Source organism: Ruminococcus sp. 8Y-12, assembly GCF_058119865.1.
In genome coordinates, this window is record NZ_CM176623.1 from 1,205,001 (window position 1) to 1,260,375 (window position 55,375).

Consider the following 55,375-nt stretch of genomic DNA (forward strand, 5'->3'; position numbering starts at 1 on the left):
CGAGAAACCTTGTGGGAAGTCGGGGGGACCACCCCCCAAGGCTAAATACTCCTTAGTGACCGATAGCGCATAGTACTGTGAAGGAAAGGTGAAAAGAACCCCGGGAGGGGAGTGAAAAAGAACCTGAAACCCTGTGTTTACAAGCTGTGGAACCCCTTTATATGGGGAACCGCGTACTTTTTGTAGAACGGTCCGGCGAGTTACGCCGGCTGGCAAGGTTAAGCGCAGAAAGCGTGGAGCCGGAGGGAAACCAAGTCTTAAAAGGGCGTCCAGTCAGCCGGGGTAGACCCGAAACCGGGTGATCTATCCATGTCCAGGTTGAAGTTGCCGTAAAAGGCAATGGAGGACCGAACCCACATCCGTTGAAAAGGGTGGGGATGAGGTGTGGATAGGGGAGAAATTCCAATCGAACCCGGAGATAGCTGGTTCTCCTCGAAATAGCTTTAGGGCTAGCCTCGTGTTACTCTTGTGGAGGTAGAGCACTGAATATCCTAGGGGGCGTCAAAGCTTACCGAAGATTATCAAACTCCGAATGCCATAAAGAGGATGCACGGGAGTCAGACTGCACGAGATAAGTTGGGCAGTCGAAAGGGAAAGAGCCCAGACCTCCAGCTAAGGTCCCAAAGTACGTGTTAAGTGGAAAAGGATGTGGGATTTCGAAGACAACTAGGATGTTGGCTCAGAAGCAGCCATACATTAAAAGAGTGCGTAATAGCTCACTAGTCGAGAGGTCCTGCGCCGAAAATGTCCGGGGCTGAAACACGGCACCGAAGCTGAGGAATGTATGTAAATACATTGGTAGAGGAGCATTCTTAAAGAGAAGAAGCTGTACCGAAAGGAGCAGTGGATTTTTAAGAAGAGAGAATGCCGGAATGAGTAGCGAGAGAGAGGTGAGAATCCTCTCGGCCGAATATCCAAGGTTTCCAGAGTAAAGCTGATCTGCTCTGGGTAAGTCGGGGCCTAAGGCGAGGTCGAAAGACGTAGTCGATGGACAACAGGTTGAGATTCCTGTACTATGGTATAACAGAACTGTGGGGACACGTGTGGAAAGCACAACCCGGGAGTGGAAACCCCGGGGCAAGCGGGGCAGGAGTATGATTGGAAAAACCGTCATACAATCCGAAGACGTGATGCGTACCGAACTAGAGTAGGGAAGTGTGTGAGCCATGCGTCAAGAAAAGCCGCTATTGTTTATATCATACCCGTACCGTAAACCGACACAGGTGGATGAGGAGAGAATCCTAAGGCCGACGGAAGAAGCATTGTTAAGGAACTCGGCAAAATGACCCCGTAACTTCGGGAGAAGGGGTGCCTCAGAAATGAGGCCGCAGAGAATTGGCCCAAGCAACTGTTTAGCAAAAACACAGGTCTATGCAAAACCGCAAGGTGAAGTATATGGGCTGACGCCTGCCCGGTGCTGGAAGGTTAAGGGGAGAGGTTAGCGCAAGCGAAGCTTTGAACTTAAGCCCCAGTAAACGGCGGCCGTAACTATAACGGTCCTAAGGTAGCGAAATTCCTTGTCGGGTAAGTTCCGACCCGCACGAAAGGCGTAATGATTTGGGCACTGTCTCAACAATGCATCCGGTGAAATTGAAATACCAGTGAAGATGCTGGTTACCTGCGCCAGGACGGAAAGACCCCATGGAGCTTTACTCCAGCTTGATACTGGGATTCGGTATTGCATGTACAGGATAGGTGGGAGGCAGAGAATTGGTGACGCCAGTTGCCAAGGAGCCGCTGTTGGGATACCACCCTTGCAGTATTGGGTTTCTAACTAGCCGCCGTAAACCGGCGGGAGGACAATGTCAGGCGGGGAGTTTGACTGGGGCGGTCGCCTCCGAAAGGGTATCGGAGGCGCTCAAAGGTTCCCTCAGAATGGTTGGAAACCATTCGAAGAGTGCAAAGGCAAAAGGGAGCTTGACTGCGACACCGACGGGTGGAGCAGGTACGAAAGTAGGACTTAGTGATCCGGTGGTAGAAAGTGGGATTGCCATCGCTCAACGGATAAAAGCTACCCTGGGGATAACAGGCTTATCACTCCCAAGAGTTCACATCGACGGAGTGGTTTGGCACCTCGATGTCGGCTCATCGCATCCTGGGGCTGTAGTAGGTCCCAAGGGTTGGGCTGTTCGCCCATTAAAGCGGTACGCGAGCTGGGTTCAGAACGTCGTGAGACAGTTCGGTCCCTATCCGGCGTGGGCGTAGGATATTTGAGAGGAGCTGACCTTAGTACGAGAGGACCGGGTTGGACTGACCACTGGTGTACCGGTTGTTTTGCCAAAAGCAGAGCCGGGTAGCCAAGTCGGGAAGGGATAAACGCTGAAGGCATCTAAGCGTGAAGCCCCCCTCAAGATGAGATATCCCCCGCAAAGCGGTAAGACCCCTTGAAGACGACGAGGTAGATAGGGCAGAGGTGGAAGTGCAGTAATGTATGGAGCTGACTGTTACTAATAGGTCGAAGGCTTAACCAAGAAGGTAAGGGTTAAAGAGAGTAAGAGATTACTGGAATACTAGAATACTGGTTAAGAGTAGGATAGGTAAATGGATGGTTGAATAGATCTGTGTGTGGTTTTGAAGGTATATGCATCGCAAGATCTTATCTTCAGGAATGGCCCAGTGGCTCAGTTGGTTAGAGCGTCGCCCTGTCACGGCGAAGGTCGTCGGTTCGAGTCCGATCTGGGTCGTTTACACCGATCATCGGTGTGGATGATATTAATTTAATATCCCATGGGATCTTAGCTCAGCTGGGAGAGCATCTGCCTTACAAGCAGAGGGTCATAGGTTCGAGCCCTATAGGTCCCATTTAGTACACTCCATGCCGATGTGGCTCAATTGGCAGAGCAGCTGATTTGTAATCAGCAGGTTATCGGTTCGAGTCCGATCATCGGCTTAGTACTAAAAAATCATATGGATGGATTCCCGAGTGGCCAAAGGGGACAGACTGTAAATCTGCTGCAAATTGCTTCGGTGGTTCGAATCCACCTCCATCCACTTAGAAAAAGAAAGCTTTTTCTAAATACAATTTCATAATATAACGCGGGGTGGAGCAGTCTGGAAGCTCGTCGGGCTCATAACCCGAAGGTCGTAGGTTCAAATCCTGCCCCCGCAATTCAATGCCTGGTTAGCTCAGTTGGTAGAGCAGAGGACTGAAAATCCTCGTGTCTCTGGTTCGATTCCGGAACCAGGCATTTTGTGGGATATTAGCTCAGTTGGTAGAGCACTTGACTTTTAATCAAGTTGTCCGGGGTTCGAATCCCCGATGTCTCAGGCCTATAAGCCCGATATAAAGGGTTTTAAAGAAAAAGAAAGCACTCCATTATGGGGTGCCTTTTGTGATTGGTGAACATTTGGTTAAATCTTAAGCTAAAAAATAGCCGCCTATTATTTTCCAGAGAGCAGGGCGGCTATTTTCTATTTCTGTATCTGAGGATTGCTACAATCAAGCTGGCAGTTGTCAGTATAATCCTAAGCGTCTCATATGTACTTATAAGCATCATATGCCAGTAAAATAAAGGAATGTTTACTCAACTACAGTCTGTTTTGTCTTTTTTCTTATGTTCTAAAACCTCCTGATACCCGGAAATAATAATACCGGATGGAAGGGCAACTACGGCAATACCCAAAAAAGAGGAGATCATACTCACAATGCGTCCGATGTCAGAAACAGGGTAGATATCGCCGTAACCAACTGTAGTCAGGGAGATTGTGGCCCAGTAGACTGCGTGAAAAAGGTTCCCAAAGGTCTGGGGTTCCACCTGGAAGACAATAAGAGCAGAGATAAATATATAGGCACTTGCCAAGAGGCCCACTGTTGCAAGCGCCTGCCGTTTCCTTACAATAATATGAGAAATCATCTGTAAATTTTCGGAATACCGGAAAAATTTAAAAACCCGCAGTGTCCGGAATAATCGAAACATCTTCAAGACCCGAAATGCGTGATTTAAACTGGTTAGAGAGGGCAGAATGGACAGCAGGTCTATGACTGCCATTGGCCGGAATGGATAGAGCAGAAAGCTGGAGATGCTGCGTTTGGAATGGTTGCAGTCCACTGTGATAAAACGCAAAATATAATCAACTATGAAAATATATGCAGTTATCCTATCAATCAAAATCAAGGGTTCTGTAAGCTCTACGACGCATAGTGGAAGTATACTCAACAGAATAACAGAAATCATGAAGATATCATAAAGGCGGCTCAGCCTGTCATTTCCCTCAGCCTTTTCCACAATCCTGCGCAGTTTATTTAACATAATACGTCCTCTACCATTCTTTTTTAGTATATTCCCATAAAGAGTATGCACGGAAAATGGGGACTTCTATACGGCAATCTGTTTGAAAGAAGAAATACATTTTGACTTGAAGTAAATAGGTCAGTTATAATAAATAACGATACTTTTATAGCGGATTATATTATGGAGAAAGCCCTGGCCTGAGAACGGTCAGAGAGCTGGGAAAGGATGGGATAATATGGAATTAAGTTCCTACTGTATGGGATGCATAGCAAGAAGACAGGAGGAGAAAATAAGAGACTTGCCGGATGAACAAAATAAATCGGAGTTTATGAAAGCCCTCTTTCGCGCCATGGGAAATGCGGGACCGGATGATACAGCTCCTGTAATTGCATCTGTAGCTGCCGAGTTGGCCTTTGAATACCTGGGGATAAAGGAAGACTTCAAGGAGGAAAAGAAGAGCTTCAATGCCCTAATGAGAAGACATGAAAAATGGATTCAGAAGAAGATTGAAGGAGCGCAAGATCCGCTTCTTGAGGCTCTGAAATTCGCCAGAACGGGAAATTACATTGACTTTGGTGCATTGAAGAGTGTAGAGCAGGCTCAGTTGGAAGAGCTTCTGGTCCAGGCAGAGTCGGACAGGGTGGACGAGCAGGAGTATATAGCATTGTTAAATGATTTGAAAATGGGCAGATCTCTCGTATATCTTACGGATAACTGTGGGGAGATTGTGATGGATAAGCTTTTTATACAGGAGATCCAGAAATATTATCCCCGAATTCAGGTTACGGTGATTGTGAGAGGAAAATCTGTGATGAATGACGCAACAATGGAGGATGCCGTGGAGGTTGGCTTGACAAATACAGCCAAAGTTCTGGGAAACGGCTGTGGGGCTGCGGGAACTCCTCTGTCCTATATCAGCCGGGAGGCGCTGAAGGAGATAGAAGATGCAGATTTGATTATTGCCAAAGGCCAGGGGAATTTTGAGTCTCTAAATGGATGCGGCAGGAACGTTTATTACATGTTTCTGTGTAAATGTCCTTGGTTTGTGAAGCGGTTCCAGATGAAGCAGTTTGAGGGTGTACTAGTTAATGAAAGAAACCTGCAAAAACGGGCCTGATCTGCAGCCCCATGATTTTTAAACAGGTTTCATCTGGTGTCTGTTTACAATATAAATTCCTGCGCATACGAGCGCCAGAGCAGCCAGCCCGGTGAGAGTGAATGCCTGGTTGCTTTCCCCAAGCAGTATTGCAGAGAGTATCACACCGAAGACGGGATTCATAAAGCCAAAGACAGCTACCTTTCCCACTGGATTGAATTTCAGCAGGATTCCCCAGAGGGAGTAGGCAATTGCGGAAACCAGGGACAGATAGAGCAGCAGAGCAGTGGAAGCGAATGTAAAGCCGCTGACCCTGCCTCCGGCAGCCAGACCGATTAGACTTAAGATCACACCTCCAAACAGAAATTGATAGCCGCTGAGGGTGACAGGCTCATCCTTTTGAGCGTAACGTTTGATAAGGATGGAGGAGAGGGCATAGGCAGCGGCGGAGAGCAGGATGCAGCCCTCACCGGAGAAGCTCATACTGGTGTCCAGGCTGCCTCCATTTAAGTTAATAATCACCACCCCCGCAAAACCCAGGATACAACCAGCGATCTTGGCGGGGGTAAGCTTTTCCAGTTTAAAGATCAGTGTCGCGGCTAAAATAGCCAGGAATACATTGGAGGCTTCTATGATGGAGGATTTCACTCCGGTGGTGTTTGCCAGACCGATGTAGAAGAGGATATATTGCAGAACAGTCTGCACCAGACCCAGCTTAGCAACCATGCTCCAGGAGGTTTTTGCGGGGAGCAGGAAACGACGGTTTAACAGGCTTCCAATCAAAATGGTGAGAATACCGGCCAGCGTGAAGCGGCACCCGGCAAACAGCAGTTGGGAACCTATGGAATCTGGGTGAATCTGGAAGAGTTGATAACCGATTTTGATACAGGGAAAGGCACTGCCCCATAGGAGACAGCAGATCATTGCCAACAGGCAGACCATTGGGGTTTTGGTCAATATTGTGTTTGTTTTCTTATTCATGGTGGATTCTCCTGTCTTTTATTACAGCATGTCTTGGCACTGTCTGGCGGTGGCTGGGCCTATGCATTTCCAGCAGAGCCAACTGTATTATAATCAATTCCTGAGAGATAAACAAGTGGATTCAAGGGTAAACTTATGATAAAATGATAACCATTGAATTACTTTCTTGCGTTCTGAGAAGTAAATGCACAAAACGGTTTGAACAGTAATCGTAACCATGGTCATCAAAAGGATTAAAGAATATATAGAAAGTACGAAAACAAATATGAAGTATCTCTACGATTCTTTACTGGAATATCAGCAAACAAATGCATATCCCTTTCACATGCCTGGACATAAACGCCGGGGCTGCGAGTTTGTGAACCCTTTTCTCATAGACATCACGGAGATTGATCAGTTTGATAATCTTCATCACGCAGAAGGAATATTAAAAGAAGCTCAGGAGCGGGCGGGCAAACTGTACGGATCAGAAGAAACGCATTTTCTGGTGAATGGGAGCACCTGCGGCATCCTGAGTGCAATATCCGCATGTACAAATAAAGGCGGAAAGATTTTGATGGCCAGAAATTGCCACAAGGCGGCTTATCACGGCGCTCTGTTGGGAGACCTGGAGATCGTCTACGTGTACCCCTGCCCGGAAAGGCATTTTGGAATCAACGGCGGCATTGATCCGGAGCAGGTAAGAGAATGCCTTGAGGAGGATGGAGAGATTCAGGCGGTTCTTGTTACTTCCCCTACATTTGACGGGGTCGTTTCCGATGTAGGGGAAATTGCACGGATTGCCCACGTCAGGGGAGTACCGTTGATTGTGGATGAGGCGCATGGAGCGCATTTTGGGTTTCATCCCTATTTTCCAGTGAGTTCTGTTGAACAGGGGGCGGATCTGGTGATTCACAGTCTTCATAAGACACTCCCCTCCTTCACACAGACTGCACTTCTGCATGTAAACGGCAGACTGGTGGACAGGAAAAAACTGGACTTATATCTGGGAATCTATCAGACAAGCAGCCCTTCTTATGTATTGATGGCGGGAATGGATGAGTGTATGCGCAGAATTGACCGGGAGGGAAAACAGCTCTTTTCAGAGTTTGCCAAACGGCTGGACTTATTTTATGAACGTGTGTTGCAGTTAAAGCGGATTAAAGTTGCGGGAAAGTGGCTGATAGGAGAAGCTCAGATCAATGACTTTGATCCCTCCAAGCTCATACTCTCAGCTTGTCAGCTTGGGATGGATGGTAATATGTTGCAGCAGAGACTGAGGAGAGACTATCATCTGGAGCTGGAAATGGCGGCAGGGGGATATGCGCTTGCCTTGACCTCGGTTATGGACTCAGAGGAAGGTCTGAATCGTCTCTGGCAGGCGCTTTTGGACCTGGACAGGGGACCCGGCGGTCAGAGTAGTCAGAGAGGGGACATGGGGGTGACAGCAGATGCAAAGAGCGTATGGGATGATACGGTGGCCAGCAATACCTGTGTCTGCAGGATTTCTCAGGCCCTGGAGGCAGAGAAGGAGCGTATCCCCTTAAAAGAGAGCGCAGGGAGGATTTCCGGTGAGTTTTTATATCTGTATCCCCCGGGTATTCCTCTTCTTGTGCCGGGAGAGAGAATAGAGACGCAGCTTATAGAGAGGATTGAACAATATAAAAGCAGAGGATTTGCTGTTCAGGGACCGGAGGATTACACTTCAACATATATTATGATACTTGGATGAGGATTCACACTCTGAACAGAAAGAGGGGAACAGGCAGACCGATGGTCCTGGGCTTCACAGAGAAAGAGACACGTATGAGGAGAAATTATGGGAAAGATTTTTTACATTATGGGAAAGAGTTCCACGGGAAAGGATACCATATTTGAAGAGCTTCTAGGACGCAGAGAACTGGATCTGCACAATATTGTGCTGTACACCACCAGACCTATCCGGGCAAAGGAGACGGAAGGGGTGCAGTACTACTTTGTGGATGAAGATCGGCTGGAACAGCTTCTGCGTGAGGGGAAGGTGATTGAGCTCCGGGCCTATGACACGGTGTGCGGCGTGTGGAAATATTTTACCGTGGACGATGGCAGGATAGATCTGCGAGGCAGGGACTACCTGGCAATCGGCACCCTTGTCTCCTATGAGAAGATGCGCCATCACTTTGGGGAGGACGCTTTGGTACCTATCTACATAGAAGTGGATGACGGGCTGCGCCTGGAACGGGCGCTCAGACGCGAGCGAAAGCAGAGTGAGCCCAGGTATGAGGAAATGTGCAGACGTTTCCTGGCGGATGCAGCGGACTTTTCAGAGGGAAATCTTAAGAGCGCCGGAATCCAGAGACGTTTTTTGAATAATGGGGACCGGGCAGAGTGTATGGATGAGGTGGCCCGCTTTATCCTGGAAAATAAAGGGGAAAGCTGAATTTTTGCTAGGTAATCGGGGAAAGATGTGATATACTTAACAGGATAATAGAACTGTAAGGTATGGAGCAGTTAAGATTGAACAAAGGGGTGAGTAACATGCCGGGATTTAAAGATATTGTTGGACATAAACAGATTGTACAGCATTTAGAAAGTGCGATGAAGCTGAATAAGATCTCGCATGCATATATATTTAATGGTGAAAAGGGTTCCGGAAAGAAGCTTCTGGCCTCTGCTTTTGCGCAGGCGCTTCAGTGTGAGACACCAGAAGTGGATGCCTGTGAGAACTGCAGATCCTGTAAACAGGCGGAGAGCGGAAACCATCCAGATATAATACGCATCGTACATGAGAAGCCGAATAGCATTGGTGTGGAGGAGGTCAGGGACCAGCTGGTCAATGACGTACAGATTAAGCCGTACAGCAGCCGGTTTAAGGTCTATATCGTACCGGATGCGGAGAAACTGACGGTGCAGGCACAGAATGCCATTTTAAAAACCATTGAGGAGCCTCCGGCTTACGCGGTTATTCTTTTGTTGACCACCAATGCCCAGGCCCTTCTGCCAACCATACTGTCCAGATGTGTAATGCTGTCTATGAAACCCATACCTGATTTTCAGGTTATGGAGTACCTGATGGAACATGTACAGATACCGGACTACGAGGCGGAACTCTGTGTAGCCTTTGCACAGGGCAATATAGGAAAAGCCGTACAGCTGGCTACCTCAGAGAACTTCAATGAGATCAGGCTGGCGGCAATACATCTTTTAAAAAATATTCCGGATATGGAGATCCAGGATATCATCAATACTGTGAAAGCTGTCTCAGAGTTTAAGGTGGATATCCAGGACTATTTGGACCTGCTGGCTGTCTGGTACCGTGATGTACTTTATTTTAAGGCCACCAAGGATGCAAACGGGCTGATTTTTAAAGATCAGGTGCAGGAGATATCGGACCAGACCAATAATGGGTCCTATGAGGGCATGGAAAATATTCTGGATGGACTTCAGAAGGCAAAGGAGAGGCTGAATGCCAATGTAAACTTTGACCTGACGATGGAGCTGCTGTTTTTGACGATAAAGGAGAATTTAACACAATGATAAAGATAATAGGAGTGAGGTTCCGCAACGCGGGAAAGGTATATTACTTCAATCCGAAAAAGTTTCATATTAAGCAGGGAGACCATGTGATTGTGGAGACTGCCAGGGGAATCGAGTATGGAAATGTGGTATCCGGTGTCAAGGAAGTGCCGGACGACAAGGTGGTCCAGCCCTTAAAGGCAGTGATCCGGGTGGCCACTCCTGAGGACGATGCCAAGGAGGCGAGAAACCGGGAGAAGGAGAAGGACGCCCTTCGTATCTGCCATGAAAAGATCCGCAAACACAAGCTGGAAATGAAGCTGATTGATGCGGAATATACTTTTGACAACAACAAGGTATTATTCTATTTTACTGCGGACGGAAGGATCGATTTCCGTGAATTGGTAAAGGACTTGGCTGCGGTGTTTAAGACCAGAATCGAGCTGCGCCAGATTGGCGTTCGCGATGAGACAAAGATTGTGGGTGGCATCGGTATTTGCGGAAGAGCGCTCTGCTGTAACACCTATCTGTCAGAGTTTGCACCTGTATCCATAAAGATGGCAAAAGAGCAGAACCTCTCGTTAAATCCGGCAAAGATCTCCGGTGTCTGCGGCAGACTGATGTGCTGCCTGAAAAATGAGGAGGAGACCTATGAGTATCTGAATGGCCGGTTGCCGGGACTGGGTGATACGGTACAGACGGATGACGGCTTGAGAGGCGAGGTGCAGAGTGTCAGTGTGCTCCGTCAGATGGTCAAGGTGATCGTGGATGTGGGGGATGAAAAGGAGATCCGGGAGTATGGGGTGAGCCAGCTGAAGTTCAAGCCCAGACGCAGAAAAGAAAAGGTGAAGGTGGATGACAAGGAGCTGAAAAAGCTTGAGGCCCTGGAGAAAAACGAAGGGAAATCAAAGTTAGATGACAATTAAGCTGAATCCGGGGGAGCGCCTGGATGATCTTCACAGAAACGGGTATAAAATCATACAAAATGAAAAGACTTTTTGCTTTGGCATGGATGCGGTACTGCTCTCCGGATATGCCTGTGTGAAGGAGGGGGAGCGGGTTCTGGACCTGGGGACAGGCACTGGAATCATCCCGATCCTGTTAGCGGGCAAGACAAGAGGCAGACATTTTACGGGTCTGGAGATTCAGCATACTAGCGCTGAGATGGCCTTAAGGAGTGTGGCTTACAACCACCTGGAGGACCGGATTGCCATTGTAGAGGGAGATATCAGAGAAGCCGACAAGTACTTTGCGCCGGCTTCTTTTGACGTTGTCACCAGCAACCCGCCCTATATGACCGGACGGCACGGACTGGTGAACCCGGATGAAGCAAAGGCCATTGCCCGCCATGAAATCTGCTGTACCCTGGAGGAGCTGATTGCCCAGGCGGCAAGGCTTTTGCGTGTGGGAGGCAGATTCTATCTGGTGCACCGTCCTTTCCGCCTGGCAGAGATCATCAGCAAGCTGGTGGAGTACAAGCTGGAACCCAAGAGAATGAAGCTGGTATATCCTTTTGTGGATAAGGAACCCAATATGGTGCTGATCGAGGCGCTGCGTGGCGGAAAGCCCAGGATTACAGTAGAAAAACCGTTGATTGTGTACAGGGAACCGGGCGTCTATACGGACGAGATTTATGATATTTATGGATATTGACAAGTGCCGGAGGGCGTAAATAAGCTACACTAGGTAAGGAGAGGAGGGATACCATGCCGGGAAAGCTGTACTTGTGCGCCACCCCCATCGGAAATCTGGAGGATATTACTATGCGGGTGCTGCGGACCTTGGAGGAGGCGGATGTGATCGCTGCGGAAGATACGAGAAACAGCATCAAGCTTCTGAACCACTTTCAGATAAAAACGCCCATGACCAGTTACCATGAGTACAATAAGATTGAGAAGGCGAGGACCCTGATTGAGAAGATGCAGCAGGGGCAGAATATTGCACTCATAACGGATGCGGGCACGCCGGGGATCTCAGACCCGGGTGAGGAGCTGGTAAGGATGTGTTATGAGGAAGGGATTGAGGTGACCTCTCTTCCGGGTGCCTCGGCATGTATCACTGCGTTGACTTTGTCCGGACTGCCCACAAGAAGATTTTGCTTTGAAGCATTTCTGCCCCAGGATAAAAAGGAAAAGCAGGAGATACTTAAGGAGCTGAAAGATGAGACGCGGACCATCATTCTCTATGAGGCCCCCCACCGGCTGGTCAGGACTTTGAAGGAACTCCTTGAAGCTCTGGGGGAGCGCAGGGTCACTGTGTGCAGGGAGCTGACGAAAAAGCATGAGACCGCATTTTCCACCACTTTGTCCAAGGCGATTGCGTTCTATGAAAAGACAGAACCCAAGGGTGAGTGTGTGCTGGTGTTGGAAGGGCGCAGCAGGGAGCAGATGAAGGAAGAGGCTATACAGACCTGGCTGGAGATCTCCATAGAGGAGCATATGGAGCACTATCTTTCACAGGATATGGATAAAAAATCCGCTATGAAACAGGTGGCAAGGGACAGAGGGATCAGCAAAAGAGATGTGTACCAGGCATTGTTGGAGGACTAAGAGCATATACATAGATAGAGCATCGGAGGTGAAAGAGATGAACTATCTATGGGGCGGTATGATCTTGGTGGGAATCGTATACGGCGCGTTTACGGGAAGGATGCAGGAAGTGACAGACGCGGCGCTGAATTCATCCAAGGAGGCAGTGACTCTTTGTATTACCATGGTGGGGGTCATGTCCCTGTGGGTGGGCGTGATGGAGGTTGCAAGAGAGGCCGGACTTATACAGGCGATGTCTGACAAGATCCGGCCCATTATCCGTTTCCTGTTTCCCGGAATACCGGAGGGGCATGAGGCAAACGAACATATATCTACCAACATGATTGCCAACTTTCTGGGACTTGGCTGGGCAGCTACACCGGCGGGGTTAAAGGCAATGGAGAGCCTGGCACAGCTGGAGGAGGACCGCAGGGCCGGGAGCGCCAGGGCTGTTCCTGCAAAAAAGGGATGGCGTATCCGTCCGGTTCCCAAAGGGACCGCTAGCAAAGAAATGTGTACGTTTTTGATTATCAATATTTCCTCTTTGCAATTGATACCAGTCAATATAATTGCATACAGGAGCCAGTATGGAAGCGGAAATCCCACGGCAGTGGTGGGGCCGGCCATTGTGGCTACGGCGGTGAGCACAGTGGTGGCAGTGGTGTTTTGTAAGGTAATGGACAGGAAGCGGAGAGCGTGAGGCTCTCCGTTTTTATATGGCTTAAGCCAGTTTCCCAGAGGTTTCTTTCTCAACAGAGAAAGGAAAGGTGATTGTGAGAGCCGAGCATGGCACTAGTCTTACTGGTGAAAGTCCAGTCACGGGTATTTACCGCCAAGTGCAGTGAACCACAAGTCAGTATCAGTAATGGTATGGATGGAGGAAGTGGTGTAGCAAAGTTCTTGAGCCTACGTACAGAAACTTGATAAGGCGACTAGGTGGGTATAAGGTTGCTAGGAATCTGCCCTTTCACATATCATAGAGCGTAGAAATAACTTGACACTTAAATCTTACAGATGTAATATTAAAACAAAAAGAGGGGTGATTTTTGATGATTCCGTTATAACCCATGAACTTACGGTACGTTTTGCCGAGGACGGAAGTTTTCAGTATTTAGGGAACAAAATCCTTGGCGGTGGAATTACGCTCATACCAGAATACCAATACCGAATCTCTGTGGGAGAAGGATACCGTTAGACAGGGGATTAGATATTTGTGGTTACTCGATAAAAAGCCTTCATGAGCAGGCAGGAAGGGAAATCTTAATGAAATGGAAGAAGTATTGGGGAATATTTCCCCTTGTGGTTTTTCTTGTTTTGCAATTAAGCATCCTCGTAATAGGATGTTTAACAGAATCTTCTTTAAGAAGTATTCCGGAATTGGTGTTATTTTGGTTTGGCATTTTATCTGTTTTGGTTTTCACTTTTTGGTTAGGCTGCATGCTGTTCAATTGGAACCGAATAAGAAAATTGAAAGGCTTTATGGTATTAAGAGGTGTTTTCCTTGCAGTATTTATTCTTCTGTTAATTGGAACGATGTATTTGGGAATGATTATCAGCGCTTTCAAATATAGACCTGAGCATATTGTAGAGCGCAATGGGATTTTGATGGTTGCCAGTGTAAACAGCTTTCTTCAGAAAATGGTTTATTATTATGAGTATAAAAATCTCCTATTTCATGGAACAGAACAAATTGGCTGGGAAGACTACGGTAACGGCAGCGGTGATCCGCTTGAGCGGGGAGAAGCGCCCGGCAGATGGTTTTTTGAGGATTCGGACGGGAATAAGATAGAAAATGGTGGGGGAAATTAAATAAAAAATGGAACAAAAAATCGGACAATGATTGATAATTTAACCATTTGTCCGATTCTATTTTTGTTTCCAGATATTCCAATCCAATAATATAGAGATTGTTATTTATGCTGCATCACTTCCTGCGGCGCCTTCACTGGCGCTGATGTTGGTGGCAAAAAAGTAGGTATTATCGGCGGCTTTAATTAAGCCGACAAACCATCCATTTACATCATGTCCGTCTACACGTCCGGTTCCGGTTTTTCCGTAAAAGCTTCCGGCTTCGGATGAAGAAAGAAGAATAGAATTTTTCACAGCATTGATATTTTCAGAATCAAAACCAAAATCATTCGTATATAGTTTGGTGAGAAGCCTGACCTGCTCAACGGGAGAAATCTCAAGGGAAGATTCTATCCAATAGTTAGATAAACCATCGCTTATGTTTTGATTGCCATAACCGATTTCATCAATATAGTTAGAAAGGACATCAGCCCCAATCTGTCTGTCTATTGTCTGGAAATACTAGTTTACGGAGGTGTGCATTGCAGTCTGCAGGGTCTGATCAGCGTTCCATGCTTCAAACGGATAGGTTTCCTCATTTCAGGCAAGGAAGGAATTGTCCGGTGATATGATACCTTCTTCTAAACCAAACAGGGCATCATATATTTTGTATGTGGAGTTTGGAGCTGACCGCAAAGTGGCATGTTCTATATGGCTTACGCTCCATCTGTCATCTTTCAAATTATACAGGACAAAGCTGCCTTCATATTTTCCAAAGTATGCAGATAGGTCTGAATGGGAAATATCCTCAGAAGAGGTTATCCATTGATAATGGCTGACTTCCGCCGCGGAGGCAGACAATATTGGCGCAAGTCCTGAAAACAGAATGGCAGCTAATATAAATGCAGCCATGCCCTTTAATTTTTTGCGCAAAGTTAATCAGTGTATTGCCATAATCCTCGTAAGCATCCTCTTCAAGCATCTTTAAAACAGAAGTGTCACAGGCAACTTCCCTGTCATTACGCATTTCCTTCAACGCATGCCATACAAAGGGATTGAACCAATATATGGATACTGCAATACTCATCAGGTAATTGACAATGGCATCTTTATGCCTGTAATGCTGTAGTTCGTTCAACAGCATATACCGCATATCGGATTCCTTATAATCATAAATCAAGTGGATTGGCAGATAAATGCACGGTCTCAACAAGCCCACGATTATAGGTGATTTTAAATACGCGGTGCTGTAAACAGGGATTTTTCTTGTGATTTCCAACTCCTGCAAACATTGCCGATATAATCTGCGGACTTTGGGATTTTGAAGGGGAAGTGCGGATTGCCTGAGTTGGTGTAACCGCACGGTTGATCTGCTTACCAACAGAAGCATTACAAAAATACCTGCTACCCATATGCCTGCTATGATATATCCGGCGGCGGAAGGTGCCCTGCTATTCACGGAAAGCGTAAAATCATTTACCCAATTTAGAGAGCCGTTGAGATTCTCACCGGTAACTTCGCTCACAGTCATTCCTGCATCGGGAAGAGGAGAGCTATACAATGAGGCGCTCCATGCTAATAATTCTGGCAAGCCAGCCAGACGAAACGGCAGAAAAGGAACAGCCAGTAATCCCAGCAGCAGGAACCACAGATTATATTGCATGCGGCTGGACAGGGTGTTTTTGATGAGCCGCTTGGCAGCTAAGAGAAGCCCGATGATTCCGCTGATGAAAGTATTACATATTAAAAAGCATATCATAAAATTAGCCATGTCCGCCACCTTTCTTTGGATGCTTGGAAAGAAGGGAACGAAGTGAGTTTAGTTCTGTTTCAGACAGTTTGTCGTTTTCAATATAGGAAGACAGCATAGCAGTAATGTCTCCATCATAGTAACGATTCAGGAATGAATTGCTTTCCTGGCTGATATATTCACTCTCCTGTACTAACGGTGTATAAACAAATACCCTGCCCTGTTTTTCGTAGGAAAGGGCTCCTTTGGTTACGAGCCGTTTAACTAGGGTCTGAATTGTCTTTGGACTCCATGTTGTATTCTGTAATAGTCTTTCAGTTATTTCATTGGTATTGATTGGTGCATATTTCCAAACAATTTTCATAACTTCAAATTCGGCTTCTGATATTTGCGGCAAGACAGCCATGACAAATCCCCCTATAAATCTTACGTATGTAATATAAATTATATATAGATTTTTGATAATCTTTTTAAATCTTCTTATATGTCCGAATAGCCTTGTTTTATCAGCTATTCGGGCATTTTTACTTTTGAATGATGTTCACGTTTCTAGGTATATCTTCTTATGTTTCCCCTCTCAAACGTGGTAAATATCGTGGTAAATACTTTTATGCTATCAGACGTTGGACTTCTGTTTTGGCACTGTCTATGGACGCATGGGCGTACCAGTTCATTGTGATATTGATACTGGAATGTCCCATGATATACTGTAAGTCCTTTGGGTTCATGTTTCTTTGTGCCAGCTTCGTACAAAATGTATGGCGCAGCGTATGCAGTGTGGTATGTGGTAAGGTAGTGTCATGACACTTGTTATATTTCTCTACAAGACGAGTGAATAACATGCTGTAATCAATCGCAACTTTGGGTTAGCCCTTTTGATTGAGAAATGGGAAATCTGCATAACCGTCTATGACTATCGGCTGTGGCGTTGGGCGATTCTTCATTATCCTTTGGAACACTGTCCGTTGCTACAAGTTTCCATGAATAGACACACTTTGTTTCTCCAAATGCGTCCACATATTTATATAAGTATCTACCGTTTTTTCTCTGGCTCTCTCCATTTTTCAAGACACGACCTTTGTTATCCCGTCTTTTTTCGTTTATGCTGGTTGCTCCTCTCCGTTGTGGAAAGAGCCTTGATATGACTTGTTCCCATAATAACACATATAAGGCTTATTTTCATTAAATAGCGTCTAATTTATCAATGACCTGTTCAAATTGTCGGCGTTTAATCTGAATACGATTACCATTCATAATGAGCCACTTTGCATTTTTATTTTCCCCTGCCAGTCGGCGCAGCTTGTTTTCTCCAATGCGGAAATAACTGGACGCTTCTTCAATGGTAAGGGTGTACTTCTCCCATACGGGAATATCATGGCTACTCATAGAACACCCCCTTTGCCTTGTTTGGTGTCATATTGTACATACGGTATCAGTTCCTCACAGTCTATCCGCTGTAAATGTTCTGCCAGCTTGCTGGCAAGGGCTGGGCTGTATCGGGCTTTGGAAACCACCTTTTTCAGCTAAAAGGCTATGTGTTAACGCTTTTAGAGTGAACATATATTTTTTAACCGCTTATTTAAACAAGTAATTAGCCCTATTACGCTTAATTCTATTTACAAGCATATAATAACGCTACTACACTTATTTGTTAACAATTTTTCTTGACTTAATCAAATAAATTAAGTGTGATATATTTATAAAATGGTTAAAAGGAGAAAATACAACATGAATTATCGGCTTTTAGGAGAAAATATACAGAGAGCAACAAAGTTACGGGGAATGAACCAGCAGGAATTGGCGGACACAATCGGTATCAATATGCAGAGCCTTTCCAAGATTCAAAGAGGGGTCAACTATCCAACCTTTGACACACTGGAAAAGATAACTGCCACACTGGGAGTAACCCCCAATGAGTTATTGTCTGGGGATTGGAAGAACAAGGCGCACATGGAACAGGACATCTTGAAGTTTAGACCTAGATAATAAAGTCCAATATGCACTCTTGATAAATTATAGTTATCTAGGGCTTTTTATAAATAAAATTTCGTTTTATCTTGACAATTATTTTATCATTCAATATAATAAAACACATGAACAACTATTCATATGTTTTGCGGCGAAAGGGTGATAAAAATGAAATACGATGTTTATGCAAAAGCCATTTGGTTTATCTTTTATAAAGATTGTTTTAATGCTTTAGCAGAGAAAAATATTTTAATTAATCGACAATTCAAACGCAGTTGTAAAAACGAATATAAAAATATGATTGAGAACACACCATCAATCGGTAGTATGAAAGAAAATACAATGTCTTTAATTTTATTGTTTGCATGTATGATTTTTTCAATTTATAAAACATGTGATATTGATTTAACTTCAAACGATGTTAGAAATATGTTTCAAAAAATTGAACTAAATCCAATTATGAGTAAATTTTCAAAGAAATCTGTGTTTACTGAAAAATGGCAATCTCGCAGACAAGCTATGGCAAAAAGGTCATTAAAGAATAAGTTTGAATATGACTGGCAATTTGAACTCGTACGAGGTACTAGTTTAAACGAATTTAAACTACGATTTTTCACATGTGGTATCTGCAAATTAGCTATAAGAGAAAATGCTAATGACATTGTAAAAGAACTATGCAGATTTGATCATTGGATGGCTGAAAAAATGGGAGCAGCACTGGTAAGAAATCAAACCATAGCAGATGGAAGTCCCACTTGCGAATTTAATTATCACAAAACGGAAATATAATTATTCTATTAGTGAACCCTCATCAAATGAGTTGAAAGGAGTTTTCTATGAAAAAAGAATTTATACTAGAAGGACTAACTTGTTCCAATTGTCCGCACCCCCACTCGTATATTATCATTTAATATTACACTTCCGAAATCCAATGTCCTTCATAGCTGAGTTCCCCGATAGACTTATAACCGCCACCAAACAGAAGCGTTTCTGGCATATTCTTTGAATCCACAACTTATTAAAATCTTTTGTGATGAAATGCAATCAACATCTGTTTCTGTATTGATGTGCCTGACGCCATCCTGCTGGAAAGCCCAATCGCAAAAGGCCTGAACCGTTTCTGTCATGTAACCATTATGCTTGAAATCACGACCTAAACCATTAATAAATCTTTCATCGTTTTCTACTCTAAACTGTACGTCTTATCTGAATTCCGATCTGTTATACTTTATTTCAAGTTCCATCTTCCCGCTTTCAGTTCGGTCAATTCTAATTTTCCAGTTTGACAAACGGAAAGTTTTCAATTCAGCATACTTTGGATTTATCTGCTGATTATGTTCTTTAACCCTGTTGCCTTTCTTTCACAGGGTCTTTGCCTTTTAGAATCAGCATGATGTTTTCTGCATTCATCTAGGCAATCAATACCAGATGGTGCCGAACTAGATGAGGAGATTGGGAAACTGATGGAACTGACAAAGTTCAGGGGAGATATTGTGCTCTACCTTCCAGAAACTTTTGAATAGCAGACCAGGTCTGTTGGCGGTTATATGTTTCACTATTTATCCTCTACATATTCCATAATATCTGATACACTACATTGGAGAATAGAACATAATTGATAGTATTTGTGCTTATGCTGTTTCCATTTGAGATGGAGTAATAGGTAGCTTTAGAAAATCCCTGTTTAAACAGCGTATATGATGTAACCCCTTTTTTGGACATTGTTTCAAATAGTGTTCTATAGCTTATCATTTTGCCTTCCCTATGCTTTCTTTTTATTAAGTCACTGTAAATTTGTACTCGGATATTAAAAATGTACGAATATCTGAGCGTAATATATGTATGAAAACCCGAGTATAACAAGAAAGGATGAGAAGATGAAGTTTACGGACCTTGTATTTGAAAGAGCTACCATCCGAGGAATAGGAAGTTATTTATTGTATGGACAATCGCCGGGAAATGAGACAAGAGATTATGATACACGGTTAGGTGATGCCTATATGGAGTACGAAAAAACAGCGTTACAGTGTGAGAAGCAGGAAAAGTCAGCACTTATTGAGGCGGCAGATGTATTAACAAGCGAAACAGCGAATGTTTATACAGAGATTGGGCCGCAGGCGGGGCTTTTATTGATGCAAGACATGATGGAGAACCAGGGGGTGCAGAGGAAGTGTGAGGCGGAAACAGTTCATTACAGGATCATGTATGATTTGCTATTTAGGGAAGTTACCAGCGCTTGGAAGGCCCTGCAGGATCCATACGGTGAAAACGTGAGTAAAGCAGTTGATATTTTAAAAGAAGGTCAGTGCAGAGCAGAAGAGGCGTTTATTAAATCGGAGTGATGAGTATGAATATTGACAAAACTAATACAATTAGTTAATATTTAATTGTATTAGTTTTGGAGGAACATACATTATGGCAAGAGTGGGTCTTGACAAGAATGTTGTGGTAGAAAAAGCCGCACAGTTAGCAAATACAATAGGGTATGAGGCAATCACCATGAAAATCCTGGCGGACAGTTTAAATGTCCAGACCCCGTCCCTTTATAACCACATCAAAGGACTGGATGACCTGCAGAATGAATTAATGCTCTATGGCTGGCGGAACATGGAAGAGCGGATGTTAAGAGCCGCGGCCGGGGTCAGCGGGTATGAGGCCTGGGAAGCAATCTGCAGAGCCTTTTACAAATATGCAACAGAAAATCCCGGTGTTTTCAGCGCTATGCTCTGGTATAACAAATACAAAAGCGATGCAGCCAGGGATGTTACAGAAGGGATATTTTCCATCTGGGTTAAGATTACATCCTCACTACATATTTCAGAAGAAAACTGTAACCACCTGATACGCACATTCCGGGCTTTTTTAGAAGGTTTTTCACTGTTAGCGAATAATAATGCATTTGGACATCCGTTGCCAGTGGAGGAGAGCTTTGAACTTTCCCTGAAAGTGCTGAAAGCAGGTATGAAAGAATTGGAGGAGTAAATCATGGTGCTCGGATTTGCTGGATGCATCCGGAAATATTTCTATAAAAAAGGTATGTGAGTACACCAGTATGTGCCAGAGGCAAATGGAGCGCCTGTTTATGCAGAATATAGGCATTTCCATCAAACGGACAGCCGATTTGGTGCGGTATCAAAATGTATTGCAGGATTTACAGGGCATTCTGCAGCCTGGGCGGCTGCGGCAATGTGCTTTTTGCTGCTACTATGAAATTAGTAAGAAAAAAGAGAGGAGAAAAGTAATATGAAAAAACGTGTAGGTGTAGGTTCCATATCATTATTGCTCGTTATCATTGCACTTGTTTGGAGTTATAGCATTTTTGGGTTTTGTCTGGGGGACAAAGTCTTGAGTGCCCTTCATTTACCAGTGTGGTCAAATGGAAACGAACAGATTAAAAATACATTTTCGATTGTTCCTCTAAAAGGAAGTAGTATTCATTATACAGCATATTATTCCCTTATATTACTATTACCGGCTTTGGCATTGGCTATAAAAAATAGTAAATTTTCGTGTCATTCTCAACGTATTTTATGTGAACGCTAAAGTGCCGCAAAGCCGCATGGTTGCTGGGTTTTGCTGCCTTTTCCATGCCCTTGTGGAAAGCGCTATTTTCGGTGAAATGGTGCCCAAATGGTGCCCACATTCCCTGAAAGCCTTTGAGAAGCTATGAAACACGCTGCCGGGATATGCCGTTACAGCGTCATTTCAGGGGCTTTTCTCTTAGGCGTCTGTTTATCCTGTTTCGGGGTGGTTTTCCGTTCCTGTTTGGGCTGGGGGTGGACGGCGGCATGGTAGGCGTCCAGCACTTCTTTCTTGCGTTCCAGACGCACATCAACATAACGGGCCGTGACTGCCTCAAAGTTCATGGAGAGACCCAGCGACGCGCCGATACCGGCGAGAGTATGGCCCAGCACTTCGCCCACCGTGTAAAAGTCGCCGGTGAGCTGGTGCATGTTCGTTGCCGCCGTGTGCCGTAAGTCATGGTAGCGAATATGTGGCATATCGAGGCCAGCCAACAGCTTCCCAAATCCGGTTGAAATCCAGTTAGCCGCTTGGGGTGCGCCGTTGGGCTTGCAGATTACAAGGTCGTTATCATAGTACGGCTTGCCCGCTTTAGTGGCCTCCTGCTTTTCCTGTTGAAGCCGCGTAAACTGCCGTTCAAAGAAAGGCCGGGCAACGTCGGTAATGGGCAAGCGCCGCCCGTTAGATTTAGGCGGAGCCATTTCCTCAATGACCGTCGTTTTCGGCGGTACATGGAAAGGCAGCTGTTCCACCACGTCAAAGGTTCCCTTTTCCAAATCGACGTTGCGCCAGCGCAGCCCCAAAACCTCGGAACGCCGCATACCATACAGGCCGCCCAACACAACCGGCATTTCCCATTCTGTCCCGGCCACGCGCTCCATAAGGGCGCGTACCTGTTCGGGCGTGTAGGGGTCAGGTGTCTTGTCGCCCTTGCCAAACTTGGTTAAGGTGTCGCGGGCGGCGTTGGATTCGATAAAGTGATACTTGCGGGCATGGTTGAGCGCAACGCTTAATACGCGCTTGGCTCCCGCCGCCGTGCTGGGTTTCAGGCCCTTGTCGATAATGTCTTGAAACATCTTGTCAACGGTCTGCCCGGACAGCTGATTTAAGGGGACATTGCCAATGTACGGCACAATGTAATTTTTAATCGTGCGCTTGTAGCCGTCATAGGTGCTGGGCCGCAAATTCACGCGGGCGTAACTTTCTACCCATTCTTCTAGGTAGTCCTTGACGGTCTGCCGCCGCTGCTCCTTGACGGTTGCGGCAAAGGTGGGAGCTTGCAGTTTAGCCTTGATCTCCGCTTCGTGTCCCTCGGCCTCCTTGCGGGTCAGAAAGCCCTTTTTAGAGTAGGTGGCCTTTTTGCCGTCCGGCGTCGAGTATTTGATATTTACATCATACACGGTGCCAGCCCTGCCGGTCAAGTTCCCGTTGGCGTCACGCTTATTCTTTACTTTGCGGGGTGCTACTGCCATAGGCTACGCCTCCCTTGCAACGCGGACGGGAACCTTATTCCGGTTATACCAGTCCCAGATTGCATTTTCACAAAGCAGGCGGCGGTTGCCATTCTGGACAAATTCGATTTCTCCGGCGTCCATTAGCTCCCGCAATTTGTGTTCCCCAATTCCGCTAATCTTGCTCATTTGTTCCACGGTTTTCAACAGTGGGAACAGTTCAACAGGCGGTGTGGATTGCTTTTTTGCAGCCATAGCGCCGCGCCTCCTTTCCATAAAATGAACGGGAAAAACCGCGCCGGTGTGAACGTGTCCGCATATCCGAAAGGGTGCGGCTCGTCTGAATTGGCGCGGTTATCCCGTATTAACTCGTTTCGATTGTGCTAAGTATCTTAATGGATTGCCCGGACGGACAAGCGGCCTGCCTGTCCTCATTGGAGTTTCACCACGGCCCATGCTGATGGGTGCGCCGTCCCTTTACTTGACGTTAGCCAGACGGAAGTATCATTACATACAGATCATTGCCACAGGACGGCCCCGTCCTGCTTGCGGCGTTGGTAGTGTGCGCTCCCTTTTCTCCATAGCCTCTAAAATATCGCCTCCTTACCGGCTGGAAAAAGATTATGGCGTACCCGCCGCCCGGCTCCCTGTACCCTGCCCGCGCAGGTATGTATCCGGGTTATCCTATTCAATTTTCAATGTACCATTGGAGGGGCGGGGGAATTACTGCCCCTCTTATTAACCACTTGATTTTTGGGCCTGAATCGGCACCGCTTACAGCGATTTTTTCAAATAATTTGCTAAGTCTTGGAGGCCGCGATCAATAGCCTTGCGGACAGAGCTTTCATTGACGCCCTCGGCCTTGGCAATTTCAGTTTTGCTCATGCCTAAAAAGAAAAAGGCATACAGACGCTTGGCCTGCTTGTCCGGCAAAGAAGCAAAGGCGGCGTACAGCTCGGCCACGACCGCCTTATGTATCAATGCTTCCTCCGGGGTCATGGGCTTTTCCACGGTGTCGTATTCTATACCGTCGCCACGGTCAAGGGAGTAATACGCCTTGTGATAGCCCAGCCGGTTCCAATAGTTTTTTTCCTCACGCTTGCTTTCCAGAAGTACCGCGCCGATTTCGTCCGATACTTCCACAAGGGCGTCACAGGTATAGTAAGGGTAAAAATCCCGCAAATTGATAATCATAGTATTTTCCTCCATTTCGATTGTTTGGGGTTAATTTGCGACAATCGAAACGGGGGCGGCGGGGAGCGACAGCGCAGCATAATGGGCGCAAAAAAGCCCGGCTGCAAAACGCAGTCGGGCGTACATGAAGCTACAAATATAAAATGATGATATGTGTATTCACCTATGAAACCGGAAAATCCCGTGGCGGGGAGAGGGCTTTTTTTAGCAAGTTGCTAATTGTCGGATTTTGTCGATATAAAAACAACACGGCGATACCCCCTAAAATACCGCCGTGTCCTTAGAAAAGGGCGACCCTAACACACCCTCCGTATTCTTATTTTTCAAAAAGAAAACGGCGGATTGAAATGAATATTTCAAAACCGCCTTTAGTGCTTATTATACAAGAACGTCATTAAAGGACGGTTTTGTGTGTTAGAAAAAAAGAACCGATAACCGCATTTTCTAATCTGCGTGTTATCGGCTCTGCGTCTTTGCGTCTGGCTCTTTGATAACGGATAAATTCAGTTGTTGTATATTGATTAGCGTTTCGTGCTTACACTTCGGGCAATGTAACGGGAAGTTTTCAAGTATCGTATCTTCCCGGATTTGTAAGCGCGTTTTACTTCCACATATAGGGCATAATACCCATTCATAGTTCATCACACCAACTCCTTTGTTTAATTCCTCATGTGCTATAACCTTTCGATATGCTGTAACATCATCATATCTGGCATATCAAGGAAACCTGTTTTTGTGTATAATTTTCTGCCGGGTTTGGAAGTTTCTAAATAAATCTTTGTTATGTTTCTCTGAACCGCCTGCCCGACAAGCCATTTCACAATCAATTCCCCAATTCCATTCCCTCGAAATTGTGGGCAGGTATAGATATTCATTAAATATGCACATTGCCCGGAAATATTGTCTGGGGAGGGCATTTCTTGATATAAGCAGATACCACCACATCCGACAACCTCATTTTCTTTATAGGCAAAGCAAGCAATATGCCCGCCAGCCGGTAATGCGGATTGATAATATAATCTGTTTGCCTGTTCCAATTCTTCCGTAGTTTGACCGTCTGGAATGGAAAACACCTCATGCAACACTTTCATACGCCATTTCATAAGCAGGTCAATATCATTAAGTTCTGCTTTTCGTATCTCAATAGCCATAATTACGCATCTGCTTTCATAACAACCGGCAGCCTTGCCGTGTCTGGTTTACCGTTGCTGTTAAGTGGGATTTGTGGCATTTTTACAATGTATTCCGGTATCATAAAAGCGGCAAGGTTTTCCGAAAGTTCTTTCCGTACTTGGGACACCCTCATATCCTGTGCAGATGGAACGATATAAGCGGTCATATAAGAAAGCCCGTCCTCGTCCGTAAATGCCCTTACAACAGCCTGCTCTACACCGTTACACTGATAGAGCCTTGCTTCCACTTCCATTACCTCAACACGTTTTCCGTAGATCATAACCTGCGTGTCCTTGCGACGAAGAAAAGCAAGATCGCCGTTTGGGAGAAAATAGCCTAAATCGCCGCTGTGATAGACGATATTTCTGTTTGATGTATGTTCAAACGCTTTGTTTTCTTCTGCGTGATCTCCAATATATCCGTTTGAAACACCGTCCCCGTAAATACAGATTTCACCTGTTTCACCGTCTGCCAGTTCTGTGCCGTCTGCGCCTATGATAAAGATTTTTGCCCCCGTAACAGGCTTGCCAATGGGATATGTGCCGTCTTTTAGAACTGTACCGCCATTGCAACGATAATAGGAAGCGCAAACCGTAGTTTCAGATGGCCCGTATGTATTATATACTTCTGCCTGTTTCAATAGGCGGTCAACATAAGCTCCACGAAGTATATCACCGCCGCTTATCAAAAGACGTAGGCAAGCAGGAATGTGGGGCAAGTGGTTCAATTCAGCTAAAAGATAGGGGAAACCGCTAATCATTGTCACTTGATACCGTTCCACGAATTTCATTAAAGACTTCACATCTTCTTTATCTTCCGGGGACGGAATAGCAAGGGCAGCACCATTCAGAAGGCTTGCAAAAACTTCTTCTACAAAAATGTCAAAGGAGCATACAGAATATTGCAGCATAATATCTTTTGTCGTTGGCTTAAATTCATTTGCAAATGCTTTGACATAATGGCAGACGTTACGATTTGTTACACAAATGCCCTTGGGCCGTCCTGTTGTGCCAGAGGTATAAAGCACATAGGCGGGAAGTTCAGGGTTCCCTGCGTCCGATCTTTCAAAAGCAGGGTTTTCCACTCCGCAGATTTCACAATCCGTAAGCCGTACCTCAAAATCACTTAGTTTATCGGTAAAAGATGTTTCGGTCAAAATAAAATCTACCTTTGCTTCCTCCATCATATAGCGTATTCTTCCCGTAGGAAAACTCGGCTCTGCCGGAACATACCTTGCACCGCATTTTAATACCGCTAATATCGCGGCAATCATTTCCGCACGGTGGCTCATAACAATTCCAACACTGGTGATCTTCGCCGGAAAGCTCCCTGCGATTAAATCCACCAGATCAGAAAGTTCCCCGAAAGTCATAGTCCGGCCATTTTCAATAATTGCCGGGTTACTTTTGTTTTCTGTAACCACATTCTGAAAAAGTGAATAAATTGTATTCATAAAATCCTCCGTTTTTCTATTCTTCTAAATCTTTTTGACAGGCCGGACAATACACGCTGCTCCTGCCGCCAACTACAATACGGAAAAGCGTTGCCTCACATTTTGGACAGGGCTTGCCCTCCTGACCGTAAACTTGTAAAAATGGTGTATTGCGGTAGTCCTGCCCTTTGGTTTTCAAATATTCCTCCTGTGTCATTTTATTAACTTCAATAAAATGACACAGGCATTCCGGGATAGCGGCGGCGAGCCGTTCCCATTCAGCACGCTTCAAACTGTTTGCCGGACGCGCCGGATATATCCCCGCCGCAAATAAAATCTCGTCCGAATAGATATTGCCAATACCTGCAACAACACCTTGATCTAACAGACATTCTTTCACCGTTTTTTTGCGTTTTCCAAAATGGGCGTTCAGATATTCAGCGGTAAAATCGGAAGAAAACGGCTCTACTCCTAATCTGTCAATTCCACTGTATGTATCGGTTTCACCATTTTGTAGCAGCCAAAAACGTCCAAATCGGCGTGTGTCGGAAAATCGCAGTTCCCTTTTATTGCTTAACTGAAAAACAATATGAGTATGTTTTTCTTCCGGGAAGTCTGCCGGGGTTAGCAGCAAGCAGCCTGTCATTCGTAAATGTAAAACGATATGATCGCCGCTATGAAGTATAAAAATTAAAAACTTTCCTCGGCGTACCATATGGGAGATTGTTTGTCCTGTAAGCAAATCAGAAAACACATTTGCGGTAGGATATGCGATTACTTCCGGGCGGTTGACCGTTACATTCTCAATGGTAAGTTCCTGTATCTGCGGCTCAATAATGCTCTTGATTGTTTCTATTTCGGGCAGTTCAGGCATTGTTTTCACCTCTTTTTCTTGCCGATTTCTTAATCTCACTGTGATAGAAATAGTTGACGATAACGGGCGGCGCGTCAAAAGGGCGGCTCATGCTGTCATCATTTGTTACATAGTCAAGGCCAATTTCGGTTGCGTATGCTTTTAATTCTGTGTCGAGCAGTTCCCAATAGCTGCGGTTTCCATCACGGTAAATCTCTCGATAGAGTGGGAGTAAATGCGGGTATTTATTTTGTATGTAGTCCAAAATAACCGTTTTGTAGCTGCCGCGTAGGTTGAGATTTTCAAGCCAAATTAAATTACATTGTTTTTTCACACGCTGGATAATCGCTTTTATATCCGTAATGCCGGGGAAGATCGGTGATACAAAACAGGTGGTACGAATACCCGCGCGATAAAACGCTTCCATAGCGGCAAGCCGCCGATCAATAGACACCGCGCTATCCATATCAGACTTAAAATCTTCGTCTAATGTGTTGATAGACCACGAAACGCGGGTTTCCGGGAAAGTTTTTATCAAATCCAAATCACGCAATATCAAATCACTTTTTGTTGCAATACTGATCTTTGCGCCGCTTCCCTTTAACTGCATAAGCAAGGCTCGTGTCCGCCCGTATATTTTTTCCTGCGGAAGATAGGGGTCGGTAACAGAGCCGATAAACAATTCTTTTCCTGCGTATTTCTTCGGGTTCTTGATTTCCGGCCAATGTTTTACATCTAAAAAGGTTCCCCACGGTTCCGCATGGCCTGTAAACCGCTTCATAAAGGACGCATAGCAATATTGGCAGCCATGCGTACAGCCCACATAAGGATTGACAGAATATTCACACACAGGCAAGTTGGATTTTGAAAGAATATTCTTTACTTCGATTTCTTGTATGATCGGAATATTCATATTCACCATTCCCCCATGTGGATATGACCGTCCGGGTAGGTGGGGTACTGCTCTAAAATCAATTCGTCCTCTTTCGGATACCCAATCCCAATAAAGCATGGGGTCATCCAACCACTCGGCACACCAAGTTTTTCAAGCACAATGTTGTGTTCCTTGTTTAGCGGAATGCGTAAGGAGTAACCAAGCCCCTCGTTGATAACGGCAAGCATAATATTTTCAGCAACGCACCATGCAGTAGTAAGTGGATTTAGCTTGCTCACCCATTCGGCGTTAAGCCTGCTGCATTTGAACAGTGGGACGATCACATACGGACAATCAAGCAACATGGTATATTGCCTCGGCATAGCATACGCATACATCTTTTGTGCTAAATTGAGTTTCCTGTTTTCGTACTTTTTCGTATCAAATTTTTCCGCTATGAATTTAGCGTAGCTAAAAGCAATTTCTTTTTCTTCCTTTGTATGAAGAACAATGAATTGCCAGTTTCGGTAGTGATCCCAAGATGGCGCTTTCATGCCAGCTTCAATAATCCTTTTTATCGCTTCAAAATCAACTTCCTTATCCGTCCATTCCCGGCTTGTTCTTCGTTTATTGATAACTTCATTAAAATCCATTTTGATATTCCTCCTTATCGTTCAACTGTGGTAGAGGGTCGGTTGTTCTTTTGCTAAAAAACTTTTCTGCGCCCCCTGTATGATTGTGTCCTCCGGCTTTACCAGACCTAACAGCAACGGTGAAGCGGGGTCATGGAGCCTGTAATTCTCCCGCGCTTTTTGCGGCTTCGTATTCGCATAACAATACTTGCAGCCATTCAGACAGGTATCATAAGCTCCTATGTCCCGGCTTTCGATACAATGACAGCCCTGTCGCATACCTTTGTGCTTCAAGTTCTTAAATACAATCCCATTTGCCGCCCCCAAAACATCAAGCGTCATACAGCCGGAAGCGTGAATACCATATTTCGTAAAATCGCCGTTTGTTCCGCAAGTTTGAATGGAAATGCCATACTGCTTTGCGATTGCCCCCAACCCTTGTGCCAGCGCGTCCTTATCTTCTTCGGAAAGCGGGATAAGTTCAGGCATATTACTTTCCAGCTTCTTATACATTTCGACAAAGCTGAAAATACAGCGGTCAACATAGGAAAAAAGCACTTTCGCCATGCGTTCAAAGGTTTCTAAATGCCGCTGTATCGTATATTTTTTTGTAAGCAGAACGGGGTCATATCGCCAAGCAATCCGCTGTCTGCCGACCTGTTTTGATAACTCGATTAGCGTTTCCATACTTTCCTCGATTGCAGGTACACCCGGTTCAATATCTTTTTCGTAAGCGGTAATGGTATAATGAAAGTAGGTGTTGAAATGGTCTGTAATCTCATGTAAGCGCGGTAAAATCGGTTTATAGTTTTTCGAGCAAAAAACAACGCAATCAACATTTTCGGGGGTCAATTTATAGCGCGTTACTTTGTTTGGGAAAAGCGGATTGCGCGAAAGAACATATCCCTCTGAAAAACGGTTTAAGAGCCATTCGGTATAATATTGGACGGTATCTGTCCGGCCACCTGTATTGAGTATCATTCTTCTACTTCCTCCGTTTCCTGATTCACGAGCTTGGTAAGATTTTTTGTAAATGTTCTCGATAAATCAATAAGCTGTTTTTGTTCTTCCGGTGTAAACATAGACATTGCCGTATCCTCGGCCCATGTGATATGACGGACGACCTTTTCGCACCATGCCCGCCCCGCCTCTGTCATTTGAACTATCTTATTTCGTTTATTTTCTGGCACTTCGGTAACGGTAATATAACTTTCTGCCAAAAGGTTTTTAATAATTAGATTTACGGTCTGCTTAGACTGAAATGTTCTTTGACATATTTCCGTCTGTGTTATTCCGCCTTTGGAATAAAACCTGTCATAAAAAAGGACATTCACCACAAGCAAGGTTTTCATCAGCATACCATGACGCTTTGCGTATTCGTCATATAGGGCAAACTGTTCATCTCTGAACTTGCAGTACAGATACGCATTTTTTTTATCTTCTTTATTCATAACTCACCGCCTATGGTCTATTTCTTTACAGTCAATTTCTTTACTATTTAATTTTAGCACTTTTCTCGAATAATTTCAAGAGCGGACAAAGAAAAATTTGGTGGCAAGAATAATATGCTCTATTATTATCAATCATATGATGTATGTAATCATATTCAGTGAGTGAGGTGAACGGTAAAATGTAATAGGGTGAAAAATATGAAGCAGGACAAAGTGAAGTATAATTTTAAAGCTTTCGGGCAAGCCATAAAAGAAGCAAGGAAGGCAAAGGGCATATCGCGCAATCAGTTGGCAGACAGACTAAACATTGCGCCTCGCTATATCGCGTCCATTGAGAACAGCGGGCAGCACCCAAGCCTACAAATCTTTTATGAGCTTGTTACCTTTTTAGATGTGTCGGTAGACCAGTTCTTTTTCCCAAATGATGAAACGGACAAATCAACGCAGCGCAGGCAGCTTGAACGTCTGCTTGATGAAATCAGCGACAAGGGCTTGCGAATTGTAACCGCCACGGCAAAAGAGATTAAAGAAGTCGAAGAAACGGAGGAAGCGTAAAACGCGGCCTCCGTTTTCTCATGGGAACGCACCAACTGGGAACGGGGGATTTTCCGCTAAAACAATAGCGGCAAGCAGGGCACAACGGTACACACCGTTGTGCGTTTGCCCATTTTCCGCTATGCGAAAACTGTTCAAACCGCTTGTTGGGGGCAGCCCCCAATCCCCCGGCAAGGGCCGCTATCGCTGCCTTGCGAACGCTCCACAGGTGGAGCGGCTACGCGCCCTTGCGGGCGCTGAAAACACGGACGGCCCGGCGCTATCGCTGGGCCTGTTCTTTTTCCTTTTCCGGCTTCTCCGGTTCCGGGGAAAGCAGCCTATCGACGTTTGCCTTGGCGGTTAAAACCTCCTGCATTTCTTTCTTGGCGGCGGCATACTCCGCATAGGCTTTTTTCTTTTCGGCCAGCAGTTCGGCATACTCGGCTTGCAGCGTTTTTATGGTGGGGAGCTTTTGCAGGCCCAGCTTGTCAAACGCGGCCTTAGCCGCCTTGTGCAGCAGGATTTCCGATTCATGGGCGGCCAGAAACTTCTTGGTGTACCCGGCCTTGCGGTAGGCCGCATAAACCTCCCGCGTCTTGGAGTAATTCACGATCTGCTTTTGCAGCTCGGCAATCTCGGACATGCGCCCCTCGGCCCGCTTAATCGTGCCGGACAGCTCATTAAACCGGGCCGTGCTATCCTTGGCCCGCGCTTCCAGCTGGGCATATTCCAGCAGCCCGTTTTCCTCCAAAAAAGAAAGTGTTTGGGCCATCTGCTTTAGATTAAAAACCTTGGCCCATTGTTCATAGCCCCGGCCCTTTCCGGCCTGTAACTTGCTTTGAATATCAATGAGCAGGTTCACCTTGCGGGCCGGTGTCTGTCTTGGAGCTTTCGACCGGCTGGAAGAAACAACACGCTCGCCCGCGATACGCTCCTTTATGGCGTCCTCGGTGTAGTCGGCCCCTAACGATTTTTCCCGCAGCCGTGTAAATTTTTCCTGCCCCGGCGCAAGGAAAGAAAGAGTATTTCCCCGGCGCTTGGACGGAAAGCCTGCCGCTTCCATAAGACGCACAAACGCGGTGAAGCCGGCGGGGTGCTGGGCAAGGGCGTCGTCGATAGCGGCCCGGATTTTTTCTTGCGCTGAAAGCGGCTTTTTGTCCCCTAACCATTTGCCATAATCTTTCTTGCCGCGCTTGGGATTCTCAATGACGGATAGGCCATTTTCCAGACACAGCCGGTCACTGATTTTACGGACGGCTTTTGCGGAACCTAAGAAGTCCCGGAACCGCCGCCCGGCGTCCTCCGACACAGCGGAAAAAATTACATGATTATGGATATGGTTTTTATCAACATGGGTCGCAACGACAAATTGATACCGGCCCTTTGTCATGCGCTGGGCCAGCTCGTAGCCTATCCGGTTGGCTTCCTCCGGCGTGATCTCGCCGGGCTTGAACGCCTGCCGGATATGGTATGCCAGCACTTCCTTGTCCCGGCCCGGCTGCCGCACTCCATTGTTCCGGTAAATCTGCCGGGCCAGTAGCATTTCAGCGGCGGCGGTGGCCGGGTCGCACTTGTAGGAGCTTACCCATTGGCCGCCGTCTGTCTTGGCCGGATTCAGAATATAGTCAATGCGTTCCGTCAGGGAAACAGCGGGGGTCTTGCCCTTGCCGGTGTGCATGGAAATCAAGCGGGTGGCGGCCATGTGTCAGTCCTCCTTTCACAGAAAGAGGCGCAACGGCTGTTAAAAACCGTTGCGCCTTTTTTATTTGATTATTGATGTTTCCTACTATTCGTTATTCCGTGCCTTTAGGTGCAGCAACATCATAATAATAAAGCACAAACCTAAAACTACATAAGTCCAGATCATATCTTTGTGAGTTGCGCTATATGCTATCACGCTAAAGAAAAATGCCCACAGCAGAGAGAGCAGCCCGCCAACAATCCAAAAACCGAAACGGGTGTTTTGTACCCAAAACAGGAAAAGTAAAACTGCTATCCCGATCAGCAGGGAAAATGCCGGGTGAATGTGCAATAATTTGTTCGCAACAAGCCCCGATATGACAGCGAAGAAAATACTGTCAAACAGAATGATATGTCCAAAAAAGGTTCCAATGATGGTAAAAATAAAGCCAATTAACAGGCTGATAGCAAATAACAAGCCTCCGGTAAATAACACTTCCATAAGACCGCCCCTCCCTAATCAATTTGTTATTCAAATTTTATCATAGGGCGGAAAAAACGTCCAGCCTGTCAAATGTGTTTAGCTGATTTGTGCCAGTTCTAACAGTATCTTGTTGGCCGCTTCCCACAGTTCGGCGTACCGTTCCTGCATGTCCTCCACATCGGCGGCGTAAATACTCCGCGTTTCATTGGCACGGCGGGCAATCTGGTTCAAGTTGTTGGTCGCTCCCCGCAGCAGCGACACAAGCTCCCGGACGCTTTCTAAATCCAGTTTGACGATATAGCCGTCAATGGCCTGTTTCCGCAGATACGCGCCGATGTTGCGCGTTCCCAGCAGCGCCATTTTCTCCGCGATCAGCTGCCGTTCCCTCGGCGTCACCATGAAATGCAGCTGGATATTTCTTTCTCTATTTGCCATAAGCAAAGCCCTCCGTTTCCCCCTCGTCGTACAGAACCGGATAAACCGGGACAAAGGCGGTTTCCAGAAAATCGGCGTCCGTCATAGCCGCCAGTTTCCGGGCGGCGCTGTCTACCACGGCCAGCAGTTCCGGGTCATTCTCATAAAGAGGACGAACGGCCCGCAGCTGGGCCAGCTGCCCGGCCCGTGTGTCGGCCTTGTAAATGTCAATCAGGTTCGTTTCTTCCACGGTAAAGTTCATCATAGTTCAATCTCCTTTTCTTTTTTCTTGGTAGGTTTGGCTTCCGGTTCCGGGCGCTGTTTCAGCTGTTCAAAGATAGAACGCCGGGCCGGTTCGTCCCGGTTCTCGTCTTTGGAAATAAAGGCGAACAGGCCGGGTGCTCCGTCGTCCCTCCGGGTAATTGTCAGCGACTTGTAGGGCAGGGCGGCGGCCAGCTGCTTCACCTCGTCTTTGGAGGCAAGGTTTAGGAAAATCGGGGACACCTTTACCATGAAACACCCGTCCCCGCCATTGGGGTTCCAAAGCCGCCCAAACTCTGAAATAAGTCGCTGGGCCTCGTCTGTCACCTTATCGGCGGCCAGTTGCCGGATATGGGCTTTCAAATCGGAGGGACGGGCCTCCCGTTCCCGGCCCTCCTGTTCCAGACGCAGGCGGCGGGCCAGCGTCACCTTACTTTTGGGTTCATAGGAAAAGGAGCGGCACGGCCCGAAGCGGCGCAAAATCCGCAGCTCATTTTCCTTGTACTCTTTGTAGGGAAAGTGGCGGGCCGTCCCGTCCCTGTCTGTGATGGTGACAACGGCGGCGGGCAGGGCAACGCGGGAGAGGTGGGCCAGCTGTTCCAGATAGTCCAGCCGGTACAGGTCGCCCGTTACCTTGCCGTCCTCCGCGCTGGTGATCTTCACGGCGTAACACAGGGCCTTGTCGCTATCCAGCCGGACGCCCCCGGCAAAGCCGCCGAATCTTCCGTACTCCACATTCTCCCGGATAAGCAGGTCTTTTTCTATTTCGCAGCCCGTCCCAGCCGGGGCCGATACCCACAGCAGGGTCTTGCCGTCGCGGGCCGGGCTTGTAGCGGCCCCCGTGATAATCTGCTGGTCATGCTGAAATTGGTCTTGATTAAATCCCGTGTTCTGTCTCATAATGGCGTCCAGTGCGGCGATCACATCAACATTTGAAAACTTCTCCATAGGCGTCAGCTCCTTTCCGGCCCGTCCTTGGAGGGGGCCTTTTTCTTGTGGGATTGTTCGGGGGCGTTCTTGGCCGCTTCCAGCTGTTCCCGGATAGAGGGCTTTTCCCTCCGGGCCTTGCGTTGCAGTTCGGTAGGCTTTTCGCCGGTCAGGGGCGCTATGGCCTTGATGGAATCAGCGGCCCAAAACGCATTATCGGTCAGCTGTCTTTGCCATGCTTTCGCGCTGGGCGACCAGCGGAAGCCGCCGCCTTTCAGTTCAGCGCGGGTGTCCGCGTCAGGCTTTCCATCGAAAAAGACTTGCAGCCGGTTTTCCTCCCGGTTGATCTCCACCTTGCCGCCGTCAAATTCCCAGCCCACAAAAGGGGTCTGTTCCTTGCGCGTTAAGCTCTCAATCCGGGCTTTTACCCGGCGAATCTCCGCGCTGTTGTTGGAAAGCGCCCACGACGCAAAGGGTTTATCTTCCAAATGCCAGCCTTGGGCCATGTCCGATTTGAGCTTTTCAATGGTTTGCGGGGACAAGCTGGGGCAGCCGTCCAGTGTCTTATGCTTGCGGTAGTAGGCGTTGACGGCTTTCATGGTTTCTTGGGATTCTTGCAGATTGGCAAGTTTGGCTTGCAGTTTGGAAACGGCGTCCGGGTCGTCGGCGCTGATTCCTCCCATTCCGGTACTTCTGATTTTATCAAGCAAGCCCTGAATGTCCCGCCATTCCTGCATATTGCTATCCATTGCGGCGTTTTGCTTTTCCTTTTTCCGCACGGGGAAGTTAGACGGCCCGGCGATCATCACAGAGGGGACGCGGGCCATAATCTCGTTATGGTGGTTCATGTTGGCGGCCAGCTTCCGGCAATAGGTGTCAAGCAGCCGGTCGATCTTGTCATGGTACATGGGGTCAACACGCTTTTTCTGCCGTTCGGCTATTTGCGCGGCCTCGTCCACCATCTGCCGGTATTCCGACGTTGCGCTGCCGGGCCTGTAATCGGAAAAGCTGATTGCTTCCTTTGCGCGGCGGGCCGACGTTTCGTTGATTGCATAATAGGTCGGGGCGGTTGTTTTGCCGTCCCCAGCGGCGGGAACTTCCGGGGGTTCCTCCGCTGGGGCAGACATTTCCACAGCATCGGCAACAGGGGCTTTGGCCTGTTCCTGCACCAGCTGGGAGAAAGAAAGCTGCTCATAGCCGCCCTCTGGTATTTCCTCCGTTTGCGCGGGCGCTTCCACGGCGTCCGCAGCAGGGGCCTCGACCTGCTCCTGTACCGGCTGGGAAGAAGAACGCGGCTCGTAGTCATTGGCGGCGTATTCCTCCACGATCATTCCGGCAGCGGCGGCCTCTTGCCGTACTTCCTCCCGTATTTGTTCCTGATAGGCCCGCAGCTCCGGGTCAATAAAATTCTCTTTCTTTGGGGCCTCCGGCAGCTCATAAGCGCCACTGTTTAACTGTTCCCGGCACTCGTTCACATAAGATTGCAGGGCTGTATAATAAGCGGTGTTTGTGCGTTCTATGCCGTCGGGTTCCTCCATCTTGGCAACAGCGGCCAGTACGTCAGTTGCAGCCTGTTCCATTTCCGACAGATTACAATGTAGCCGCAGATAGGGCACAAACTCGGTCAATATCATTTCCCGATGGGCCGTGTCCTGCTCCAAAGCCTCCGGGCCGTCGTGGTGCAGCACATGGTTTTTCCAGCTTTCATCTTTGGCGTAATACTCGTGATAGCTCTTGATATGGTCGATCAGGCCGCCGTCGCCGTCCCCGAAATCCTGCCGCCCCTCGTAGCTGTCAAGCTCCCCCTGAAAGGTGAAGTCAATGCGAAACTTGGTCTTGTCATAGCCCGGCCCATGTTCGGCGTCCAGCTGCTGAAAGAGGGTATCAGCCTCGGCAAGCGTCATTTGCTGCCCGTCCCGCAGTTTGTCGTTTTCGCTCCAAATGATTGTGACAATCGGCTGTTTTGTAGGGTCAAGCGGCCCGCCGATCATGCGCTGCACCTTGGCGGCGGCAATCTCGGCGTCCACACGTTCCACGACAGCGGGATTGACATAATGGTTTTTCTGTTCAAAGCCCTGCTCGGCCAGCTCGTTCACAAGGGCAAAGAGCTTTTCATTGTCCTGCACCTGTTCGGCGTACTCCACAATCAACCGGCGTTCCCCGTTACCGAACCGCTGCCCGTCCTGTTCCACAAGGTCGATTAAGGCGTTGGCCCGTTCGTTCATGGTGGCGTCCGGCATAAAGGGCTGATTGTTGATAATACCGTCAATCATGTTATAGTTTTGTTCGCTGCTCATTTCAGCGGCGGCCAGCGGGTTTTCCTTTTCGGCGGTCCGCTGCTGTTCCAAAAATTGCGGAACCTCGGAAAAGCCGAAGCTGTCAACATAGAAAGCCCGGTCTTTGCCGCCCTGATGAAGCACCACAATATCAGACACAGAAAGGGAATGGCCGGTGAAGTCCTCCGGGCGGTTGATATTGAACCGGGTATAAAGCCCCTCCAATGTATCGTTCTTTTCCAGCGGGGCGGTGTAAATCTGGTCGTAATTGCCTGCCTCGACGGAAAGGCCCGCCGCTTGCAGCCGTTCCAGCGGTTCAAAGCGGTGGTAGCGCAGATCGTCGCCATGTTTGAGCTGATAGATGGTAAACGTGTCCGGTTCGGTCAGTCCCGGCGCGTCCTGCTCCGGGGCCTCCATTGCGGGGGCGGCCTGTTCCTGCTCCTTGGCCTTGACAATCTCCTGAAACTTTTCATCAATGGAGGCAATCAGGCCCGCCGCCGTGTTGCGAATGGTTCCCAGCGACGCCTTTAGCTCCTTGGCCTGCTTGTCGCTGCTCCAACCGGCGATATAGCCGAATGAGTAATCAGACGTATCAATCCCATAATGCTGGCAGACGGTAAAGGCCACGCTTTCGGCCTCCACCTCACGGGTACGCTGGTCTTTGCGCTGCTCCGGGGGTACTTCCTTTTCTTTTTCGGCATAGTAGTTGTGCAGGGTGGCGTGAGTGATCTCATGGATTGCCGTCTTGACGTTCTGCACCTCGGCCATGCCCTCATTTATGGCTATTCGCCGTTCCTCGTAATTACAGTAGCCCTTTGCGCCGCTGGTGATTGCCTCAAAGCCCACAGGGAACGGGGCCACCTGCTTTAGCGCCTCGAAAAACTCCGGGTAATGCTCCACGTTACCGGTCAGCTCGTTCACGCCCAGCGACGGGAGGGGTTCGCCCTCGGTTTGGGCCACATCGAACACGGTCACGGGCTTAAAGGCCGCCCGCTGCACTTCCTCGGTGACGGTGACGGGTTTTCCGTCCGGCCCGACCTGTTCCCGTTCGACTTTCTGCTTGTAAGGACAGGGGGCCAGAATCTTAATGCCATGTTCGCCACGCTTGACGTGCCGGTGAAAATTGTCTTTCCAATCATTATAGCCCGCCACGCGGGAGGCGTCCGGCCGCTGCATATAAATCAAAAGAGTGTTGCTTGCCGAATAACCGTAAAACTTTGACATGACTTTCAAATACGCGGCGTACTTCTCACTGGAAAACAGGTCTTGCAGCCCTTTTTCCAGCTGGTCGGTGATTTCCTTTAGCCGGTCGCCCGGCGTCTGGTTTGTATATGCCATGAAACAGCTCCTTTCTCCGGCCCATAAAAAAGCCCTGCACGGGTGGGCCGGTTCCCGTGCAGGGTGGTCTTGCGGAATGATAGAGGTTCATTTTCGGCGGTTCAGGATATAAGATACAGGCCCCCACGGTTCCGCGCCCGCAAAGGCCCATTTTACAAGGGGTTTCAAGGCCCTAATTGTCCGCTGTACCCCCTGTTTCCGGGGGGCTGATTTCCGCTGGGCATAAGAAAAGCGCCCCGGACGGTAGTTGATACCACCGGGGCGCTCCCCATTGTCACGATTGGGAATCCTATCCCTGTTTCGGGGGCGTATAACGCCCCTCAATGGCCCGCTTCCTTGCGGCCTCCCGTCGTTCGTCGCTGTATGGCTCCTGAACAACGATAGATTTTTTCGGCACGGTGTAGGTGACGGCCCCGCCCGGCTGGTCGCTCTTTAACACGATTTTATCCGGGTGTTTTTGGGAAAGGCGTTCCAATTTCTCCCGCAGTTTTTTGTTGTGGGTATAGATTTCAGCGGTCGGCTCGGCCTCGTTAAACAGGATTATGGTTTCCTGTTCCAGACGTGAAAGCTCCATAGGCGGCCCTCCTTTCAGCGTTCCATATCCCGGTGTTTGGGCGGCCGCATGTCTTTTGTGGCATTGCCCTGAAAATCGTAGTTTACCGGATTGGCGGCGCGGGTTCTCCAACCGTACATAGCGCCGCCCAGCATAGCGCCCTCAAGCTGTTTGGTGACGCCCTCGTTTCTGTTCATACGGTCGGCCTCCCTCCGGTTTTCAGAGGGGTATTCACTTCCCCAGCCGCACACCTGATACCCTTTCTTGCCTTTCTCAATCAAAATCAGCTCCCCGGTTTCGGGCTGGACGCTAAAGCAGCGGGCAGGCAGCGCGGGCGGCTTTTCCGGGGCGTAGCTTGTGCCGATCTGCTCCATTCGCTCCGCAAACTCGCAGATATGAAATACGCTGCTGCCAATTCTGGTATGCACCTCGTCGATATACGCACAGGGCAGCGTCCGCTTTTCGCCGTCAGGACGGGTCAGGGTGATTTTTTCCCCGTCAGGAATCCAAAACAGGGTATTATATTTGCTGTCAATAAAACGGATTGTTTTGGCGTCGTTATTTTCCATGCGTTTTTCCTCCCTTGGTTACGTTGGCAGAGGGAAAGTCCATCTTGAAATTGACAAACTTCCCGCCCGTGTCGTCCAGAATCACAATGGCGTCATAGGTTTTGCCGGTCTTTTCGGAATGGCAGCCCCGCAGCTCGGCCCGGCCCTCTTTCAGCAGAGCGGCGGCAATCTTGGCCGTCAGCTCTTTTTTCTTGGCGGTGAAAAAGCGGTTTTCTTTCCAGAGGGCAAAGCCGCAATCCCGGCTTTCGCAGACAAAGCCCTTTTTGTTCTCCACCACGCGCCCGCCACAGCGGGGACAGGTTCCCACGGCCTTTCTTACCGGCTGGAACAAAGAGAGGTCGGCCCCGTCCGGCAGCTTGCCGTAGTCCTGCACCAGCTTAGAAGTCAGGCCCGCAATCCCGGCCATGAAGTCGGCGGCAGGAAGCTCCCCGCGTTCCACCTGTTTTAGCTTGTGTTCCCATTCAGCGGTCAGGGCCGGGGATTTAATCAGTTCAGGCAGGACGCCGATCAGCGCCGCGCCCTTTTGGGTAGGCAGCAGATTTTTTCCTTTTCGCTCCACAAAGCCGGTATGCACCAGCTTTTCAATGATACCGGCGCGGGTGGCCGGGGTTCCCAGCCCTTTTCGCTCGGCGTCCTCCGGCATATTCTCGGCCCCGGCGCACTCCATAGCCGACAATAGCGTGTCCTCGGTGAAGTGTTTTGGCGGGGCCGTCGTACCCTCCCGCACAGAGGCATTGACGCGGGGAAACGCCTGCCCCTTGGCAAGCTCCGGCAGCGGGGCCGGTTCCTTGTTATCCTCCGGCTTTTCGTTCAGGGTGGCCCGGAAAGCGTTGTCAATGCTTTTCCAGCCGTAGGCCGTCACTGTCCGGCCCTTGGCGGTGAACGTGTGGCCGCCGCAGGAGAGGGCCGCCACGGTTTCGGCGGTGACGTATTTTTCCCCCACAGCGCACAGCAGCCGGGCGGCAATCAGGAACAGCACGGCCTTTTCCCCGGCGGGCAGCGCCGCAAGGTCGGCCCCCGGCATGGAATGGGTGGGGATAATGGCGTGATGGTCGGACACTTTGGAACCGTCCACCACACGCCCGGCGTTCACTGTCGTTTCCAATCCCGCCATGAACGGCAGCGCCACGGCCACGGCCTCCACCAGCGACGGCAGCCCCGCCGCCATGTCCTCGGTCAGATACCGGGAATCCGTGCGGGGGTATGTCACCAGCTTTTTTTCATACAGACTTTGGGTGTAATCAAGGGTCTGTTGCGCCGTGAAGCCATATAGCCGGTTCGCGTCCCGCTGCAAAGTGGTAAGGTCGTACAGCTTGGGCGGCAGTTCGGCCCGTTCCTTGTTCTCCACGGCCTCGACGGTGGCCGTCCTGCCTCCGCAGGCCGCCCGGATTTCCTCGGCGGCTTTCTTATCTGCCAGCCGTTCGCCCTCGGCGGTCAGCTCCCCAGCTATCAGCTGCACCGTGTAAAACTTCTGTTTCTTGAATCCGGCAATCTCATTTTCCCGGTTCACCAGCAGGGCCAGCGTCGGGGATTGGACGCGGCCCACATTCAGGGTCGCGCCGTACAGAACAGAGAAAAGCCGGGTGGCGTTAATGCCGATCAGCCAGTCGGCTTGTGACCGGCACAGGGCCGATTGATACAGGCTTTCATATGCGACCCCGTCTTTCAGGGAAGCGAAGCCGCCTTTAATCGCCGTTTCCTCCATGCTGGAAATCCACAGCCGCAGGGTAGGCTTTTGACATTGGCAGTAATTATATACCAGCTGGAAAATAAGCTGCCCCTCCCGTCCGGCGTCGGTGGCGCACACCACGGCGGTAACGTCCTCCCGGCCCATGAGCGCCCGCAGGACGGTCAGCTGTTTTTCTTTGTCCCGGTCGGCGGCGTACTGCCAGCACTCCGGCACGATAGGCAGATCGTCATAGGCCCACTTTGCGTATTTCTCGTTGTAGGCGTCGGCGGGGGCCAGCCCGACAAGGTGGCCCACACACCAGCTAACCAGCCAGCCGCCGCCCTCGGTGTACCCGTCTTTCCGGGTTGTCGCTCCCAGCACATGCGCGATTGCTTGGGCAACGCTGGGCTTTTCCGCAATCACTAACTTCATTCCGTTTTCCCTCCTTTTCGTTCCTCCAAAAGCTGCTTGACACAGACGCCGACACAGGGCTTGGCGGCCCCATAGGGACAGCGCCGACATTCCGGGTAGGGGCCGGGCGGCCTTTTATCCGCAGACGGCCCCGGATTGCTCCGGGGCCGCTGGGTCATCATTCGTTCAAAGGGCGAATTTGTAAAATAGGTCATTGGCCGCCCTCCTTATCCTCCGTGTCGTCGCCGGTCGGCTCGTCGTCCCCGTATTCGTCGGGGTCGTCGGCGTAGTCCTCCGGCTCCGGCAGCTCGTCGGCCTCCCCATCGGCGGGGCCGTCCTCAAACTGAATATCCTCGAAATCGTCCGCGTCGTCTAATTCCTTTTTGGGTTTAACCACCTTGAAATAATAGCCAGCGCCCCCCACGGCCAGAATGACAAGAACGACGATCACCATTGCGCCGGTGTTGTTTTTCTTGGGCGCTTCCTTTTGGCTGGTTTCCGTATCGGGGGCCGGGGCCTCCGGCTCCGCACCCTCACAGCCGGACAAATCCAGCTTGCAGACTGGGCATTTCGTATTGACCGCGCCAGCCTCGCACTTGGTTTTACAGCTGCATTTCTCCGGGGCCGGGGTGACAGGCTCCGGGGCGCTGCTCGTGTCCTTGTCCTTTTCAGCCAGCGCCAGCAGGTCGCTTTCCGTGACGGCGTTCAGGAAATACACGTTGTCGCTGTCCCGCTGCTTGTCGATCACAAGGTAAAAAGTGTTCTCGGCGGGGGTGACGATGGTGTAAAACTCCTTGCCGTCCTCGTCGGTGGCATTGTCAATGACGGTCGCCTGCCCGTCAGGGGTCAGGGGAGCCGGGGCGCGTTCTTCATTTACCGGCTGGGAAGAAGAAGCCCCGCCCTCTGTCTTGCCGGTGTTTCCGGTCGGTTTGGCCGTTGCCGTTGGCGTTGTGGTTGTCGGCGCTGTTGTGGCCGGTGGCGTCGTAGGCGTCGGGGCCGGGGTGGTGGCCGGTTTGGTCGTGTCCGGGCAGCTTGTGGAAGTGTCTTTCTTATCGTCTTTGTCCGTGCTGTCTTTTTTGCTGTCCGGGTCTTTGTAATTGGGATTGTTCAGCTGCACGGTTTTAGACTTGTTGCCCGCGTTATCCACGGCCTGAACGGATATTTGCTTGTAGTCGTCGTCCAAATCCCGCAGCCGCACGTCCAGCGTCCCGTTTGTCAGATCGTCGTAACGGTCGCCGTCAATGTAAATTGCGTCCACGCCGGAAAGCTCGTCGCTTGCCTCCACGCGCAGCAGCTTCCCGTCGATTCCGGCCTTGATGGTGGGGGCCGTCCGGTCGAAGCACTCTATATACCGGCTTTTGGTATGGGCCTTGCCGTCCTTGTCGGTGACGGTGACATATACGGTGCAATTCTCGGTGATTTCCACCTTGGCCCGGTTCCGTTCGGTCAGATCGTCGGTCAGGTCAATCCAGCTGCCGCCGCGCTCAATCTTGGCCTCCACCTTTTTCCAGCCCGTGCCGTTTATGTCCTCAATGCGGATTTCCACGTCGGCGGCCTTGGTGTACCAGCCGGACGGGGAAATGATGGTGATGGTATAGGACGGCGCGGGGGCAGGGGTCGGCTCCGGGGCCTTGCCGGTGCAGCCGGTCAGGTCAGTTTTGCATACGGGGCAATCGGCGTTTACCGCGCCCAGCGCACACTTGACGGTACAGGAGCAGACGGGCGGTTTCGGTTCCTTGCCTACACACTTGGAAATGTCAGCCACGCAAACCGGGCAAGCCTCATTTGCCGCGTCTCCGGCGCACTTGGTTTCACAGCTGCATTTCTCCGGTTCTTTGCCCTTGCAGCCCGTAACGTCGGCCACACAAGCCGGACAATCGGCGTTTAAGGTGGTGGCCGTACACTTCACGTCGCAGAAGCAGGCGGGCGGCTCCGGCGTTGGTTCCTCCGTTCCCGGCTCGGTTGCCTCCGGCGTTTCTGGGGCGGCGCTTTCCCCCACGGTGGGGGCCTCATTGCCTGAAACGGTGGAGCTGTCAAGTGTCCCGGCCTCCGCAGCCGGGGCCGCCAGCCCCAGCAGGGGGACGCACAGGAGCGCGGCGCAAAGTACAAGCGCCACGGCCCGCTTAAATTTCGTCAGTTTCTTCATGCTTGGGTTCCTCCTTTCCCAAAGAAACAGGCGTCCCGGATTTTTCCCGAAACGCCTTGATGAACGCCGCAAGCTCGGCTGGGGACGCCTCCACGCCCCGCACAAGCTCCACGATCTCCGTATTTTCCAGCTCGGTTTTCTGCTTTTCCAGCTCCCGCAACCTTGCGTTGTACTCGCTGATTTTCGTCTTGGTCTTGTCGATTTCAGCGCAGACCTTTTCAATTTTTTTGTTCACGTTTTGCCTCCTTTTGCTTAATAGGGCAGCCGCCCAAACGCATAGAAATGTTCCTGCCAGTACGGGGTATTGATATTCGCGTACTTGATCGGGTCGCCCGCGTGAATCATCATGCCGTTTCCGACGTAAATCCCGATGTGCGATACCGGCCCCGCGCTGTCATATGTCTTTGTGAAGAAAATACAGTCCCCCGGCCTTGCCTCGCTTGCCGGGATAATGGCGCACTGGTTATAAATGCCGGTAGCCGTTGTCCGGGGCAGGTCGTAAACGCCGGAATGGGTGTATACCCAGCAGACAAAGCCCGAACAGTCAAAGGACGTGCTGGGAGAGGAACCGCCCCAAACGTAGGGATAACCTAAGTATTTTTCTGCCTCCGCAGCCAGCGCAGCAAAATCCGGGTCGGAAAGCGCCTCGCCCGGTATTTCGTAGTCAATACCGGGGTCAGCCTCGCCGCCTCCGGTATAAATGCCGTCCCACAGATACGGCTTGTTGCCCTTGGTTATCAGGGTAGCCGTGTAAATGGTTTTCTGGTCGTCCGTCAGCAGGGCGTCGGCCACGGCGGGCAGCGTCTTGTTTGTCAGGGTGACGGTGAGAATGTGCCATTCATATTCGTGTTCGTCGCCGTCCTCATCGGTGTAGGTGCGTATCTCCACGCTTTCCGTAAGCGTCAGGGTGTATTGCTCGTCAAAGAGGGCTTGCAGCTCGGCCCGTGCGCTTTCGCGGGTGTACTCTTGCAGCTTGGCCGTCAGGTAGGAAGTCAGTTCATAGGGGTTATGGCCGATTTCGTCCAGCTCGTACCTGTATTCGTCATAGCCGGGGTATTCGCTTTCGATATTGTCTATCCGCTGCTGAAGCTCGCGCTCCAGCTGGGTATAATCTTCTTCGGCTCCGTGAATGTCCGTGTCCTCTGAACCGTAGGACGTGCCCAAAATGGAAGCAAAGCCGCCCGCCAGCATGGAAGAACAGGAGGACGTGCAGGAGGCGAAGAAAAAGACGATAAACGCGATCAGCGCCGCGATTGCCACCAGTTTTTTATGGCCGCCCTCAAAGGATGCCACGGCGCGGGCCGCATTGCCCACAAGCCCCGCCGTTTCCTTGGCCGCAGCAGCGCCCCGTTTGGCCTCCCGCGCCGCCTTTTGGTACTGTTTTTTGATACGGCGCTTTTGCTGCATACGGGAAAACAGGCTTTTCTTTAGCTCCGGGTTCTCCTGCAAGGTCTTTTGATACAGGTAATTCACGTTGGCTTTGGCCGCTTTCTTTTCCCATTTCCGCAGCTTGTTATAGGGCGCGGCCTTGTGGTGACGGTAGGCAAAACGGACGGTATCATGGGCCAGATTTTCGGCGGTAAACTCTACCTTGTGGGCCGCCTCCACGCCCACGTTTTCGTGTTCCACCTCCCGGATTTTCTGGTGTGCTTTCAAGTCCACAGTCCGGCCAGCGGCGAGAGCGCCACGGGCCAGCGGGTTCCGCCTGCCCTCCGGTTTTACCTCCGTTTCAAAGCGCAGACGGCGGCGGGGCCGCCCGGTGTCCCCGTCCAGTTCCTTTTTCAGCTGGACGCGGCGCTGGGTGGGCAGATTGTCGCGGGCCTCCCCAGCCTTGCGGGTGGCCTTGTCAAGCCGCCGCTTGGCCTTTTCGGTCTTGCGGGCCTGCCGGGGGTCGCCGGTATCGCTTCCGGCCTTTTCGGTGGCAGAATCGCCAGCAGCGCCGGACGGTTCCGGGCCGGTCGCGTTGTCAGTAGGTTTTTCCCCGGCCTGCCGCCGTTCCTCCTTAGTGAAGCGCAGCCGGGACGTTTTGCCGCCCTCCGTTTGTTGCCTGTCGGCGTCGAAGCGCGGGGATTGTGTGCTATCCTCCGGGGTCTTGACAGTATCGGCATAGCGCCGGGCCTGTTTTCTCCCGCGCTGCTTCCCGGCTTGGGGCGGTTCTCCGGCCTCCGGTTCCAGCGCGTCGCTGGGGGTGAAGCGCAGCCGTCCCGGTTCCTCCGGGCCGTCTGTGAACATGGCCCGCCGTTCGTCCGGGGGAGATTCCCGCCCCGTTGCATGACTTTGTTCATGGCCGGGGGATTTGCCCGCCCGTTCCGGGCCGGAATACTCTAACCAGCTGGAAGAAGAAAACGCCTCCGGCTGGGTAGCCGGGGCGTCCTCCGTGTTCCTGCTCATTTTCTGGTAATAGCCGGTCTTTTTCCTATGCTCCGGCGGGGCGGGGCCTTGTGCGGGGCGGCCCGTGCTGTTCCTCCGGTCTGGTTGTGGCCGATCTCTCATAGCGCGGCCTCCGGCTCCGCTTTCACCTTGGCAGGCCCGGCCTTATCCGGCTTTTCCACTTTTTTCAGGGCTTGCAGGTTTTCCCGCACGGACGGTTTTTTCTCGGCGGCCTGTTCCAGCTTTTCCAGCTGTCCCACGGCGGCCCCGGCTGTCTTTTCAATCCCTGCCATCGTGTCCCGGACGGCCCGCAGAGGGGCCAGAAGCCCGGCCTGAAAACGGCCCTCCTTGGAGGCGTCCACCTCCTGCCGTTCCTTGCCGATGGTGGCCCGGCCCGCCTGTTTCAAGTGGCCGCCCGCGCTCCGCAGTTCTTCCCCGATGGCCTCCACCTTGGAAATTGCGTCCTTGGTATCATCAATAAAGTAATTCAGCCCGCCCCGCAGGTCGTTCAGCATATCCTTTATGCCGATAAAAGAAAGGGTCTTGTTGAGTGCAGACAATCCGGTGTGCTTCACACTTTCCACGGCACGGGCCGCAGCCGCAGCAATCCGTTCCTTGATTGCCCCTAATTCTTTTCTTGCGTCCCGGACGCCGCTTTCAATGCCTGTCACCGCAGCGGAAAGGGCCTTTTTCACGGGGCCTTGTTGCATATCGGCCAGCTGCCCCCGCACCTGCATAAGCTCCGCAGATACAAGGTCAAACCGCTTTTCCATCGTGTCAACGTACTTTATCAGCTGGGAAAACTCCTTGGCCCGGTCGCCCTCCACCTTGGAGAGCAGGGCAAGCAGCTTTTTCACGTCGTCATTGTCCTTTAACGGCGCGGCGGCCCGTTGGAGATCGGGATTGTCCGGCGCGGGTTTCAGCTCATAGTCGGCCATCTGCTTTTTTGTCAGCGGCTTTGCATAGGTCAGATCGCCCCACGCTTGCAGCTTCCCGCCCTCCACGGGTTCGCGCTTGTCATAGTTGTTGATTTCCAGCGGCTTATTATCCGGCGGGGTGGGAAATGTCCCCATATCAACGGGCCGCTGGGTGGAATAATACTTGTAACGCTCCATCTAAAAACCTCCTTTACTCGTTGCCCTCTGTCCCGGCCTGTTCCTCCGGCTTGGTCGTCATAATGCGGTAAAGCTCGGTGTCCTTGGGGAAGTGATCGACAAAGGGGATAATCGTGTTGCCATAGAATAGCAAGCCCTCCCCGGCGTTACTATGGGTCACATAGGAAAGCTGGGTCGGGGAAATTCCCAGCTGTTTAGCGAGTATTTGCCGGTCGCCCGCAGCTTGGGAAAGCATATAAATGAAGTCGGAATTTTCAAAGATATTCTCGATTTCCCGGCTTGCCAAAAGGTCTTTTACGTTTTGGGTTAGGGCGCTGGGTATGCCGCCCCACTTACGAAAACGCTTCCAGATTTCCACGGAATAGGCCGCCGTCTGCTCGTCTTTCAGGAGCAAATGAAATTCGTCACAGTAGAACCATGTTGTTTTATGGGCGGCCCGGTTGACCGTGACACGGTTCCATACCTGATCTTGCAGAATCAGCATGGCGATTTTCTTTAGCCCCTTGCCCAGCTGCTTAATGTCATAGCAGACAAGGCGGTTTGTCAGGTCAACATTTGTCCGGTGGTTAAAGACGTTCAGGGAGCCGGTGACATAGATTTCAAGAGCCGTCGCAAGCCGTTTCGCCTCCGTTTCCTCCTGCTTCAAAAGAAGCTCGTACAGGTCGCCCAGCACGGGCATGTTCTCCGGGCGCGGGTCTTGCAGGTAGTCCCGGTAAACAAGACGGGTGCAGCGGTCAATGATGGTCTTTTCCACAGGCTGCAAGCCGTCTTTGCTTGCCACAATCAGCTCACACAGGGACAGGATAAAGTCGCTTTTCAGGGTCAGCGGGTTTTCCTCGTCGCTGTAATCGGGGTTTATATCCATCGGGTTCACATATTGGCTTGACACGGGGGAGAGCTGAACCACCTGCCCGCCCAGCCGGTTTACAAGGGGCGCGTACTCGGCCTCCGGGTCTGTTATGATGATGTCGTCCTTGGTCGTCAGGAACGCATTGGCGATTTCACGCTTGGCGCTGAATGACTTGCCGCTGCCCGGCACTCCTAAGAAAAGCCCGTTTGGGTTTTTGAGGCGTTTTCTATCGGCCATAATCAGGTTGCTTGACAGGGCGTTGATTCCGTAATAAAGCGCCTCGCCGCTCATAAACAATTCTTCGGTGGTAAAGGGGACAAAGATTGCAAGGCTGCTTGTGGTAAGGCCCCGCTGTATCTCAATCTGATTCAGGCCCAGCGGGATGCTACTCATTAGCCCCTGTTCCTGTTGCCAGTCCAGACGTTTCAGGGTGCAGTTATGTTTTTGCGCCACGCTTGCCGCTTGGAAAATATCGTTTTCCAGCTGCCCCCGCGTCGGGGCAAGGTTCAAAATCAGGACGGTTGCTAAAAACATGCGCTCGTCCCGGCTTTGCAGGCTGTTTAAGAGGGTTTGCGCTTCCCCGGCGTAGGTGATAAGGTCGGGCGGTAACACGTCCATATCGTAGCCAGATCGCACAGCCTTTTTCTGTTCCTCGATCTTTGTTTTTTCAATGTCCGTCAGCTTGCGCTTGATGGTCTTGATTGCCTCCTGTTGGTTGACCGCCTTAATATGGATATTGACGATCAGGGAACAGTCCAGATTGAGGAAGTCGGACAAAACGCGGTCGTTGAGCTGGGAGGCCCCGATTTGCAGAAAAGAGGCCGCGCCCCACATGCCGCCGATCTTAAACGTGCGCCCGCCCCGGAAGTCAAAGGAGCTGGGCGCGATAAAGGGCTTTGTCGTAAGGCCCGTATTTACAATGGCGTTCCAGTTAAACCGCAGCTTTTCCCTGCCGTCCGGGTGGAAAATGCCGTGCAGCACTTCCAGCCGGTCATAGCCGGAAAGCGGTTCCGAACGGACGCCCATGTTTTTTAAGTGGTTCCGCAGGTCGGCCTCCATACGCTCCACACGGGGCCGGGCGGTTAGCTCGTTGTCGGCTTCAATCCCGAATGTAAAATACTTGCGCTTAATCAGGCCGTTGTTGCCCTTGGCAAGCTGGGTTCGCAGAATCCCGGCCAGCTCCCGGCGCACGTCGTCGTATGCGTCCCCGGTTTCCGGCACAGTGACCGATTTCTGATAGTCAATCAGATTTGCCCGCAGGTTGATAAAGCTCATTTGTGCCCACATGGAGCTATCCAGCACGTTGTAGAAGTCGCACAGGCCGTCAAAGGTCTGTTCCTTATCCTCCGGCTGGGCCAGCTCATAGTTAATATCTGAAAAGCGCAGCGTTTTTGTATAGAGCTTGTCATTGACGCGCAGCAGGCCGTCCGGGTACATTTCCCGGTAGGGGATTGTCTGAACGGCGTCCCTTGGGATTTTGCCGTCACGCTGGGCTTTCTGGATTGCCCGCTTGACACGCCGCTTTTCGGCGGCGGTCATTTTGGCGTCAGGCCCGGCGATTTTCAGCGGCTTTTTCGGCGGGGCCGTGTTTTTGGCCGCCCCTGCCTTGCCCGGCTTTTTTTGCGGTCTGTACAGGCCGCACAGCTTTTCCAGCAGTTTCAAGTTTTCGCACCTCCTTGTCAAGTTGTGCCTGCCGTTCCAAAGCGGCATACAGGTTGTTGGTTTTGAACGGACGGACGCCCGGCCACAGGAACCGGGCGCGGACGTAGTGGAACACGATTTTTTCAAGCGGCTGCCCGTCTTTCTCATACATACCCAATGCGAAGAATGGGAGCATGAGGCCAATCATGCACAGGGCCGCAACGTTCGTCCCGATTGCCGACCGGCTGGAAAGATAAAAGGGGATTCCCACGGCCCCGGCCAGTGTAAAACAAACCAGTTGCCTTTTCGTCAGATTAAAGGCCACTTTGTTTTTTACCCGGCTAAGGTCTTTGGGAACAGGTACATAAGGCATGTTTCAGCTCCTTTCTGCCCAAAGGAAAAGGGCCGCCCATTACGGACGGCCCTAATGGGCGCTAAAGATGGATTTTGCAAGGCCGCCCGTTTTGAACAGGGCGAAGCATAACAGCAGCGTATACCCGGCGCAGCCCCAGATCGCGGCGTGAATGTCCTGCCCCGTGCTGATAGTCTGCACCAGCACCGCGTAAATGCCCACGCACACCATGATTAGAAAGCCTTGGAAGCCCAGCGCAAACAGGCTTTTCAGGTAGTTTTGGCCCATCTGCCCCCAGTCCCGGTTAGCCATTGTCGCCAGCGGGATAGGGCCTAAAGAGGTCGCAAGGTAGATTTCCAGCATACGGCCATAAGTGATGATGAAAATGCACAGGGACAGGGCTTTCATGGTAAGGCCAATCAACATGCTTTCAATCAGCAGCCCGAACAGCTCCGGGATTTCCATTGCTTGCAGCGTCGTTTCAAGGTCTGCCGTCACGCTTGATATGTCAATGTTGGCGTTCCCCGATATGACGCCCGCGCTGGATTGTATGACGTGCTGGGCCACGTCGAACACGGCCATTACGATAGTAAAGGTGTTTGTCACGATATAAACAGCAACGGCGGTTTTGAATATCCACTTGAAGAACATAAACGTGTCTACATCGTGCATGTTGTTTTTTTCGATAATCATTTGTATCAGTTCGTAGCAGCATACAAAGGTCAGTATCATTCCGGCTATGGGAATAATCACGGTTTCCGAGATATTCTGAACCATAGAGAAAACGCCGCCGTTCCAGCCCGACGGCGTTTGCCCCACGTCGTTTGCAATCTCACCGACCTTTGTATTGACTTCATCGAACATGTTTCCGAGATTCCCGGTAATGCAGCCGATAAGAAAGTCTTTTATCCATTGTTCGATCTGGTCGATGATTGTTTGCATAGGCTTTTACCCGCGATTAACCGAACAGCCCGGACAACAGGGGAACCAGATTCAGGCCAATCAGCACCACACCGCCACCGGCCATGAGTTGTTTCATGCCCTGGCTCTTGGCTCCGGGGTTGTCGGAACCGTACCCCTCCAAAAGATTGACGATTCCCCACACGCCGAGGCCAGCGCCCAGCGCCGTAACAAGGATAGACAGAGTGTTGATAGCTTCACCGAAAAATTCCATATAGTCCTCACTTTCTGCCGCTTTGCGGCTTACATATTGATTGATGGTTGATATATAAAACGGAGCCTTGCGGCCCCGTGCTGGACGGTAACAATCGCCCTTGAAACGCAAAAAGGCCCCGCCGTTTCGGTTTCATTCCTTAAACGGCGGGGCCGGGCTTGTCGCCGGGCGGTTCGGTGTCGTCGTCAATCTCGTATACGTCGAACACGTCCCCCGGCTTGATTTTCAGTTTACTATTTAGAAGCGCCTCAATATCAAAGGCAAGTTTCTTGTCCGCGTCGGCGGTATATTTGTAATTGGGGTGTTTCGTCAGATCGTACTTGCTGGAAAAGAAAGGCCGGACGCCTCGAAGCTGCAAAATGCACTTGCTCCCGTCCATCGTCGCCAGTTCGTCCATCGTCATAAGCTCACGGCCCAGCTTTTGATAGTTGGTTCCGTAGCTCCGTTGCGTCCCTCTGGTGTCGCTGGTGGTATAGGTGTCAATACTTTCCTTGCCCAGCACTTCCGTTAAATCTTTGAGCGTCGTTTTCTCCCGGCCCCCTAAGAAGATCACCGAATCCATGTTTCCGATGATGGTTTCGGCGTTGTCCTTGTAAAGCGCCTTTAATTGCGATTGGGCCTGCAAAAACAGGCACATGCTGATTTCACGGGAACGAATGACGGCGCAAAGTTTTTCCAGCTGGGGAACCTGCCCCGTGTTGGCCGCCTCGTCCCACAGGCAGCGCACATGAACCGGCAGCCGCCCGCCGTATACATCGTCGGCCTTTTCGCACAGCAGGTTAAAAAGCTGGGTAAAGGCCATAGCGATTAAAAAGTTAAAGGTCGAATCCGTGTCGCTGATGATGAAGAACAGCGCCGTTTTCTCGTCGCCCAGCGTGTCAAGCCCCAGCTCGTCATAGGACATAATCTCCCGAACCTCCGCAATATCGAACGGGGCTAACCTTGCGCCGCAGCTAATAAGTATGCTTTTGGCGGTCTTGCCCGCCGCTAATTTGTACTTTTTGTATTGGCGCACGGCGAAGTGTTGCGGCTCCACGGCCTCCAATGCCTCAAACATGAGATCGACGGGGTTTTTATAGTCCTCGTCGTCCTCCCGCACGTCCATAGCGTTGATTAGCTCCACAAGGGTATTCATGTTCTGCTCGTCCTCCGGGGCCTCATAGTGGATATACCCGATTAACGCACAGTACAGCAGCGTTTCGGCCTTTTCCCAAAAGGCGTCCCCGCCTTTCTGGTCGCCCTTGGTGTTGGCGATTAAGACGTTTACCAGCTTCAAAATATCCTTTTCCGAATGAATGTAGGCGAACGGGTTATAGTGGAAGCTCTTGCTGAAATTGATGGTGTTAAATACCCGTATCTTATATTTGCCCCGTTTCAGGGCGTTTCCACATTCAACTAATACGCTTCCTTTTGGGTCTACAACGCAATAGCTGGAATGAAGCTGTAACAGGTTGGGTTTTAGCCAGAACCGGGTTTTGCCGGAACCGGAACCGCCCACAATCAGGCAATTTTTATTCCGGGCCGTGGCCGGATTCTTGGGGCGGCTGTTCATCGTCAAAAACTCTGTTTGTGTCAAAATCACGTTGTTTTCCGGCTTGGGGTCTACAAACGGCTTTATATCGTCCGGGCTGCCCCATCGGGCCGAACCGTATTCAATATTTTTGCGCCACTTCTTCGCGTTTTTCTTCTTGAAGTACACCACCAGCCAGATCGCGGCGGCCCCGGCTATTCCGGCCAGCAGGTCGCGGGGGTGGAGGCTGGGCAGCGGGTCACGTCCCAGCAGCGCAAGGCCGTTTATGGCGTCCATAACCTGTTTCCCGATATTATCCCCGGTTGAGAGCCGGAACGCCTGCCCGATTTTATCCGCTATCCAAAAGATAAAGAGATAGGGAAGATTGGGCAGGACATACTTTTTCACTTTGTCGTTCATAGCGCCCGTTCCCCCTTATCCAGATGTTTTTCCTTGCTGATTGTTCCCTTGGATAGCTCCTTGAACTTGGCGAGTTGGGCCAGAACGGACGGACGGCTTTTCTGCCGTACCCGCTTTTGGGTGTACTCGGTAAAGGCGGCGGTCAGGGCGTCCGCGTCCTTGCCCTTGAAAAAGACGTAATACTTGCCGTCGCCCGCTTTTTTTGGCGCGAAATCCACACCATACTTGCGGGCCACGCGGCTAAAAGAGCGAATCCCGCTTTTCTCCACGTTGATACTCGACATGCCTTTTCCTTGGGCGGCCAGCTGCTTCACCGTTTGTTTGCCTTTATGAACCTTTTGCGGGTCTTGATGGTTTTTCCACACAGCAAGCAGCTTTTTCAGCGCCGCTTGCAGCGCCCGCCCGGTCAGCTTGGTTACTTTCACGGCCACCTGCGCCGTTTTGTCGTTGACTTCCTCCTGCATAATTCAGCCCCCTTTCTTACAGGCTGGAAAAAGTAAATGGTTACAGCTCCGGGCCGTGAGTTTTCGGGTGGTCATGCTTGACCTTGCCGGGCGCGTCCTTTTCCGGCTTTCCGGTCTGTTTCAAAGTGTCCCGGACGGATTGCTTGGCCTTACCGGGCCTGCCAAACTCGGCCTTGTATTCCTCCGGGATATGCGCCCGGTCAACTTCGTTCCATTTGTCGCCGGATTCCACAAGGTAGCCTTGCGGGATAAAGCAGCCCTGTTCCTGCTCCTTGATGTGCGCCCCGAACCGGGCGGGGTCTATTCCGGCTTTCCATTCCTCCGGCATTTGCACCATGCCCGAATCGTTTAAGTAGTACCGGCCCAAATCAGCCTCATTGTGGACGTTCTGCACAAGAACGTAAAACTCGGTGTTATAGGTCAGGGCGATCACGTCTTGTATGCGGTAGTAGTTGCCCGCAGCCACAGCTGCCCGGACGGTAGCAAGCTCCGTTTCGTCCAGCGCTTCAAGACGGGACGCCAGCCAGTTCAGGCCGTCAATGGTGTTCGGCTTGCCGATCACGGCGTCCAACTCCGGGAAAGGCAGGTTTTCAGCCATCGAAACATAGTAGTCGGCTTTGGGGCCTTGGGAACGGGAAAGGGGTTCAATCCCCAGCCGGTCAAACAGCACCCGCACCTTGTCGGCGTCGGTGGGCAGCGGAAGCCATTCCTGCCGGTCGTCCTGTTTACTGTTGATTATCAGGACTTCCAGCGGCTTTTTCTCACTCATGTAAATCCACTCCTTTCAGTACGTCCGCAATGCCGGACATGATATATTCCACACAGGGCAGGACAATCGCGTTCCCTAACGCCTTGCACCTTGCGGCGGTTCCTATTTCCTTTCCATCATAGCCGTAAGCCGTCCAGCCCTCCGGCAGCCCCATAAGCCGCTCACATTCCGTCGGGGTCAGGTAGCGTATCAGGCCGTTTTCGTAGTCCTCCCCAAACCACAGGGAAAACATATTCACGGTTCCAGCGAGTAAAGTTTGAAAAGGGTCAGTTGGTTTTCCAAAGCTCCCGATGAAGCCGGTTTTGTCGTGCTGCCTTGCCTGCCCCCGCATACGTCTGTCCTGAAAGGGGTGGACGACTGGTAGCGCCCGCCCTGTTTTTTCAGGAGATATTCGATTTCCGGGGGCGGCGGGCAGCCCGTAATTTCCGCAAGCCTCAATATTCGGGAGCAGACGGCGGGGCTTAAATAATACTTCTCCGGCGCGCTCGCCTCTAAAATCCGCCACGATGAAGATACGCTTCCTCCGCTGGGGGATTGGGGGTTCTCCCCAATACTGGGCGTCCACAAGCCGCCAGCACAGGTCAGGCGTACCCCCTCTAACCATTCCGGCGTTTGCCCATGTTCCCGTAGGAGGCATTGGAATTTCGGCGTTTGTGAAAGATTCCAGCACGGCTCTAAAGTCCAGCCGGTCATTTGAAGAAAACGCTCCCATGACGTTTTCCCAAACAGCGAAAGTTGGATATATGCCATTAGTCGCCTCCCTCATTTCTGTAATCAGCCGCATAGCCTGAAAGAACAGGCCCGACTTGATACCCGCCAGCCCCTCCCGGTTCCCGGCTTGGGAAAGGTTCTGGCAGGGCGAGCCAAAGGTTATGATATGGACGGGAGGCACACCGCCGCCGTCCAGCTTGGTAATGTCGCCTAAGTGCGCCATGCCGGGAAAATGGCGTTTCGTGATGGAAATAGGCGCTTTCTCTATTTCGCTTGCCCAAAGCGGGGTAATGCCGTAACGGGTGGCCGCCAGCGGGAACACGCCTATCCCATCGAAC

55 protein-coding genes, 7 tRNA genes, 1 rRNA gene and 4 pseudogenes (2 of these 67 only partly in view) are annotated in these 55,375 nt (G+C 50.2%); 24 read left to right on the forward strand and 43 right to left on the reverse strand.

The window, feature by feature from the left end; translation table 11 throughout:
* The 8 genes from AC0THY_RS04210 to AC0THY_RS04245 all read left to right on the forward strand — a co-directional run.
* A 23S ribosomal RNA gene (locus AC0THY_RS04210) occupies positions 1 to 2,471 on the forward strand; it begins 418 nt to the left of the window's first position.
* Between the two features lie 139 nt (positions 2,472 to 2,610).
* Positions 2,611 to 2,684 (forward strand) — tRNA-Asp (locus tag AC0THY_RS04215).
* Between the two features lie 45 nt (positions 2,685 to 2,729).
* Positions 2,730 to 2,802 (forward strand) — tRNA-Val (locus tag AC0THY_RS04220).
* A 15-nt stretch (positions 2,803 to 2,817) separates the two neighbouring features.
* A tRNA-Thr gene (locus tag AC0THY_RS04225) sits at positions 2,818 to 2,890 on the forward strand.
* Positions 2,891 to 2,909: 19 nt separating this feature from the next.
* A tRNA-Tyr gene (locus tag AC0THY_RS04230) sits at positions 2,910 to 2,991 on the forward strand.
* A 44-nt stretch (positions 2,992 to 3,035) separates the two neighbouring features.
* Positions 3,036 to 3,109, forward strand: a tRNA-Met gene (locus tag AC0THY_RS04235).
* Positions 3,110 to 3,115: 6 nt separating this feature from the next.
* Positions 3,116 to 3,188: transfer RNA gene (locus tag AC0THY_RS04240), tRNA-Phe, on the forward strand.
* A gap of 6 nt (positions 3,189 to 3,194) precedes the next feature.
* Positions 3,195 to 3,267 (forward strand) — tRNA-Lys (locus AC0THY_RS04245).
* A 257-nt stretch (positions 3,268 to 3,524) separates the two neighbouring features.
* Here the strand turns inward: AC0THY_RS04245 and AC0THY_RS04250 are convergent.
* Complete coding sequence (locus tag AC0THY_RS04250) at positions 3,525 to 4,250, reverse strand: ion transporter (protein ID WP_489993220.1); 726 nt, start codon at positions 4,248 to 4,250, stop codon at positions 3,525 to 3,527.
* A 217-nt stretch (positions 4,251 to 4,467) separates the two neighbouring features.
* Here AC0THY_RS04250 and AC0THY_RS04255 point away from each other — a divergent pair, with 217 nt between their 5' ends.
* On the forward strand, positions 4,468 to 5,349 hold the full coding sequence (locus AC0THY_RS04255) for a damage-control phosphatase ARMT1 family protein (RefSeq protein WP_489993221.1): 882 nt from the start codon (positions 4,468 to 4,470) through the stop codon (positions 5,347 to 5,349).
* Positions 5,350 to 5,367: 18 nt separating this feature from the next.
* Here AC0THY_RS04255 and AC0THY_RS04260 read toward each other — a convergent pair whose 3' ends face one another.
* Positions 5,368 to 6,309 (reverse strand): DMT family transporter, encoded by a 942-nt coding sequence (locus AC0THY_RS04260; protein ID WP_489993222.1) that lies wholly within the window; start codon positions 6,307 to 6,309, stop codon positions 5,368 to 5,370.
* A gap of 265 nt (positions 6,310 to 6,574) precedes the next feature.
* On the opposite strand from AC0THY_RS04260, the gene AC0THY_RS04265 reads away from it, so the two are divergent.
* From AC0THY_RS04265 to AC0THY_RS04305, 9 genes are all read left to right on the forward strand, one after another.
* The gene (locus tag AC0THY_RS04265; RefSeq protein WP_489993223.1) at positions 6,575 to 8,020 is read left to right on the forward strand and encodes an aminotransferase class I/II-fold pyridoxal phosphate-dependent enzyme; all 1,446 of its coding nucleotides are present in this window, start codon (positions 6,575 to 6,577) and stop codon (positions 8,018 to 8,020) included.
* 87 nt (positions 8,021 to 8,107) lie between these two features.
* The gene (locus AC0THY_RS04270; RefSeq protein WP_489993224.1) at positions 8,108 to 8,707 is read left to right on the forward strand and encodes a nucleoside/nucleotide kinase family protein; all 600 of its coding nucleotides are present in this window, start codon (positions 8,108 to 8,110) and stop codon (positions 8,705 to 8,707) included.
* Positions 8,708 to 8,805: 98 nt separating this feature from the next.
* On the forward strand, positions 8,806 to 9,804 hold the full coding sequence (gene holB / locus AC0THY_RS04275; RefSeq protein WP_489993225.1) for a DNA polymerase III subunit delta': 999 nt from the start codon (positions 8,806 to 8,808) through the stop codon (positions 9,802 to 9,804).
* Positions 9,801 to 10,709, forward strand: a complete 909-nt coding sequence (locus tag AC0THY_RS04280; protein ID WP_489993226.1) for a PSP1 domain-containing protein — start codon at positions 9,801 to 9,803, stop codon at positions 10,707 to 10,709. Before holB ends, AC0THY_RS04280 begins: the two co-directional genes overlap by 4 nt.
* Positions 10,699 to 11,436, forward strand: coding sequence for a tRNA1(Val) (adenine(37)-N6)-methyltransferase (locus AC0THY_RS04285; RefSeq protein WP_489993227.1), 738 nt, complete (start codon positions 10,699 to 10,701; stop codon positions 11,434 to 11,436). The genes AC0THY_RS04280 and AC0THY_RS04285 overlap by 11 nt, the downstream gene beginning before the upstream one ends.
* 53 nt (positions 11,437 to 11,489) lie before the next feature.
* On the forward strand, positions 11,490 to 12,332 hold the full coding sequence (gene rsmI, locus AC0THY_RS04290) for a 16S rRNA (cytidine(1402)-2'-O)-methyltransferase (protein WP_489993228.1): 843 nt from the start codon (positions 11,490 to 11,492) through the stop codon (positions 12,330 to 12,332).
* Between the two features lie 37 nt (positions 12,333 to 12,369).
* Complete coding sequence (locus tag AC0THY_RS04295; RefSeq protein WP_489993229.1) at positions 12,370 to 13,011, forward strand: nucleoside recognition protein; 642 nt, start codon at positions 12,370 to 12,372, stop codon at positions 13,009 to 13,011.
* 339 nt (positions 13,012 to 13,350) lie between these two features.
* A complete protein-coding gene (locus AC0THY_RS04300; protein ID WP_489993230.1) occupies positions 13,351 to 13,506 on the forward strand; it encodes a DUF6070 family protein in 156 nt (51 codons plus the stop codon).
* Between the two features lie 68 nt (positions 13,507 to 13,574).
* Positions 13,575 to 14,120 carry a hypothetical protein gene (locus tag AC0THY_RS04305; protein WP_489993231.1) on the forward strand — a complete coding sequence of 182 codons (546 nt, stop codon included), beginning with the start codon at positions 13,575 to 13,577 and terminating at the stop codon, positions 14,118 to 14,120.
* 105 nt (positions 14,121 to 14,225) lie between these two features.
* On the opposite strand, the gene AC0THY_RS04310 is transcribed toward AC0THY_RS04305, so the two are convergent.
* The 7 genes and pseudogenes from AC0THY_RS04310 to AC0THY_RS04340 form a co-directional block, all read right to left on the reverse strand.
* Positions 14,226 to 14,609, reverse strand: a complete 384-nt coding sequence (locus AC0THY_RS04310; RefSeq protein WP_489994142.1) for a penicillin-binding transpeptidase domain-containing protein — start codon at positions 14,607 to 14,609, stop codon at positions 14,226 to 14,228.
* 298 nt (positions 14,610 to 14,907) lie between these two features.
* Positions 14,908 to 15,870 (reverse strand): M56 family metallopeptidase, encoded by a 963-nt coding sequence (locus AC0THY_RS04315; RefSeq protein ID WP_489993232.1) that lies wholly within the window; start codon positions 15,868 to 15,870, stop codon positions 14,908 to 14,910.
* Complete coding sequence (locus tag AC0THY_RS04320; protein ID WP_489993233.1) at positions 15,863 to 16,255, reverse strand: BlaI/MecI/CopY family transcriptional regulator; 393 nt, start codon at positions 16,253 to 16,255, stop codon at positions 15,863 to 15,865. Before AC0THY_RS04320 ends, AC0THY_RS04315 begins: the two co-directional genes overlap by 8 nt.
* A gap of 202 nt (positions 16,256 to 16,457) precedes the next feature.
* Positions 16,458 to 16,805: pseudogene (locus AC0THY_RS04325) on the reverse strand (tyrosine-type recombinase/integrase); the annotation flags it as partial.
* A 40-nt stretch (positions 16,806 to 16,845) separates the two neighbouring features.
* Positions 16,846 to 17,013, reverse strand: a pseudogene (locus AC0THY_RS04330) (integrase DNA-binding domain-containing protein); the annotation flags it as partial.
* An 18-nt stretch (positions 17,014 to 17,031) separates the two neighbouring features.
* The gene (locus AC0THY_RS04335) at positions 17,032 to 17,235 is read right to left on the reverse strand and encodes an excisionase (RefSeq protein WP_489993234.1); all 204 of its coding nucleotides are present in this window, start codon (positions 17,233 to 17,235) and stop codon (positions 17,032 to 17,034) included.
* Positions 17,232 to 17,363 (reverse strand): annotated as a pseudogene (locus tag AC0THY_RS04340) (replication initiation factor domain-containing protein); the annotation flags it as partial. The pseudogene AC0THY_RS04340 and the gene AC0THY_RS04335, both read right to left, overlap by 4 nt.
* Positions 17,364 to 17,577: 214 nt before the next feature.
* On the opposite strand from AC0THY_RS04340, the gene AC0THY_RS04345 reads away from it, so the two are divergent.
* Both AC0THY_RS04345 and AC0THY_RS04350 read left to right on the forward strand, forming a co-directional pair.
* Positions 17,578 to 17,835, forward strand: coding sequence for a helix-turn-helix domain-containing protein (locus tag AC0THY_RS04345; RefSeq protein ID WP_489993235.1), 258 nt, complete (start codon positions 17,578 to 17,580; stop codon positions 17,833 to 17,835).
* 150 nt (positions 17,836 to 17,985) lie between these two features.
* Entirely contained in the window at positions 17,986 to 18,606 is a 621-nt protein-coding gene (locus AC0THY_RS04350; RefSeq protein ID WP_489993236.1) for an L-2-amino-thiazoline-4-carboxylic acid hydrolase, read from the forward strand.
* 173 nt (positions 18,607 to 18,779) lie between these two features.
* On the opposite strand, the gene AC0THY_RS04355 is transcribed toward AC0THY_RS04350, so the two are convergent.
* Positions 18,780 to 18,983 carry a GNAT family N-acetyltransferase gene (locus AC0THY_RS04355; protein ID WP_489994143.1) on the reverse strand — a complete coding sequence of 68 codons (204 nt, stop codon included), beginning with the start codon at positions 18,981 to 18,983 and terminating at the stop codon, positions 18,780 to 18,782.
* A gap of 834 nt (positions 18,984 to 19,817) precedes the next feature.
* Between AC0THY_RS04355 and AC0THY_RS04360 the strand changes: the two genes are divergently transcribed.
* The 3 genes from AC0THY_RS04360 to AC0THY_RS04370 all read left to right on the forward strand — a co-directional run bounded on the left by AC0THY_RS04360 (position 19,818) and on the right by AC0THY_RS04370 (position 21,360).
* A complete protein-coding gene (locus AC0THY_RS04360) occupies positions 19,818 to 20,159 on the forward strand; it encodes a hypothetical protein (protein ID WP_489993237.1) in 342 nt (113 codons plus the stop codon).
* A 73-nt stretch (positions 20,160 to 20,232) separates the two neighbouring features.
* Positions 20,233 to 20,799 (forward strand): TetR/AcrR family transcriptional regulator, encoded by a 567-nt coding sequence (locus AC0THY_RS04365; RefSeq protein ID WP_489993238.1) that lies wholly within the window; start codon positions 20,233 to 20,235, stop codon positions 20,797 to 20,799.
* A gap of 261 nt (positions 20,800 to 21,060) precedes the next feature.
* A complete protein-coding gene (locus AC0THY_RS04370; protein ID WP_489993239.1) occupies positions 21,061 to 21,360 on the forward strand; it encodes a hypothetical protein in 300 nt (99 codons plus the stop codon).
* Between the two features lie 149 nt (positions 21,361 to 21,509).
* Here AC0THY_RS04370 and AC0THY_RS04375 read toward each other — a convergent pair whose 3' ends face one another.
* From AC0THY_RS04375 to AC0THY_RS04425, 11 genes are all read right to left on the reverse strand, one after another.
* Entirely contained in the window at positions 21,510 to 22,811 is a 1,302-nt protein-coding gene (locus AC0THY_RS04375) for a tyrosine-type recombinase/integrase (RefSeq protein WP_489993240.1), read from the reverse strand.
* Positions 22,812 to 22,814: 3 nt separating this feature from the next.
* On the reverse strand, positions 22,815 to 23,045 hold the full coding sequence (locus tag AC0THY_RS04380; protein WP_489993241.1) for a DNA-binding protein: 231 nt from the start codon (positions 23,043 to 23,045) through the stop codon (positions 22,815 to 22,817).
* Between the two features lie 519 nt (positions 23,046 to 23,564).
* Complete coding sequence (locus AC0THY_RS04385) at positions 23,565 to 23,984, reverse strand: RNA polymerase sigma factor (RefSeq protein WP_489993242.1); 420 nt, start codon at positions 23,982 to 23,984, stop codon at positions 23,565 to 23,567.
* A 456-nt stretch (positions 23,985 to 24,440) separates the two neighbouring features.
* A complete protein-coding gene (locus tag AC0THY_RS04390) occupies positions 24,441 to 24,626 on the reverse strand; it encodes a cysteine-rich KTR domain-containing protein (protein WP_489993243.1) in 186 nt (61 codons plus the stop codon).
* 32 nt (positions 24,627 to 24,658) lie between these two features.
* Positions 24,659 to 25,135 carry a GNAT family N-acetyltransferase gene (locus tag AC0THY_RS04395; RefSeq protein ID WP_489993244.1) on the reverse strand — a complete coding sequence of 159 codons (477 nt, stop codon included), beginning with the start codon at positions 25,133 to 25,135 and terminating at the stop codon, positions 24,659 to 24,661.
* 2 nt (positions 25,136 to 25,137) lie between these two features.
* Complete coding sequence (locus AC0THY_RS04400; RefSeq protein ID WP_489993245.1) at positions 25,138 to 26,610, reverse strand: amino acid adenylation domain-containing protein; 1,473 nt, start codon at positions 26,608 to 26,610, stop codon at positions 25,138 to 25,140.
* A gap of 16 nt (positions 26,611 to 26,626) precedes the next feature.
* Positions 26,627 to 27,463: a bifunctional DNA-formamidopyrimidine glycosylase/DNA-(apurinic or apyrimidinic site) lyase gene (mutM, locus tag AC0THY_RS04405; RefSeq protein WP_489993246.1), complete on the reverse strand. Its 837-nt coding sequence runs from the start codon at positions 27,461 to 27,463 to the stop codon at positions 26,627 to 26,629.
* Positions 27,456 to 28,364 (reverse strand): radical SAM mobile pair protein B, encoded by a 909-nt coding sequence (locus AC0THY_RS04410; RefSeq protein ID WP_489993247.1) that lies wholly within the window; start codon positions 28,362 to 28,364, stop codon positions 27,456 to 27,458. The genes mutM and AC0THY_RS04410 overlap by 8 nt, the downstream gene beginning before the upstream one ends.
* Positions 28,358 to 28,969, reverse strand: a complete 612-nt coding sequence (locus AC0THY_RS04415) for a nitroreductase family protein (RefSeq protein ID WP_489993248.1) — start codon at positions 28,967 to 28,969, stop codon at positions 28,358 to 28,360. Before AC0THY_RS04415 ends, AC0THY_RS04410 begins: the two co-directional genes overlap by 7 nt.
* A gap of 21 nt (positions 28,970 to 28,990) precedes the next feature.
* Positions 28,991 to 29,929 carry a DUF1848 domain-containing protein gene (locus AC0THY_RS04420; RefSeq protein WP_489993249.1) on the reverse strand — a complete coding sequence of 313 codons (939 nt, stop codon included), beginning with the start codon at positions 29,927 to 29,929 and terminating at the stop codon, positions 28,991 to 28,993.
* Positions 29,926 to 30,399 carry a MarR family winged helix-turn-helix transcriptional regulator gene (locus AC0THY_RS04425; RefSeq protein WP_489993250.1) on the reverse strand — a complete coding sequence of 158 codons (474 nt, stop codon included), beginning with the start codon at positions 30,397 to 30,399 and terminating at the stop codon, positions 29,926 to 29,928. The genes AC0THY_RS04420 and AC0THY_RS04425 overlap by 4 nt, the downstream gene beginning before the upstream one ends.
* Positions 30,400 to 30,597: 198 nt before the next feature.
* Here AC0THY_RS04425 and AC0THY_RS04430 point away from each other — a divergent pair, with 198 nt between their 5' ends.
* A complete protein-coding gene (locus AC0THY_RS04430; protein WP_489993251.1) occupies positions 30,598 to 30,954 on the forward strand; it encodes a helix-turn-helix domain-containing protein in 357 nt (118 codons plus the stop codon).
* A 259-nt stretch (positions 30,955 to 31,213) separates the two neighbouring features.
* On the opposite strand, the gene AC0THY_RS04435 is transcribed toward AC0THY_RS04430, so the two are convergent.
* The 22 genes and pseudogenes from AC0THY_RS04435 to AC0THY_RS04540 form a co-directional block, all read right to left on the reverse strand.
* Positions 31,214 to 32,635, reverse strand: a complete 1,422-nt coding sequence (locus AC0THY_RS04435) for a relaxase/mobilization nuclease domain-containing protein (protein ID WP_489993252.1) — start codon at positions 32,633 to 32,635, stop codon at positions 31,214 to 31,216.
* 84 nt (positions 32,636 to 32,719) lie between these two features.
* Positions 32,720 to 33,115, reverse strand: coding sequence for a hypothetical protein (locus AC0THY_RS04440; protein ID WP_489993253.1), 396 nt, complete (start codon positions 33,113 to 33,115; stop codon positions 32,720 to 32,722).
* 78 nt (positions 33,116 to 33,193) lie between these two features.
* A complete protein-coding gene (locus tag AC0THY_RS04445) occupies positions 33,194 to 33,532 on the reverse strand; it encodes a plasmid mobilization protein (RefSeq protein ID WP_489993254.1) in 339 nt (112 codons plus the stop codon).
* Positions 33,522 to 33,776, reverse strand: a complete 255-nt coding sequence (locus tag AC0THY_RS04450; protein ID WP_489993255.1) for a transposon-transfer assisting family protein — start codon at positions 33,774 to 33,776, stop codon at positions 33,522 to 33,524. Before AC0THY_RS04450 ends, AC0THY_RS04445 begins: the two co-directional genes overlap by 11 nt.
* Complete coding sequence (locus AC0THY_RS04455; RefSeq protein WP_489993256.1) at positions 33,773 to 34,672, reverse strand: hypothetical protein; 900 nt, start codon at positions 34,670 to 34,672, stop codon at positions 33,773 to 33,775. The genes AC0THY_RS04450 and AC0THY_RS04455 overlap by 4 nt, the downstream gene beginning before the upstream one ends.
* A 53-nt stretch (positions 34,673 to 34,725) precedes the next feature.
* A pseudogene (locus tag AC0THY_RS04460) lies at positions 34,726 to 38,298 on the reverse strand (YodL domain-containing protein); the annotation flags it as partial.
* A gap of 304 nt (positions 38,299 to 38,602) precedes the next feature.
* Complete coding sequence (locus AC0THY_RS04465; RefSeq protein ID WP_489993257.1) at positions 38,603 to 38,887, reverse strand: immunoglobulin; 285 nt, start codon at positions 38,885 to 38,887, stop codon at positions 38,603 to 38,605.
* 14 nt (positions 38,888 to 38,901) lie between these two features.
* On the reverse strand, positions 38,902 to 39,435 hold the full coding sequence (locus tag AC0THY_RS04470; RefSeq protein ID WP_489993258.1) for a hypothetical protein: 534 nt from the start codon (positions 39,433 to 39,435) through the stop codon (positions 38,902 to 38,904).
* A complete protein-coding gene (locus AC0THY_RS04475; RefSeq protein WP_489993259.1) occupies positions 39,425 to 41,536 on the reverse strand; it encodes a type IA DNA topoisomerase in 2,112 nt (703 codons plus the stop codon). Before AC0THY_RS04475 ends, AC0THY_RS04470 begins: the two co-directional genes overlap by 11 nt.
* Positions 41,533 to 41,730, reverse strand: a complete 198-nt coding sequence (locus AC0THY_RS04480) for a hypothetical protein (RefSeq protein ID WP_489993260.1) — start codon at positions 41,728 to 41,730, stop codon at positions 41,533 to 41,535. Before AC0THY_RS04480 ends, AC0THY_RS04475 begins: the two co-directional genes overlap by 4 nt.
* Complete coding sequence (locus AC0THY_RS04485; protein WP_489993261.1) at positions 41,727 to 43,661, reverse strand: DUF4366 domain-containing protein; 1,935 nt, start codon at positions 43,659 to 43,661, stop codon at positions 41,727 to 41,729. The genes AC0THY_RS04480 and AC0THY_RS04485 overlap by 4 nt, the downstream gene beginning before the upstream one ends.
* Entirely contained in the window at positions 43,639 to 43,896 is a 258-nt protein-coding gene (locus AC0THY_RS04490; protein ID WP_489993262.1) for a DUF4315 family protein, read from the reverse strand. The genes AC0THY_RS04485 and AC0THY_RS04490 overlap by 23 nt, the downstream gene beginning before the upstream one ends.
* 17 nt (positions 43,897 to 43,913) lie before the next feature.
* The gene (locus AC0THY_RS04495) at positions 43,914 to 46,154 is read right to left on the reverse strand and encodes a C40 family peptidase (protein ID WP_489993263.1); all 2,241 of its coding nucleotides are present in this window, start codon (positions 46,152 to 46,154) and stop codon (positions 43,914 to 43,916) included.
* Positions 46,151 to 47,146, reverse strand: a complete 996-nt coding sequence (locus AC0THY_RS04500; RefSeq protein WP_489993264.1) for a DUF6674 family protein — start codon at positions 47,144 to 47,146, stop codon at positions 46,151 to 46,153. Before AC0THY_RS04500 ends, AC0THY_RS04495 begins: the two co-directional genes overlap by 4 nt.
* A 13-nt stretch (positions 47,147 to 47,159) precedes the next feature.
* On the reverse strand, positions 47,160 to 49,535 hold the full coding sequence (locus AC0THY_RS04505) for a VirB4-like conjugal transfer ATPase, CD1110 family (RefSeq protein ID WP_489994144.1): 2,376 nt from the start codon (positions 49,533 to 49,535) through the stop codon (positions 47,160 to 47,162).
* 7 nt (positions 49,536 to 49,542) lie between these two features.
* Entirely contained in the window at positions 49,543 to 50,010 is a 468-nt protein-coding gene (locus AC0THY_RS04510; protein WP_489993265.1) for a PrgI family protein, read from the reverse strand.
* Positions 50,011 to 50,061: 51 nt separating this feature from the next.
* Positions 50,062 to 50,931: a VirB6/TrbL-like conjugal transfer protein, CD1112 family gene (locus AC0THY_RS04515; protein ID WP_489993266.1), complete on the reverse strand. Its 870-nt coding sequence runs from the start codon at positions 50,929 to 50,931 to the stop codon at positions 50,062 to 50,064.
* 16 nt (positions 50,932 to 50,947) lie between these two features.
* Complete coding sequence (locus tag AC0THY_RS04520) at positions 50,948 to 51,163, reverse strand: Maff2 family mobile element protein (protein WP_489993267.1); 216 nt, start codon at positions 51,161 to 51,163, stop codon at positions 50,948 to 50,950.
* Positions 51,164 to 51,302: 139 nt separating this feature from the next.
* A complete protein-coding gene (locus tag AC0THY_RS04525; RefSeq protein WP_489993268.1) occupies positions 51,303 to 53,093 on the reverse strand; it encodes a VirD4-like conjugal transfer protein, CD1115 family in 1,791 nt (596 codons plus the stop codon).
* The gene (locus AC0THY_RS04530; RefSeq protein ID WP_489993269.1) at positions 53,090 to 53,557 is read right to left on the reverse strand and encodes a PcfB family protein; all 468 of its coding nucleotides are present in this window, start codon (positions 53,555 to 53,557) and stop codon (positions 53,090 to 53,092) included. Before AC0THY_RS04530 ends, AC0THY_RS04525 begins: the two co-directional genes overlap by 4 nt.
* 40 nt (positions 53,558 to 53,597) lie before the next feature.
* On the reverse strand, positions 53,598 to 54,326 hold the full coding sequence (locus AC0THY_RS04535; protein WP_489993270.1) for an antirestriction protein ArdA: 729 nt from the start codon (positions 54,324 to 54,326) through the stop codon (positions 53,598 to 53,600).
* Positions 54,319 to 55,375: the 3' portion of a DNA cytosine methyltransferase gene (locus tag AC0THY_RS04540; RefSeq protein WP_489993271.1), read on the reverse strand. The gene runs 20 nt beyond the window's last position; the window shows 1,057 of its 1,077 coding nt (coding positions 21-1,077); its start codon lies off the right edge, out of view; its stop codon occupies positions 54,319 to 54,321. The genes AC0THY_RS04535 and AC0THY_RS04540 overlap by 8 nt, the downstream gene beginning before the upstream one ends.

Coding starts and splice junctions, on each gene's coding strand:
- AC0THY_RS04250 (WP_489993220.1), bottom strand. CDS start 4,250: ATGTTAAATAAACTGCGCAGGATTGTGGAAAAGGCTGAGGGAAATGAC.
- AC0THY_RS04255 (WP_489993221.1), top strand. CDS start 4,468: ATGGAATTAAGTTCCTACTGTATGGGATGCATAGCAAGAAGACAGGAG.
- AC0THY_RS04260 (WP_489993222.1), bottom strand. CDS start 6,309: ATGAATAAGAAAACAAACACAATATTGACCAAAACCCCAATGGTCTGC.
- AC0THY_RS04265 (WP_489993223.1), top strand. CDS start 6,575: ATGAAGTATCTCTACGATTCTTTACTGGAATATCAGCAAACAAATGCA.
- AC0THY_RS04270 (WP_489993224.1), top strand. CDS start 8,108: ATGGGAAAGATTTTTTACATTATGGGAAAGAGTTCCACGGGAAAGGAT.
- holB (WP_489993225.1), top strand. CDS start 8,806: ATGCCGGGATTTAAAGATATTGTTGGACATAAACAGATTGTACAGCAT.
- AC0THY_RS04280 (WP_489993226.1), top strand. CDS start 9,801: ATGATAAAGATAATAGGAGTGAGGTTCCGCAACGCGGGAAAGGTATAT.
- AC0THY_RS04285 (WP_489993227.1), top strand. CDS start 10,699: ATGACAATTAAGCTGAATCCGGGGGAGCGCCTGGATGATCTTCACAGA.
- rsmI (WP_489993228.1), top strand. CDS start 11,490: ATGCCGGGAAAGCTGTACTTGTGCGCCACCCCCATCGGAAATCTGGAG.
- AC0THY_RS04295 (WP_489993229.1), top strand. CDS start 12,370: ATGAACTATCTATGGGGCGGTATGATCTTGGTGGGAATCGTATACGGC.
- AC0THY_RS04305 (WP_489993231.1), top strand. CDS start 13,575: ATGAAATGGAAGAAGTATTGGGGAATATTTCCCCTTGTGGTTTTTCTT.
- AC0THY_RS04315 (WP_489993232.1), bottom strand. CDS start 15,870: ATGGCTAATTTTATGATATGCTTTTTAATATGTAATACTTTCATCAGC.
- AC0THY_RS04320 (WP_489993233.1), bottom strand. CDS start 16,255: ATGGCTGTCTTGCCGCAAATATCAGAAGCCGAATTTGAAGTTATGAAA.
- AC0THY_RS04335 (WP_489993234.1), bottom strand. CDS start 17,235: ATGAGTAGCCATGATATTCCCGTATGGGAGAAGTACACCCTTACCATT.
- AC0THY_RS04345 (WP_489993235.1), top strand. CDS start 17,578: ATGAATTATCGGCTTTTAGGAGAAAATATACAGAGAGCAACAAAGTTA.
- AC0THY_RS04350 (WP_489993236.1), top strand. CDS start 17,986: ATGAAATACGATGTTTATGCAAAAGCCATTTGGTTTATCTTTTATAAA.
- AC0THY_RS04360 (WP_489993237.1), top strand. CDS start 19,818: ATGGAGTACGAAAAAACAGCGTTACAGTGTGAGAAGCAGGAAAAGTCA.
- AC0THY_RS04365 (WP_489993238.1), top strand. CDS start 20,233: ATGGCAAGAGTGGGTCTTGACAAGAATGTTGTGGTAGAAAAAGCCGCA.
- AC0THY_RS04370 (WP_489993239.1), top strand. CDS start 21,061: ATGAAAAAACGTGTAGGTGTAGGTTCCATATCATTATTGCTCGTTATC.
- AC0THY_RS04375 (WP_489993240.1), bottom strand. CDS start 22,811: ATGGCAGTAGCACCCCGCAAAGTAAAGAATAAGCGTGACGCCAACGGG.
- AC0THY_RS04380 (WP_489993241.1), bottom strand. CDS start 23,045: ATGGCTGCAAAAAAGCAATCCACACCGCCTGTTGAACTGTTCCCACTG.
- AC0THY_RS04385 (WP_489993242.1), bottom strand. CDS start 23,984: ATGATTATCAATTTGCGGGATTTTTACCCTTACTATACCTGTGACGCC.
- AC0THY_RS04390 (WP_489993243.1), bottom strand. CDS start 24,626: ATGAACTATGAATGGGTATTATGCCCTATATGTGGAAGTAAAACGCGC.
- AC0THY_RS04395 (WP_489993244.1), bottom strand. CDS start 25,135: ATGGCTATTGAGATACGAAAAGCAGAACTTAATGATATTGACCTGCTT.
- AC0THY_RS04400 (WP_489993245.1), bottom strand. CDS start 26,610: ATGAATACAATTTATTCACTTTTTCAGAATGTGGTTACAGAAAACAAA.
- mutM (WP_489993246.1), bottom strand. CDS start 27,463: ATGCCTGAACTGCCCGAAATAGAAACAATCAAGAGCATTATTGAGCCG.
- AC0THY_RS04410 (WP_489993247.1), bottom strand. CDS start 28,364: ATGGTGAATATGAATATTCCGATCATACAAGAAATCGAAGTAAAGAAT.
- AC0THY_RS04415 (WP_489993248.1), bottom strand. CDS start 28,969: ATGGATTTTAATGAAGTTATCAATAAACGAAGAACAAGCCGGGAATGG.
- AC0THY_RS04420 (WP_489993249.1), bottom strand. CDS start 29,929: ATGATACTCAATACAGGTGGCCGGACAGATACCGTCCAATATTATACC.
- AC0THY_RS04425 (WP_489993250.1), bottom strand. CDS start 30,399: ATGAATAAAGAAGATAAAAAAAATGCGTATCTGTACTGCAAGTTCAGA.
- AC0THY_RS04430 (WP_489993251.1), top strand. CDS start 30,598: ATGAAGCAGGACAAAGTGAAGTATAATTTTAAAGCTTTCGGGCAAGCC.
- AC0THY_RS04435 (WP_489993252.1), bottom strand. CDS start 32,635: ATGGCCGCCACCCGCTTGATTTCCATGCACACCGGCAAGGGCAAGACC.
- AC0THY_RS04440 (WP_489993253.1), bottom strand. CDS start 33,115: ATGGAAGTGTTATTTACCGGAGGCTTGTTATTTGCTATCAGCCTGTTA.
- AC0THY_RS04445 (WP_489993254.1), bottom strand. CDS start 33,532: ATGGCAAATAGAGAAAGAAATATCCAGCTGCATTTCATGGTGACGCCG.
- AC0THY_RS04450 (WP_489993255.1), bottom strand. CDS start 33,776: ATGATGAACTTTACCGTGGAAGAAACGAACCTGATTGACATTTACAAG.
- AC0THY_RS04455 (WP_489993256.1), bottom strand. CDS start 34,672: ATGAGACAGAACACGGGATTTAATCAAGACCAATTTCAGCATGACCAG.
- AC0THY_RS04465 (WP_489993257.1), bottom strand. CDS start 38,887: ATGGAGCTTTCACGTCTGGAACAGGAAACCATAATCCTGTTTAACGAG.
- AC0THY_RS04470 (WP_489993258.1), bottom strand. CDS start 39,435: ATGGAAAATAACGACGCCAAAACAATCCGTTTTATTGACAGCAAATAT.
- AC0THY_RS04475 (WP_489993259.1), bottom strand. CDS start 41,536: ATGAAGTTAGTGATTGCGGAAAAGCCCAGCGTTGCCCAAGCAATCGCG.
- AC0THY_RS04480 (WP_489993260.1), bottom strand. CDS start 41,730: ATGACCTATTTTACAAATTCGCCCTTTGAACGAATGATGACCCAGCGG.
- AC0THY_RS04485 (WP_489993261.1), bottom strand. CDS start 43,661: ATGAAGAAACTGACGAAATTTAAGCGGGCCGTGGCGCTTGTACTTTGC.
- AC0THY_RS04495 (WP_489993263.1), bottom strand. CDS start 46,154: ATGAGAGATCGGCCACAACCAGACCGGAGGAACAGCACGGGCCGCCCC.
- AC0THY_RS04500 (WP_489993264.1), bottom strand. CDS start 47,146: ATGGAGCGTTACAAGTATTATTCCACCCAGCGGCCCGTTGATATGGGG.
- AC0THY_RS04505 (WP_489994144.1), bottom strand. CDS start 49,535: ATGACCGCCGCCGAAAAGCGGCGTGTCAAGCGGGCAATCCAGAAAGCC.
- AC0THY_RS04510 (WP_489993265.1), bottom strand. CDS start 50,010: ATGCCTTATGTACCTGTTCCCAAAGACCTTAGCCGGGTAAAAAACAAA.
- AC0THY_RS04515 (WP_489993266.1), bottom strand. CDS start 50,931: ATGCAAACAATCATCGACCAGATCGAACAATGGATAAAAGACTTTCTT.
- AC0THY_RS04520 (WP_489993267.1), bottom strand. CDS start 51,163: ATGGAATTTTTCGGTGAAGCTATCAACACTCTGTCTATCCTTGTTACG.
- AC0THY_RS04525 (WP_489993268.1), bottom strand. CDS start 53,093: ATGAACGACAAAGTGAAAAAGTATGTCCTGCCCAATCTTCCCTATCTC.
- AC0THY_RS04530 (WP_489993269.1), bottom strand. CDS start 53,557: ATGCAGGAGGAAGTCAACGACAAAACGGCGCAGGTGGCCGTGAAAGTA.
- AC0THY_RS04535 (WP_489993270.1), bottom strand. CDS start 54,326: ATGAGTGAGAAAAAGCCGCTGGAAGTCCTGATAATCAACAGTAAACAG.